Origin of the sequence: Streptomyces sp. SM10 (genome assembly GCF_002910915.1) — a bacterium.
Classification (GTDB): Bacteria; Actinomycetota; Actinomycetes; order Streptomycetales; family Streptomycetaceae; genus Streptomyces.
In genome coordinates this window covers 1-46,264 of sequence record NZ_NEUF01000060.1, presented here as the reverse complement: position 1 = coordinate 46,264, position 46,264 = coordinate 1, and the positions used below count along the sequence as shown (strand labels likewise).

The 46,264-nt window shown below is 71.9% G+C and carries 47 protein-coding genes and 4 pseudogenes; 27 read left to right on the top strand and 24 right to left on the bottom strand.

Going from position 1 to position 46,264, the window contains the following annotated elements; genetic code table 11:
* Positions 1-54 precede the first annotated feature (54 nt).
* From B9S57_RS08030 to B9S57_RS08020, 3 genes are all read left to right on the top strand, one after another.
* Positions 55-1,749 carry an ISAzo13 family transposase gene (locus tag B9S57_RS08030; protein WP_103514838.1) on the top strand — a complete coding sequence of 565 codons (1,695 nt, stop codon included), beginning with the start codon at positions 55-57 and terminating at the stop codon, positions 1,747-1,749.
* 375 nt (positions 1,750-2,124) lie between these two features.
* Complete coding sequence (locus B9S57_RS08025) at positions 2,125-3,465, top strand: transcriptional regulator (protein ID WP_103514837.1); 1,341 nt, start codon at positions 2,125-2,127, stop codon at positions 3,463-3,465.
* 87 nt (positions 3,466-3,552) lie between these two features.
* Positions 3,553-4,083: an NUDIX hydrolase gene (locus B9S57_RS08020; RefSeq protein WP_103514836.1), complete on the top strand. Its 531-nt coding sequence runs from the start codon at positions 3,553-3,555 to the stop codon at positions 4,081-4,083.
* An 88-nt stretch (positions 4,084-4,171) separates the two neighbouring features.
* Here B9S57_RS08020 and B9S57_RS08015 read toward each other — a convergent pair.
* From B9S57_RS08015 to B9S57_RS07975, 8 genes and pseudogenes are all read right to left on the bottom strand, one after another.
* Positions 4,172-4,309, bottom strand: a pseudogene (locus B9S57_RS08015) (3-hydroxyacyl-CoA dehydrogenase family protein); the annotation flags it as partial.
* Positions 4,310-4,394: 85 nt separating this feature from the next.
* Positions 4,395-4,493 (bottom strand): annotated as a pseudogene (locus tag B9S57_RS08010) (DUF1048 domain-containing protein); the annotation flags it as partial.
* Position 4,494: 1 nt separating this feature from the next.
* Positions 4,495-4,635 (bottom strand): annotated as a pseudogene (locus B9S57_RS34025) (DUF1048 domain-containing protein); the annotation flags it as partial.
* 193 nt (positions 4,636-4,828) lie between these two features.
* Positions 4,829-5,326 (bottom strand): hypothetical protein, encoded by a 498-nt coding sequence (locus tag B9S57_RS08000; RefSeq protein WP_103514834.1) that lies wholly within the window; start codon positions 5,324-5,326, stop codon positions 4,829-4,831.
* A 53-nt stretch (positions 5,327-5,379) separates the two neighbouring features.
* On the bottom strand, positions 5,380-6,171 hold the full coding sequence (locus B9S57_RS07995; protein ID WP_103514833.1) for a GNAT family N-acetyltransferase: 792 nt from the start codon (positions 6,169-6,171) through the stop codon (positions 5,380-5,382).
* Between the two features lie 124 nt (positions 6,172-6,295).
* Positions 6,296-7,102 carry an SDR family NAD(P)-dependent oxidoreductase gene (locus B9S57_RS07990; protein ID WP_103514832.1) on the bottom strand — a complete coding sequence of 269 codons (807 nt, stop codon included), beginning with the start codon at positions 7,100-7,102 and terminating at the stop codon, positions 6,296-6,298.
* 903 nt (positions 7,103-8,005) lie between these two features.
* Positions 8,006-8,665: an IS5 family transposase gene (locus tag B9S57_RS07980; RefSeq protein WP_258036281.1), complete on the bottom strand. Its 660-nt coding sequence runs from the start codon at positions 8,663-8,665 to the stop codon at positions 8,006-8,008.
* Positions 8,666-8,958: 293 nt separating this feature from the next.
* Positions 8,959-9,852 carry a helix-turn-helix transcriptional regulator gene (locus B9S57_RS07975; protein ID WP_103514830.1) on the bottom strand — a complete coding sequence of 298 codons (894 nt, stop codon included), beginning with the start codon at positions 9,850-9,852 and terminating at the stop codon, positions 8,959-8,961.
* 221 nt (positions 9,853-10,073) lie between these two features.
* Between B9S57_RS07975 and B9S57_RS07970 the strand changes: the two genes are divergently transcribed.
* The 6 genes from B9S57_RS07970 to B9S57_RS07945 all read left to right on the top strand — a co-directional run bounded on the left by B9S57_RS07970 (position 10,074) and on the right by B9S57_RS07945 (position 14,960).
* Positions 10,074-11,090, top strand: coding sequence for a zinc-dependent alcohol dehydrogenase family protein (locus B9S57_RS07970; protein WP_103514829.1), 1,017 nt, complete (start codon positions 10,074-10,076; stop codon positions 11,088-11,090).
* A 29-nt stretch (positions 11,091-11,119) separates the two neighbouring features.
* Positions 11,120-11,530 (top strand): cupin domain-containing protein, encoded by a 411-nt coding sequence (locus tag B9S57_RS07965; protein WP_103514828.1) that lies wholly within the window; start codon positions 11,120-11,122, stop codon positions 11,528-11,530.
* Positions 11,531-11,625: 95 nt separating this feature from the next.
* Positions 11,626-12,309, top strand: coding sequence for an SDR family oxidoreductase (locus B9S57_RS07960; protein ID WP_103514827.1), 684 nt, complete (start codon positions 11,626-11,628; stop codon positions 12,307-12,309).
* Entirely contained in the window at positions 12,306-12,848 is a 543-nt protein-coding gene (locus B9S57_RS07955; RefSeq protein WP_103514826.1) for a cyclophilin-like fold protein, read from the top strand. The genes B9S57_RS07960 and B9S57_RS07955 overlap by 4 nt, the downstream gene beginning before the upstream one ends.
* 44 nt (positions 12,849-12,892) lie before the next feature.
* The gene (locus B9S57_RS07950; protein ID WP_258036280.1) at positions 12,893-14,155 is read left to right on the top strand and encodes an MFS transporter; all 1,263 of its coding nucleotides are present in this window, start codon (positions 12,893-12,895) and stop codon (positions 14,153-14,155) included.
* A 37-nt stretch (positions 14,156-14,192) separates the two neighbouring features.
* On the top strand, positions 14,193-14,960 hold the full coding sequence (locus B9S57_RS07945) for an SDR family NAD(P)-dependent oxidoreductase (protein ID WP_103514825.1): 768 nt from the start codon (positions 14,193-14,195) through the stop codon (positions 14,958-14,960).
* 563 nt (positions 14,961-15,523) lie between these two features.
* Here B9S57_RS07945 and B9S57_RS07940 read toward each other — a convergent pair.
* Positions 15,524-16,381, bottom strand: a complete 858-nt coding sequence (locus B9S57_RS07940) for a 3-hydroxybutyryl-CoA dehydrogenase (protein ID WP_103514824.1) — start codon at positions 16,379-16,381, stop codon at positions 15,524-15,526.
* Positions 16,382-16,579: 198 nt separating this feature from the next.
* Between B9S57_RS07940 and B9S57_RS07935 the strand changes: the two genes are divergently transcribed.
* Positions 16,580-17,836 (top strand): glycoside hydrolase family 10 protein, encoded by a 1,257-nt coding sequence (locus B9S57_RS07935; protein ID WP_103514823.1) that lies wholly within the window; start codon positions 16,580-16,582, stop codon positions 17,834-17,836.
* 57 nt (positions 17,837-17,893) lie between these two features.
* Here the strand turns inward: B9S57_RS07935 and B9S57_RS07930 are convergent, their stop codons facing one another.
* Positions 17,894-18,097 (bottom strand): DUF1918 domain-containing protein, encoded by a 204-nt coding sequence (locus B9S57_RS07930; protein ID WP_103514822.1) that lies wholly within the window; start codon positions 18,095-18,097, stop codon positions 17,894-17,896.
* Between the two features lie 42 nt (positions 18,098-18,139).
* On the bottom strand, positions 18,140-19,111 hold the full coding sequence (locus B9S57_RS07925) for a DMT family transporter (protein WP_103514821.1): 972 nt from the start codon (positions 19,109-19,111) through the stop codon (positions 18,140-18,142).
* On the opposite strand from B9S57_RS07925, the gene B9S57_RS07920 reads away from it, so the two are divergent.
* From B9S57_RS07920 to B9S57_RS07905, 4 genes are all read left to right on the top strand, one after another.
* Positions 19,110-20,570, top strand: a complete 1,461-nt coding sequence (locus B9S57_RS07920; RefSeq protein WP_181011270.1) for a PLP-dependent aminotransferase family protein — start codon at positions 19,110-19,112, stop codon at positions 20,568-20,570. The two genes, B9S57_RS07925 and B9S57_RS07920, sit on opposite strands and share 2 nt — an antisense overlap.
* Positions 20,567-21,001 (top strand): GNAT family N-acetyltransferase, encoded by a 435-nt coding sequence (locus B9S57_RS07915; protein WP_103514819.1) that lies wholly within the window; start codon positions 20,567-20,569, stop codon positions 20,999-21,001. The genes B9S57_RS07920 and B9S57_RS07915 overlap by 4 nt, the downstream gene beginning before the upstream one ends.
* An 81-nt stretch (positions 21,002-21,082) precedes the next feature.
* Complete coding sequence (locus B9S57_RS07910) at positions 21,083-21,658, top strand: histidine phosphatase family protein (RefSeq protein WP_103514818.1); 576 nt, start codon at positions 21,083-21,085, stop codon at positions 21,656-21,658.
* A gap of 95 nt (positions 21,659-21,753) precedes the next feature.
* Positions 21,754-22,917, top strand: coding sequence for a serine hydrolase domain-containing protein (locus B9S57_RS07905; protein WP_258036279.1), 1,164 nt, complete (start codon positions 21,754-21,756; stop codon positions 22,915-22,917).
* On the opposite strand, the gene B9S57_RS07900 is transcribed toward B9S57_RS07905, so the two are convergent.
* The 5 genes from B9S57_RS07900 to B9S57_RS07880 all read right to left on the bottom strand — a co-directional run bounded on the left by B9S57_RS07900 (position 22,890) and on the right by B9S57_RS07880 (position 27,948).
* Positions 22,890-23,579: a response regulator transcription factor gene (locus B9S57_RS07900; RefSeq protein ID WP_103514816.1), complete on the bottom strand. Its 690-nt coding sequence runs from the start codon at positions 23,577-23,579 to the stop codon at positions 22,890-22,892. The genes B9S57_RS07905 and B9S57_RS07900 overlap by 28 nt on opposite strands.
* Complete coding sequence (locus B9S57_RS07895; RefSeq protein WP_258036278.1) at positions 23,576-24,874, bottom strand: sensor histidine kinase; 1,299 nt, start codon at positions 24,872-24,874, stop codon at positions 23,576-23,578. The genes B9S57_RS07900 and B9S57_RS07895 overlap by 4 nt, the downstream gene beginning before the upstream one ends.
* A complete protein-coding gene (locus tag B9S57_RS07890; RefSeq protein WP_103514814.1) occupies positions 24,867-26,054 on the bottom strand; it encodes an acyltransferase in 1,188 nt (395 codons plus the stop codon). Before B9S57_RS07890 ends, B9S57_RS07895 begins: the two co-directional genes overlap by 8 nt.
* Positions 26,047-27,006, bottom strand: a complete 960-nt coding sequence (locus B9S57_RS07885) for an alpha/beta hydrolase (protein WP_103514813.1) — start codon at positions 27,004-27,006, stop codon at positions 26,047-26,049. Before B9S57_RS07885 ends, B9S57_RS07890 begins: the two co-directional genes overlap by 8 nt.
* Before the next feature lie 156 nt (positions 27,007-27,162).
* Positions 27,163-27,948, bottom strand: a complete 786-nt coding sequence (locus B9S57_RS07880) for a LysR family substrate-binding domain-containing protein (RefSeq protein ID WP_103514812.1) — start codon at positions 27,946-27,948, stop codon at positions 27,163-27,165.
* Between the two features lie 58 nt (positions 27,949-28,006).
* Between B9S57_RS07880 and B9S57_RS07875 the strand changes: the two genes are divergently transcribed.
* Entirely contained in the window at positions 28,007-28,408 is a 402-nt protein-coding gene (locus B9S57_RS07875; RefSeq protein ID WP_103514811.1) for a DUF5997 family protein, read from the top strand.
* Positions 28,409-28,440: 32 nt separating this feature from the next.
* Here the strand turns inward: B9S57_RS07875 and B9S57_RS07870 are convergent, their stop codons facing one another.
* Together B9S57_RS07870 and B9S57_RS07865 are read right to left on the bottom strand one after the other, a co-directional pair.
* Positions 28,441-29,073 carry an SRPBCC family protein gene (locus tag B9S57_RS07870; RefSeq protein WP_103514810.1) on the bottom strand — a complete coding sequence of 211 codons (633 nt, stop codon included), beginning with the start codon at positions 29,071-29,073 and terminating at the stop codon, positions 28,441-28,443.
* Positions 29,074-29,235: 162 nt separating this feature from the next.
* Complete coding sequence (locus tag B9S57_RS07865; protein ID WP_103514839.1) at positions 29,236-30,306, bottom strand: trans-acting enoyl reductase family protein; 1,071 nt, start codon at positions 30,304-30,306, stop codon at positions 29,236-29,238.
* Positions 30,307-30,376: 70 nt separating this feature from the next.
* On the opposite strand from B9S57_RS07865, the gene B9S57_RS07860 reads away from it, so the two are divergent.
* The 6 genes from B9S57_RS07860 (at position 30,377) to B9S57_RS07835 (ending at position 36,379) form a co-directional block, all read left to right on the top strand.
* Complete coding sequence (locus B9S57_RS07860; RefSeq protein ID WP_103514809.1) at positions 30,377-31,372, top strand: GlxA family transcriptional regulator; 996 nt, start codon at positions 30,377-30,379, stop codon at positions 31,370-31,372.
* Positions 31,373-31,420: 48 nt separating this feature from the next.
* Complete coding sequence (gene argC / locus B9S57_RS07855) at positions 31,421-32,449, top strand: N-acetyl-gamma-glutamyl-phosphate reductase (RefSeq protein WP_103514808.1); 1,029 nt, start codon at positions 31,421-31,423, stop codon at positions 32,447-32,449.
* A gap of 88 nt (positions 32,450-32,537) precedes the next feature.
* Entirely contained in the window at positions 32,538-33,692 is a 1,155-nt protein-coding gene (gene argJ / locus B9S57_RS07850) for a bifunctional glutamate N-acetyltransferase/amino-acid acetyltransferase ArgJ (protein ID WP_103514807.1), read from the top strand.
* Positions 33,689-34,615 (top strand): acetylglutamate kinase, encoded by a 927-nt coding sequence (gene argB / locus B9S57_RS07845; protein WP_103514806.1) that lies wholly within the window; start codon positions 33,689-33,691, stop codon positions 34,613-34,615. Before argJ ends, argB begins: the two co-directional genes overlap by 4 nt.
* Positions 34,612-35,808: an acetylornithine transaminase gene (locus tag B9S57_RS07840; protein WP_103514805.1), complete on the top strand. Its 1,197-nt coding sequence runs from the start codon at positions 34,612-34,614 to the stop codon at positions 35,806-35,808. Before argB ends, B9S57_RS07840 begins: the two co-directional genes overlap by 4 nt.
* A gap of 25 nt (positions 35,809-35,833) precedes the next feature.
* Positions 35,834-36,379: an arginine repressor gene (locus B9S57_RS07835; protein WP_103514804.1), complete on the top strand. Its 546-nt coding sequence runs from the start codon at positions 35,834-35,836 to the stop codon at positions 36,377-36,379.
* Here the strand turns inward: B9S57_RS07835 and B9S57_RS07830 are convergent.
* From B9S57_RS07830 to B9S57_RS07820, 3 genes are all read right to left on the bottom strand, one after another.
* Positions 36,373-37,074, bottom strand: a complete 702-nt coding sequence (locus B9S57_RS07830; protein WP_103514803.1) for a L,D-transpeptidase — start codon at positions 37,072-37,074, stop codon at positions 36,373-36,375. The genes B9S57_RS07835 and B9S57_RS07830 overlap by 7 nt on opposite strands.
* Positions 37,075-37,138: 64 nt before the next feature.
* Complete coding sequence (locus B9S57_RS07825) at positions 37,139-37,738, bottom strand: pyridoxamine 5'-phosphate oxidase family protein (RefSeq protein ID WP_103514802.1); 600 nt, start codon at positions 37,736-37,738, stop codon at positions 37,139-37,141.
* A gap of 41 nt (positions 37,739-37,779) precedes the next feature.
* Entirely contained in the window at positions 37,780-37,980 is a 201-nt protein-coding gene (locus B9S57_RS07820) for a hypothetical protein (protein WP_103514801.1), read from the bottom strand.
* A 182-nt stretch (positions 37,981-38,162) separates the two neighbouring features.
* On the opposite strand from B9S57_RS07820, the gene argH reads away from it, so the two are divergent.
* Entirely contained in the window at positions 38,163-39,596 is a 1,434-nt protein-coding gene (gene argH, locus B9S57_RS07815; RefSeq protein WP_103514800.1) for an argininosuccinate lyase, read from the top strand.
* A 67-nt stretch (positions 39,597-39,663) separates the two neighbouring features.
* Positions 39,664-40,635 (top strand): aldo/keto reductase, encoded by a 972-nt coding sequence (locus tag B9S57_RS07810; RefSeq protein ID WP_103514799.1) that lies wholly within the window; start codon positions 39,664-39,666, stop codon positions 40,633-40,635.
* Between the two features lie 46 nt (positions 40,636-40,681).
* Here the strand turns inward: B9S57_RS07810 and B9S57_RS07805 are convergent, their stop codons facing one another.
* Both B9S57_RS07805 and B9S57_RS34020 read right to left on the bottom strand, forming a co-directional pair.
* Positions 40,682-41,182, bottom strand: a complete 501-nt coding sequence (locus B9S57_RS07805) for a hypothetical protein (protein WP_103514798.1) — start codon at positions 41,180-41,182, stop codon at positions 40,682-40,684.
* 165 nt (positions 41,183-41,347) lie between these two features.
* Positions 41,348-41,497, bottom strand: a complete 150-nt coding sequence (locus B9S57_RS34020) for a carboxylesterase family protein (RefSeq protein ID WP_107499018.1) — start codon at positions 41,495-41,497, stop codon at positions 41,348-41,350.
* 279 nt (positions 41,498-41,776) lie between these two features.
* Between B9S57_RS34020 and B9S57_RS07800 the strand changes: the two genes are divergently transcribed.
* Both B9S57_RS07800 and B9S57_RS07795 read left to right on the top strand, forming a co-directional pair.
* Positions 41,777-42,328, top strand: coding sequence for a TetR/AcrR family transcriptional regulator (locus B9S57_RS07800; protein ID WP_103514797.1), 552 nt, complete (start codon positions 41,777-41,779; stop codon positions 42,326-42,328).
* Positions 42,325-43,872, top strand: coding sequence for an MFS transporter (locus tag B9S57_RS07795; RefSeq protein WP_103514796.1), 1,548 nt, complete (start codon positions 42,325-42,327; stop codon positions 43,870-43,872). The genes B9S57_RS07800 and B9S57_RS07795 overlap by 4 nt, the downstream gene beginning before the upstream one ends.
* Positions 43,873-43,920: 48 nt before the next feature.
* Here B9S57_RS07795 and B9S57_RS07790 read toward each other — a convergent pair whose 3' ends face one another.
* Entirely contained in the window at positions 43,921-44,592 is a 672-nt protein-coding gene (locus B9S57_RS07790) for a 1-acyl-sn-glycerol-3-phosphate acyltransferase (RefSeq protein WP_103514795.1), read from the bottom strand.
* Between the two features lie 232 nt (positions 44,593-44,824).
* On the opposite strand from B9S57_RS07790, the gene B9S57_RS07785 reads away from it, so the two are divergent.
* Together B9S57_RS07785 and B9S57_RS35245 are read left to right on the top strand one after the other, a co-directional pair.
* Positions 44,825-45,988 (top strand): glycerophosphodiester phosphodiesterase, encoded by a 1,164-nt coding sequence (locus tag B9S57_RS07785; protein WP_103514794.1) that lies wholly within the window; start codon positions 44,825-44,827, stop codon positions 45,986-45,988.
* Between the two features lie 105 nt (positions 45,989-46,093).
* A pseudogene (locus tag B9S57_RS35245) lies at positions 46,094-46,264 on the top strand (sigma-70 family RNA polymerase sigma factor); the annotation flags it as partial.

Sequence of the window (46,264 nt, the reverse complement as noted above, 5' to 3'; positions counted from 1 at the left end):
GGGCCTGCCGGGAAACAAGCCGTCGCTTCCGGGATTGTGGCTCGTTGTTGTGGTATGGGGAGATCGGAGGGGATCGAGACCGGGCTGGCGGCGAAGTTTCAGGCGCTGTTCCCGCACTTGGACGAGCGTCAGCGGCGACTGACCATAGGAGCGGAGGCACGCTCGCTGGGGCATGGCGGGATCAGGCTCGTCGCTCGCGCGGCGGGGGTGCGTGAGGGCACCGTTTCACGCGGGGCTGCTGAACTTGAGTCCGGTGACGTGCTGTTGGGACGGGTCCGCCGGGTGGGCGGGGGCCGCAAACGGGCGGTGGACCTGAATCCGGGGCTGCGGCCCGCGCTGCTGGCTTTGGTGGAGCCGAATGTGCGTGGGGATCCGATGTCACCGCTGCGGTGGACGGTGAAGTCGACGCGGCAGTTGTCCGCCGAGCTGGTCCGGCAGGGCCATCGGGTCTCGGCGGACACGGTGGCGGCGGTGCTGCGCGAGGAGGGCTTCAGCCTCCAGGGCAACGCCAAGACCACCGAAGGCAAGCAGCACCCGGACCGGGACGGACAGTTCCGCTATATCAACGACCAGGCCAAGGAGTTCCAGGCAGCAGGCGACCCCGTGATCAGCGTGGACACCAAGAAGAAGGAGCTGGTGGGCAACTACAAGAACGGCGGGCGCGAGTGGCATCGCAAGGGGGAACCGGTCCGGGTCCGTACTCACGACTTTCCCGACGCCGATCTGGGCAAGGCGATCCCGTACGGAATCTACGACCTGGCCGAGGATGCCGGCTGGGTCAACGTCGGCACCGATCACGACACCGCAGCGTTCGCCGTCGCCTCCATCCGCCGCTGGTGGCATGCGGCCGGACATGCCGCCTACCCGCACTCCGGACGCCTGCTGATCACCGCGGACGCAGGCGGTTCCAACGGACACCGGACCCGCGCCTGGAAGTTCGAGCTGGCCGCCCTGGCCCTCGAGACCGGCCTGGAGATCAGCGTGTCTCACTTTCCTCCAGGTACTTCAAAATGGAACAAAATTGAGCACCGGCTGTTCTCCCACATCACGATGAACTGGCGAGGCAGGCCGCTGACCAGCCATGACGTCATCGTCAACAGCATCGCCGCGACCACCACCCGCACCGGCCTCGCCATCCGGGCCGAGCTCGACACTGCCCTCTATGAGACCGGATTGAGGGTCAGCGACGGGCAGATGACCGCCTTGCCGCTGAACCGCCACGACTGGCATGGCGACTGGAACTACACCCTGCGTCCCGAGGAGCACCGTCGGGATGGAATCCCTCCCGTACTGCCTCAGCTCCAGCCCGGCCCCGGCCGCGCCTGGCTGGTCCACCCGGCCCTGACCGGCATGGACGACGAACGATGGGGCCAGCTCATCGGTGAGCTGGCGGCGGCCCGCACGGCCCAGCGGGAAGACGACCTACACCAGCGGCGCGGCGGCGACCGGCAGAAGACTCCCGCCGCCGGCCTCTACACCGGCCGGCGCCCGGGCCTCACTCTCGTCGACCGGCTCCTGGCCACCCTCCTCTACGAGAGGCTCGGGCTTCCCCAGGTCGCCATCGCCCGCCTCTTCGCGGTCGCGCCCCAGACCATCAACCGGCGCATCCGCAAGACCCACCAACTCCTCGACGAGATCGGGCACATCAACGCCCCGGCCGAGCACCGCCTCGCCACCCTGGACGACCTCGCAGACCTCGCCACACAGCTCGGAATCACCCCGCCACCGGAGATCAAGACGGCGAGTTGATAATCGGCAGGCCCTAACCGCCGCACAGGGTGAGAAGGGGCGTATCCGGCCACCGGATACGCCCCTTCTGTTCTCGCCGGATGGCGTGGGGACCGCACTCGGGCCGGCTGTCATCGGGGCAGCGGGCTGTGCGATCCGGCGCCGTCCGCCCTGCCACGGAGTGTCGGGCAGGCCGGCAGGGCGGACGGCGCGGGTGCGGGTCGTCGAACTGTACGAGGGGGAGCCGACGACCCGGCCGCCTCTTGCGAGGCACTCATTCAACCGAGCGGTGGACCGGCGCGGCAGAGTGCACAGCAGGAGGGTTCGGGCATTCCGTTCACACCCCGTGTGAATCGTGCTCCACTAGGCTCATTGCGACGCGCACATGGGGGGGCAATGGAGCCCAACGTCCTGCTCGAATCCCTGATCGACGAGGCGGGTGTGTCCCGTGCCGGGCTCGCCGGCCATGTCAACCAGGCCGGCCGAGCCCGCAGGCTCTGCCTGCGTTACGAACACACGGCGGTCTCCCGCTGGCTCAAGGGCCAGCGCCCGCGCGGGCAGGTCCCCGACCTGATCTGCGAGGTCCTCGCCGCGCGGCTGGAGCGGCCCGTCACGCTCGACGACATCGGCATGGGGATCGCCGGGCTCCAGGCGGCGGCTCCGAGCGCAGGTCTCTCCGGTTTCGTCGAGCACGCGACCGCCCTGTGGCGCTCCGACGAACTGCAGCGTCCGCACCTGGCCACCGCCCCGGCCGTCACCGGCACCACGGCCGTCATCCCGGTCTGGGAGTGGGAGAACCCTCCCGAGGACGCCGACGTCTCCCGCCCCGGGCCCTCCCGCGTGAGCATGGCGGACATAGCGATGCTCCGCGCGGCCCGCGCCCACTACGAGCAGATGTACCGCAAGGCGGGCGGCATCGCGACCAGGTCCCGCATCGTCGGCTTCCTCAACGCCGAGACCGCGCCGCTGCTGCGCGGCGGGTACAGCGATGCGACGGGCAGACAGCTCCACCGCGCGGCCGCCGGCCTGGTGGCCGTCGCCGGCATCTGCGCCTACGACTCCGACGCCCACGGCCTCGCCCAGCGTTACTTCCATCAGGCCCTGCGCCTGGCCAAGGCGAGCGGGGACCGGGGGCTCGGCGGCTATGTGATCGCGCTGCTCGTGAACCAGTCCCTGCACCTCGCCGAATTCCGCCGTTCCGTCGCCTTCGCCGAGGCGGCCCTGCGGGCCGCGAGCCCCCACATCACCCCGGCGCTGGCCACCGACCTGCACGCGATGCAGGCCAAGGCCTACGCCCAGCTCGGTGACCACCGCAGCGCCCTGGAGTGCATCCGGCGCGCGGAGGAGGAGGCCGGACGCATCGGCTCCGGCAGCGAACCGGACGAGACGGGGTACGTCCAGCCGGGCCTCGTCAACGTCCAGGTGGCGGAGGCGCTGCTGAGCCTCGGGGATCTCGCCGGTGCCCGGGAGCACGCCGCGGCGGCCGTACGCTCCCCGGCGCACGACCGCGGGACCGTGCACCGGCTCGCGCTGCTGACCCATCTCGAACTGCTCCAGGGTGAGGCGGACAGGGCGGCCGGCACGGCCTCGGAGATGGCCGAACGCGCCCGGGGCATGGAATCCCAGCGGCTCAGGGACCGGCTGCGCTCCGTACGGGAACACCTGGCCGCGAGCGGCTGCGCCGACGCCGAAGCGGCGGCCGGTCTCATCGACGGAGCGCTGCGCGTGCCTCTGTGAGCCTCGTCCCAGGGCCGTGCACGCGTTCCCCTGCGGGGCGGACCCTGCTCCGATGTTGCCATCGACCAGTCGGAAGGTGGCAGAACTGTGCAGTGGACGAACCTGAACGAACAGACCGTGTACGAGAATCGCTGGTTCCGGGTCAATCTGGCGGACGTCGTTCTCCCCGACGGCCGTCACCTGGACCACTTCCTCATCCGGCTCCGGGCCGTCGCCGCGGCGACCGTCGTCAACGAGGCCAACGAGGTCCTGCTCCTGTGGCGGCACCGCTTCATCACCGACAGCTGGGGCTGGGAACTGGCCGCGGGCGTGGTGGAGGACGGCGAGGACATCGCCGTGGCCGCGGCGCGGGAGATGGAGGAGGAGACCGGCTGGCGCCCCGGCGAACTGCGCCCGCTGATGACCGTCGAACCGGCCAACGGCCTCGTCGACGCCCGGCACCACCTCTTCTGGTCCCGGGAGGCGACGTACGCCGGGCCCCCGGTGGACGGCTTCGAGTCCTCGCGGCGCGAGTGGGTCCCGCTCAAACTCGTGCCGGACATGATCGCCCGCGGTGAGATACCGGCGGCCAACATGGCGGCGGGGCTGTTGATGCTCCATCACATGCAGCTGGGGTGAGCGCACATGCGACCGAGCTGACGCCACATGCCGGTGCGGCGGACCCGCCGGGACACCCCGGAAGGTCCGCCGCACCGGCGCAGGCGGTTCACTGGTAGGGGTAGAAACCCGAACCCGTCTTCCGGCCGAGCCGGCCCGCGTCGACCATGCGCTGGAGCAGCGGGGGAGCGGCGTACAGGGGCTCCTTGCACTCCGCGTACAACTGGGCGGCGTTGCGCGTAGCCCTGTGACCTGCGCTTTCACCGGCTGCGAGGCGGCTTTCCTGGCGTCAGGGACTTCTCGGGCACTTTCGATCCTGCATCAGACGAGCCATCCTTGTAGGCGATCTGGTAGTCCGGCGGGAGCGCCTTGACCCGAGCCATGTGCGCGCGCCACTGCTTCTTGCCCTCGATGATGTCCTGGATGCCCACGTCAGCCTCCCAGCCGGTTCAGTTTCCTTGCGACGTTCCTGTTCAGCTGCTCGCGCCACCGGTCGCGGTAGGTTCGGGCCCCTTCTCCGCCGGCCAGCGCCGTGCAGAAGCCCCGGATGTCGTCGCCGAGCACCTCGTGGACGCGGACCAGGCATGCCGCAGTTGCCCACGGGGAGCAGACTGCGGCCCAGGCGCAGGCTTCTCCCGCTCCGGCGCCGCTGGCAGCTGGCGGCGGCCGTGCCCTGGCCGCCGGCTCTGCCCTCGTCGACGCCCGCAATGGCAAGGCTGCCAACCCGCCCTACGGCCGTCACACCGCCGTCGGCTCGCGGTGCTGCTCACTCGAGCCGGGAGACTCTGAAGACGGTGTGAGCCGTCTCCGCTTCGATCCGGATCGCGAGTCGGTCGAGGCAGGGGAAGCCGTGAACGAAGGTGCCTCGGCCTTGTGAGGTCCGGGCGTCGGCTTCCAGCTGGAGCCAGAGTGACGGGTTGGCGAAGAGGAGGCGCAGGTCGAGTTCGGCGTGGGTGCCGTGCTCGTCGCGCAGGGCCACTCGCTCGGAGACGTCGATCGGCCAACGGAGGGAAACCAGCTCGTCCGTGTGGACGGTCCTGGTGGAGGCGAGGCTCCGTACCGTCAGCCGACCGGGGGTCACGCTGACGCGCGGGGGCAGCAGGATCACGAGGAGAGTGGCGGCCAGGCCGGTCCAGGCCATCGCGCGGGGCGCCGTCAGTCCGGTGCCGACCGCGTCGACGAACAGGCCGAGGAGGGCGACGAGGACCGCGTAGCCAGCTGCGGCACGGGCCTCGGAGAGCCATTGGACGTCGTATCGCTGCACAGGGCCGACGGTAGGGTTCGTGACCGAATGAGAGCGGTTTCCTTACGGGAGTCCTACGCTGCCGCCCCGAATCCTGACGGGTTGCTGACGGTGGCAGGTCCCGCGACGTGGTGGACGTACTCCCTGGCCAGCCGGAAGCCGGCGGTCCAGGCGAGGAGGCGGCTCGGGCGGTTGTCGCGAGAGCAGGTCCAGGTGGCCCGGTGGCCTCGGGCAGTGACGTCGGCGGTCAGGCCGCTGACGCAGGCAAGTGCGAGGTGTCGGCGGCGCTCGTCCGGCACGGTGGCGCAGGCCAGGTCCTCGTAGCGGCTGCCGAGGAAGCGGGTGCAGGTGAGGGTAAGCACCTGGTCCTTGCGGAACGCGGCCCAGCCGAGTCCGGAGGCGGCGAGAGCGCTGGGCTCGCCCCAACTGCGGTGGATCCAAGCCATGGCCGGGTCCATCGCCGCCAATGCCGGTGCGTCGGGCGCGCTGAGACGCCTGACGGTCAGCCCCTGCGGCACGCGCGGCGGGAAGGGCGTGGGAGCGGTGTGGAGGTACAACATCCGTTCCCAGGTGCGGAGGTGAGCGAAGGCCGCGTCGAGGACGGGCAAGAAGCGGTCAGGGGCTTCGACGCAGTGGTCGGCGAGTGGGGCGAGTGGGGCGAGGGCCGCGGGGGCGAGAGCGGTGGGGTCGCCTGCCAGGAGGGCGTGTCCGGCGCAGGTGACAGCCACGGCGCGGGGCCGGTCTCGGCGGTCGGTCCACCATCGGCCGTGACCGGTGGCGAGGGCGTGCTCGACGAGGGCTCCGGTGCCGGGTTCTCCGGTCGGGAACGCTCGGGCGGGGGAGGGTGGTTGCTGGGCGGGGTGCAAGGGGTCTCCGGTGCGGGTGTGGCGGCGGCCCGGGCGGGCCGCCCCCGGGGTCAGCGCTGGCCGGTTTTACTGCCGTGGTTTGCCTTGTGCTTGCGGGCGCGCTTGGACATGGCGGAGCGCTCCTTCAGGCGGTGTGGCCGACGAGGAGGTCGGCGAGCTTGCTGAGGCGCTGGACGGTGCGGGGCTCCGTGGCGACGGGGGCCGGGGAGACGCGGTGTTCACGTTCGTAGTAGGCGCCGTTGACGATCTTGGTGGCAGGGTCGCAGAGCCGTACGACGTGGGCGGCTCCCTCGGCCGGCGACTCGCCCTCGTGCGCGTACAGCGGCAAGAGGCTCGTGGCGCAGACGCCGGGGTGTACGGAGACGGCGGCGACGCGCGGGTCGGCGGCGAAGACGGTCAGTGCCAGCTGCGACTGGGCGTAGGCGGCGAGCCGTGAGTAGCGGCGGGTCCGGTCGGGGTCGCTCCACTGGATCGAACCGGTGCGGTGCAGGGAGGAGGAGACGTTGACGACCCGGCCGCCCGGGTCGCTGTTCAGGGCAGGCTCAAGCAGGTGTGTGAGCAGGTAGTGGGCAAGGAAGTTGACCTGGAAGGCGACCTCGTTGCCGTCGGCGGTGACCGTGTGCCGCTCGGGGGCGGCCATGCCGGCGTTGTTCACGAGCACGTCCAGGTGCGGGTGCTCCGTCAGGACCCGGACGGCGAGCTGTTCGACCTCCTCCAGGCGGGAGAAGTCGGCCCCGAAGGCGCACAGGCGGTCGGCGGGCGCGTCCGAGAGCGTGACGAGCCGGTCCACGGCGGCGTGCGCCTCCTCGGCGGTACGGCCGTGCACGAGGACCATTGCGTCGCGTTCGGCGAGCAGCCGGGCGGTCTGGTAGCCGATGCCGGACGTCGCTCCGGTGACGAGCACGGTGTGACCGGACAGGGAAGGAGACATGAGTTGTCCAGAGGTCTGAGAAATGTGGTGGGGAAAACGGTGGGGCGTCGCACCGGTATACGGTCACGGCGCCCCGGGACAGGCGGTCGGGCGGGCGTCAGCTCAGGGCGGACGCGCCCGGACGGCAGCGGGGCACGCGACACGGCGGCGCGTGATGAGGCGGCCGGTCGAGCAGGGTCCACGCGCTGTTCATGGGTCCCATCGAAGCCGTGGCCGTGGCCCGGGACAAGGGCGGCGGCCCGTTTCTGACGGCCCTCTGATGGGCTCCTCACGGCTCTTGACAGCTCCCTGACGGCATCTCAGTGCGTTGTGGCAAAGGGAGTCCCTGTTCGATGAGCAGGGGCTTCTTCGTGTGCGGGGCGTGGTCGCGGAGGGGTAGGGGCAGGCAGCGGGCGGCTTGTTGTTGATCGAGGAGGTTGTGATGCCGTCGGTGCTGGGGTTGATGGAACTGCGTGAGGCGCGGGCGAGGCAGGAGCTGGAGTCCTGGACGGAGGTCCTGGAGCAGGCTCAGGTGGAGGTGGATGCCGCGCGGGAGCGGTCGAGCGGGCCAGGGTGGGGCGGGAGGAACTCGTGTCGGTGCTGGCCGAGGAGAGCGCGGTGACTACGCCGGTTTCTGTGCCGTCAAGTGGTGAGGTGGCTGCCGCTGGGGGGCGAACGGTTCAGGCCCGGTGCATGGTGGACGGCCGCCGGTGTGGCGGCCGGGCATCGGTGAGGAGGTGCTCAGCGGTGCGTACCGGGAGGTGTTCGCCGCGGTGGTGGCCGCTTCGGGGCCGGTGAACGGGGTGGAGCCGGCACGTGCGGTGGGCCGGGAAGCGGAGATCAAGAACGAGGTGGAGAAGATCCGACACCGTGCCTATGTGCTGGAGAAGCGGGGCTGGCTGGTGCGGGCGGAGGACGGACGATTCACGCCGCCGCCGGAAGCAGCCGCTCGGGACGCTTCTCCGGCCAGCGCGGAGCGTCTGCGGCCAGGCGCCGGGACAGCCTGATGGTGGCCGCCCACCACACCATCTGGGCATGGTGGTCGGGGCGGCGTTCGTGGTCGCGGTTGAGGCGGCGTGAGCGGGAGAGCCAGCTCAGCGTGCGCTCCACCACCCACCTGCGGGCCAGTACGACGAATCCGCGCTGCCCGTCACAGCGCCGCACGACCTCGACGCGGACACCGTGTCGGGCGAACGCCTTCGACAGCGCCGGACCCTGGTAGGCGCTGTCGACCCACACCAGTTTCAGCAGCCGGCCCGGCTGTTCCATGAATGCCTCCAGCAGCGCCGGGGCGGCCTTGGAGTCGTGCACATCGGCCGTGGTCACGGTCACCTCCAGGAGCAGGCCCTCGGTATCGGTCAGGATGTGACGCTTGCGGCCGTCGCGTGACTTGCCGCCGTCGTATCCGCGACTGTCCTCACCTACGGATTCGGAGGCGTCCACCGACTGGCTGTCGATGCCCGAGCTTGATGAGGACGACGAGGGCGAGGAGTGAGCGTCACGACGCCAGAATCGCCAGACTTGTCGGAGCGGCGGTGCTGACCAGCGAGGGGTGTCCACCAGATCAGCAACGCACACGGCCATCAATACGAGATGGTGTGCTACATCGACACTGCCATGGTGAGGCCCATCGTCCCCAGGCTGACAGGGGTCGGGGTGGCTCCAGCAGCAAGAATGCGGGGAGTCGGTGCGGCTCCGCCCTGCTTGGTGATCTTCAGTGACGAGATGGTGTCGTCGAAGTCGGCAGCGACCCAGGGGGTGTCGGAGGTGAAGACGCGCTGGCGCCCTGCCGCTCTCGGCTGGGAGCCCTGGCCGCCTGCTCCACGGATCAGTGCGCTGACAGCGTCGAGCCCGGTCCGGGTTCGGCGCTGTCGGCTTCAGCTGGTTGCTGATCGTTCCGTGTCCGAGGTGGCTTCCTGGGTGGCGGCCCAGGTCGCGAGGAGGCGCAGTCCCTCTTCGGAGGGTGAGCCGGGCTCGGCGGTGTAGATGGTGAGGTTCAGGCCGGGGGCGGAGGCCATGTCCAGGCCCTCGAAGTCGAGGGAGAGGTCGCCGACGGCGTGGTGGTGGAAGTGCTTGGTGCCGGTGCTGTGGTGGCGGACGTTGTGCGCCCCCCAGCGGGTGCGGAATTCGTCGCTGCGGGTGGACAGCTCCCCGACGAGGTCGTGGAGGTCCTTGTCGTGGGGGTTGCGGCCGGCTTCCGTACGCACGATGGCGACGGTGATGTCGGCGAAGGAGTCCCACTCGGGGTAGAAGCGGCGGGCGGCGGGGTCCAGGAAGGTGAAGCGGGCCAGGTTCTGCTGGTTGCCGGGGGTGGCGTAGAGGTCGGTGTAGAAGGCGCGGAAGAGCGGGTTGGCGGCGAGGATGTCCATCCGGCCGTTGCGGACGAACGCCGGTCCGGCGGTGACCGCGTCCAGCGTCCACTGCAGGCTGCGGTGCGGCTGCCACTGCCGGGTGGCGGTACGCCGGCGGGGGCGGGTGAGGGCATCGGAGCCGTCGGCGGCCTGGGCGAGGTTCACCAGGTGGGCGCGCTCGGCATCATCGAGCCGCAGCGCGCGGGCGAGGGCTTCGAGGACGCCCGGGGAGACGCCGGAGAGGTCGCCACGCTCCAGCTTCGCGTAGTACTCCACGCTCATGTCCGCCAGGGCGGCGACCTCGCTGCGGCGCAGGCCCGGCACCCGGCGCCGGGAGCCTCCGGGCAGTCCGACCTGATCGGGGGTGATCTTGGCGCGCCGCGAGGTCAGGAACTCGCGGACCTCCTCACGGTTGTCCATGCCATCGACGGTACGTCCCGCACGCCGCCATAGGGATGTACTGCTGGTACATCCCTTGTCAGTGACTCGATCCGCGCGTGACGAGGGAGTTTCCTGGACAGCGTGGTGCTCCTTCTCCCGGCCGCCGTGGTCGGACCGGGGCTCCGCACCCGGCCGGGCGGCACGCCGCCCGTGCTCCGGGGTCCGCACTCTGAACCCGGAAACGCGAAGGAAGCCCTCTCATGCGCGGCGCAGTGATCCACGCCCCCGGCGACATCCGCTTCGAGACCCTTCAGGACCCGAAGATCCTCAAGCCGACGGACACGATCATCCGCACGGCCGTGACCTGCGTCTGCGGGTCGGACCTGTGGCCCTACCGCGGCGCGGAGCCCACCGACCACGCGCACCCGATGGGCCACGAGTACGTCGGCTTCGTCGAGGAGATCGGCTCCGAGGTCACCTCGGTCAAGCCGGGCCAGCTGGTCGTCGGCTCGTTCGCGACCTCTGACAACACCTGTGCGAACTGCCACAACGGGTTCCAGTCGAGCTGCCTGAACGTGGAGTTCATGACCACCTGCCAGGCCGACTACGTCCGTATCCCCAACGCGCAGGGCACCCTGGTGGCCACCGACGGTGTGCCGGACGAGCGGTTCTGGCCGGGGTTGCTGGCCGTCTCGGATGTGATGGGCACCGGCTGGTGGGCCGCGGAGGCAGCCGAGGTCAAGCCCGGTTCGACCGCCGTGGTCGTCGGTGATGGCGCGGTCGGCCTGTGCGCGGTCATCGCCGCGAAGGAGCTGGGGGCGGAGCGGATCATCGCCATGTCCCGTCACGAGCCGAGGCAGAAGCTCGCCCGGGAGTTCGGCGCCACCGACATCGTCGCCGAGCGCGGCGAGGAAGGCGTGGCCCGGATCAAGGAGCTGACCGGCGGGATCGGCGCGGACAGCGTCCTGGAGTGCGTCGGCACCGCGCAGTCCATGAGCCAGGCCCTCCAGTCGGCCCGCCCGGGCGGGAACGTCGGCTTCGTCGGCGTCCCGCACGAGGTGGCCATCGACGGGCAGGAGCTGTTCTTCTCCCACGTCGGCCTGCGCGGCGGCCCCGCCCCCGTACGCCGCTACCTTCCCGACCTCATCGACCGCGTCCTCACGGGTGCGATCGACCCGGGCAAGGTCTTCGACCTCACCCTCCCCCTCGACCAAGTCGCCGAGGGCTACAAGGCCATGGATGAGCGCCGCGCCATCAAGACGCTCCTGACCCCCTGACGCCGCCCACTCGTACGAGGAGACTCTCCGTGCAGATCACCCGCAGCTCGATCGACACCGCCAAGGGGCCGGAGGACTGGTTCACCGGCGACGTCTACATCGACGCCGTCGCCGCGGCCCCCGCCCCGTCGAGGGTCACCGCCTCCCTGGTGCACTTCATGCCGGGCGCCCGGACCCACTGGCACCGGCACCCGCTGGGCCAGACCGTCTTCGTCACCGAAGGGATCGGCCTGTGCCAGCGGCGGGGCGGACCGGTGGAGGTCCTCCGGCCCGGCGACCGCGTCCTGTTCGAGGCCGACGAGGAGCACTGGCACGGTGCCGCACCGAACCGGCTGATGGTCCACCTGGCCATCAACGAGGGCGACGCCGACCACGACGTCGTGCACTGGCTGAACCCCGTCAGCGACGAGGAGTACCACGCCGCTCCGGCCACCGGCTGAACCCGGCCGGCACCGTCCCCCACCCGGGAACCGCCCCGCTTCCTGCGGCGGGGCCGATGGGCCCCGCATCGCCCCATTCGTAGAGGAGAACCACCGTGACCACCTTCGCTCTCGTCGGCGCCGGCCCCGGCCTGGGCCTGGCTGCCGCCCGCCGCTTCGGCAAGGCGGGCCACACCGTCGCACTCCTGTCCCGCGACCAGGGGCATCTCGATGATCTGGTGGCCGCGCTCGACGGCGACGGAATCCGGGCACGCGGCTACACCGCCGACGTCCTCGACCCCGACGCGCTGATCCGAGCCCTGCACGCCGCGGTCGAGGACCTGGGGCCCATCGAGATCCTGCAGTACAGCCCCGTACCGCGAACCGACTTCATGAAGCCGGTGCTGGAGACCACCGCCGCCGACCTGGACGCCCCGCTGGCCTTCTCCGTCAAGGCGCCGGTCACCTGCGTGAACGCGGTCCTGCCCAGCATGCGGGAGCTGGGGCGGGGCAGTCTGCTGTTCGTCAACGGCGGCAGCGCTGTGCGCCCGAAGGGCACCGTGGCCGGCACCTCCATCGCGTTCGCCGGCGAGAGCGCGTACGCGCAGATGCTGCACACCGCCCTCGCGCCGGAGAACATCCACGTCACGCAGCTCATCGTGCCCGGGGCGATCAGCCCCGACTCCACGACCTCAAGCCCCGAGAAGCTGGCCGAGCTGCTGTACGGCCTGCACACCGGCCGCACGGGCTTCCGGCACTACACCGAGCCCATGCCCGACCCGCAGGACGGCACCCCATGACCGCCTTCACCATCCGCCGCGCCCTGACCGCCACCGCCGGCACCGGTGCGCTGCTGCTGGTCGCGACCGCCTGCTCCGACGACTCGTCCGCCGAGCAGACCCCCACCACCGCTTCCGTCTCGTCGTCCGCCCCCGCCTCCACGCCTGCTTCGGCGTCGGCGAGTCCGACCGGATCAGACAGGAGCACTCCGATGGACATCCGCGTCACCATCGACGGCCAAGAGGTCGAGGCGACCCTGAACGACAGCCCCGCCGCCCGCGACCTGGCCTCCCTGCTCCCGCTCACCCTGGATTTGGAGGACTTCCACGGGACCGAGCGGATCGCCGACCCGCCCAGGAAGCTGACCACCGAGAACGCGCCCGAACCGCAGGCACCGAAGGCCGGGGACCTCGCCTACTTCGCCCCGTGGGGCAACCTCGCCATCTTCTACAAGGACGGCCCCTCCGCCTCCTCCGACCTCCTGGTCCTCGGCCACATCGACGCCGACGCCGATGTGCTGTCCGGGGCCGACCGGATCACCATCGAGGCCGCCTCCTGACCTCCCCCAGCACCGCCCCTCCTCGCACGGGAAGAAGTTTTCGCATGCCCTCCGCCACCGGGTCCGCCACCGGCAAGCTGCCCTACGTCGTCTGGGTGCTCGCCGCCGGCACGTTCCTGATGGGCACCACAGAGTTCGTCATCGCCGGACTGCTGCCCGAGATGGCCGCCGACCTGAACGTCAGCGTGTCCCACGCCGGCCTCCTGATCACCGCGTTCGCCGTCGGGATGATCGTCGGCGGGCCCACCATGGCCATGGCCACCCTGCGCCTGCCCCAGCGCCACACCCTCATCGGCGCCCTCGCCGTCTTTGCCCTGGGCCACGCCGTCGCCGCGCTCAGCACCTCCTTCACCGTCGTGCTCACCGCCCGCGTGGTGACCGCCCTGGCCACCGGAGCTTTCTGGGCCGTCGGCTTCGTCATCGCCACCACCGCAGCGGGCCCTGCCCGCTCCACCCGGGCGGTCGGCGTCATGATGGGCGGCCTCACCCTGGCCAACGTCATCGGCGTGCCGATCGGCTCGTTCGTCGGCCACCACACCGGCTGGCGCGGCCCCTTCTGGGCGCTCGCCGTCCTCGCCGCGCTCGCCGCCGCATTCGTCGGCCGGTTCATCCCCCGCACCGAGCAGCGGGCCGAAGTCTCCGTGCGCGCCGAGGTCCGGGCCCTTCGCCAGGGGCGGCTGTGGCTGGCCCTCGGCGCGGCCGTGCTGATCATGGGCGGGGTCCTGGCGACGTACACCTACATCACGCCGCTGCTGACCGACCGGGCGGGAATCCCGGCCGGCGCCGTACCGCTGGTGCTGATCGCGTTCGGTATCGGTGCGCTGGGCGGCACCGGGATCGGCGGACGGCTCGGGGGCCACCGCCCGATGGTCACCACGATCACCGCGTCGGCCGCCACCTCCCTCATCCTGCTGGCCCTGATCCCCGCCTCCGACAGCGCCGTGGCCGCCGTGATCCTGGTGTTCGGCATGGCCTTGGCCGGGTTCACCGTCAACCCGGTCGTCACCTCCCTCGCCGTCCGCTTCGCAGGCGACGCCCCCACCCTGACCTCGGCGCTGACCACCTCCGGTTACAACACCGGCATCGCCGCCGGTTCCCTCGTCGCCGGGCGGGCCCTGGACTCCTCGCTCGGCCTGACCGGTCCGGCCCTGGTCGGCGCGGTCTTCGCCGTTCTCACCCTGCTGCCTCTGATCGCCCTCGCGCTGCGCGGCACCACCGGCCCCTCCCGGATCGTCGCCCACCACACCACCGACACCGCCGCCGAACCGGCAGCCAACACCACCGCCACGGATACGACCGCACGCTGAACTCCGCTCACGTACAACCTTGTTGGGAGCCATCGTCATGAACCCCACCTACGACTTCACCGGTCAGGTCGCCTTCGTCACCGGCGCGTCCTCCGGCATGGGTCTGGCCACCGCCCGCGCCTTCGCCGAAGCAGGCGCGGCCGTCGCCCTCGCCGACATCAACGAGGACGCCGTCAACGCCGCCGCGAAGCAGCTCGCCGACGACGGCCAACAGGTCCTTGCGCTGGTCTGCGACGTCACCGACGAGGACCAGGTCGCCGCCGCCGTCGACCGCACCGTCGAAGCCTTCGGACGGCTCGACATGGCCTACAACAACGCCGGGATCATGCCCCCGCCCACCGACGCCGCCGACGAGAGCGCCGACCAGTTCGACCGCGTCCAAGACATCAACCTGCGCGGCATCTGGGCGAGCACCAAGCACGAACTGCGCCACATGCGCACCCAGGGCAGCGGCGCGATCGTCAACTGCTCCTCCCTCGGCGGCCTCGTCGGCAACCCTGGCCGCGCCGCCTACCACGCCTCCAAGCACGGCGTCATCGGCCTGACCAAGAGCGCCGCCCTCGAATACGGCTCGCGCGGGGTGAGGATCAACGCGGTGTGTCCCGGCACGATCGGCACCCCGATGGTCGACGCCATGGTCGAGGGCGGAGAACTCGACCGCGACCAAGCCGAAGGAGGCCAAGCCATCGACCGGCTCGGCACCCCCGAAGAGATCGCCCAGGCCGTCCTGTGGCTGTGCAGCGACGGCGCCAGCTACGTCACCGGCGTCGCTCTCCCGGTCGACGGCGGCTACACCGCCCAGTAGTCCAGTGTCCATCTCGCTCAGGCCGCGCGACCAACAACCCAATGTCCGACAGCGTGCGACGGTTGCGGGGCCCTGACAAGGGCGTTTCCCAGCGCACACATCGGAATCGTCCGTTCCATCAGCGCAAGCAGGTGGAGCCACGGACGGCCATCGAAGACGCGCTCCGGTGGACAGCCGGTGGACAGACGCCTCTGGACGAGCCAGTACGAGGCCGCACGAGGGAGCCTGTCGGACATGGGCTGATCTGGGAAAACGTCATCAGACAGCAAGGTGCGGAACCACCCGGCACGGTCGCTCTCGGTCTCGTCATGCGTAGGTCCCGTGTCCGGGTCGCCAGGGACTTTCAGGGACGTTCAGGCTCTGTCGGAGGGACATCCGAGGGAGCCTTCGCAGTACAAGCAAGGAAGGCTGCGACAGCGCCGAAAGGCCCAGGGCTTCGGGCCCGCGCATCCGTGCCGTCGCCAGTGGCAGACTAGGTTCTTCGGGCCGCACACGGTCCTGACCTCGCGGAACGCGCCCCGGCGGTCCCGACTGCATGAGCGCCGGGGCCGCCGGTAGGACGGTCAGTAGGCGTAGAAGCCCGAGCCCGTCTTGCGGCCGAGCCGGCCCGCGTCGACCATCCGCTGGAGCAGCGGGGGAGCGGCGTACAGCGGCTCCTTGTACTCCGCGTACATCGAGTCGGCGACCGAGGCCACGGTGTCCAGGCCGATCAGGTCGGCGAGCTTCAGCGGGCCCATGGGGTGGGCGCAGCCCATCTCCATGCCGTTGTCGATGTCCTCGCGACTGGCGATGCCCGACTCGAACATCCGGATCGCCGAGAGAAGGTACGGGATAAGCAGGGCGTTGACGACGAAGCCCGAACGGTCCTGGGCGCGGATGGGGTGCTTGTCGAGCACGTCCTGCACGACGGCCTCGGCGCGCTTTATCGTCTCGTCGGACGTCGTCAGCGCCGGGATCAGCTCGACGAGCCGCTGCACCGGGGCCGGGTTGAAGAAGTGGATGCCGATGACCTGGTCCGGCCGGGACGTCGCCACGGCCAGCTTCACCAGCGGGATGGAGGAGGTGTTCGAGGCGAGGATGGCGTCCGGGCGGGTCACCACCTGGTCGAGCACCTGGAAGATCTCCGTCTTGACCTGCTCGTTCTCCACCACGGCCTCGATCACGAGATCGCGGTCGGCGAACTCGCCGAGGTCGGTGGTGAAGCTGAGACGGGCGAGGGTCTCGTCCCGCTCCTCCGCGGTGATCTTGCCGCGTTCCGCGGCCTTGGAGAGGGAGTTGTGGAGCCGGGTACGCCCTATCTCCAGCGCCTCGCCGGTGGTCTCGGCCACCTTGACCTCGAGACCGCTGCGAGCGCACACCTCCGCGATGCCTGCGCCCATCTGGCCACAGCCGACCACTCCGACGCGTGCAATGTCGGCCATAGAGTCCGTCACCTCGTGCCTTTCGCTGATCTTCGTGCGGCAGTTCCCGCTTGGTTCCGGTGGCCGCCTCGACCCCATGACGTTAACCCGCGTTCAGGTTCGGGTGAGCCGCGGGTCGAACGGTCCGACAGCGGGCATGATCTGCGTCACGCACTGTTGACATGACATACGCGAACAAGCGGTAAGAAAGGTACGCACATGCGTCGTATGGGCCGGAGGTCCTTGGTGTGGGGCGCGGCGAGCGCCGTGGCCGCGCTGATGACGGCGGGTGACGCCGTCGCCGCACACGGTCCGGGTACCCCCCGGCACCGGCACCGCAGGGCGGAGCCGGGCGAGCTGCGCGGGGTGTGGATCGCCACGGTCGCCAACCTGGACTGGCCCTCGGCGCCGGGGCTGAGCGCCGCGGCCCAGGAAACGGAGCTGATCGCGCATCTGGACCGCGCCGTCGACCTGCGGCTCAACGCGGTCGTCCTCCAGGTCCGGCCGACCGCCGACGCGCTGTGGCCCTCGTCGTACGAACCCTGGGCCCAGTGCCTCACCGGGGTCCAGGGCAAGGACCCCGGATGGGACCCGCTCGGCACGGCGGTGCGCGAGGCGCACGCCCGCGGACTGGAGTTGCACGCGTGGTTCAACCCCTACCGGGTGGCGAACCACACCGACCCCTCACGCCTCGTCGCCTCGCACCCCGCCCGGCTGCACCCGGACCGGGTCCTTCCCTACGGAGGCAAGCTCTACTACAACCCGGGGCTCCCGGAGGTCAGGAAGTTCGTCCAGGACGCGATGCTCGACGCGGTGAGCCGCTACGCCGTCGACGCGGTGCACTGGGACGACTACTTCTACCCGTACCCGGTCGCGGGCCAGGTCTTCGACGACGACGCCGCGTACGAGACGTACGGCGGGGACTTCGCGAGCAAGGCCGCCTGGCGCCGGGACAACACCGACCGGCTGGTCCGTGAGACGGCCGCGCGGATCGCCGAGGTCAGGCCCGGGGTCCGGTTCGGGATCAGCCCCTTCGCGGTGTGGCGCAACTCCTCCACCGACCCGCTGGGATCCGACACCGCGGCCGGCGTGCAGACGTACGACGATCTGCACGCCGATACCCGTAAGTGGGTGAAGGAGGGCTGGATCGACTACATCTGCCCGCAGATCTACTGGAACATCGGCTTCTCGGCCGCCGACTACGCGAAGCTGCTGCCGTGGTGGGCCGAGACGGTCCGGGGCACCGGTGTCGGGCTGTACGTGGGGGAAGCGCTCTACAAGGCCGGCGACCCGGCCCAGCCCGCCGCCTGGCAGGATCCGGCCGAACTCTCCCGCCACCTCGACCTGGCCGCCGGTCACCCGGAGGTCGGCGGCCACGTCTACTTCTCGGCGAAGCAGGTGAAGGCCGACCCCATCGGTGCCATGGCCCAAGTGGTGGCCGACCACTACCAGGTCAGGGCGCGTACCCCCCGCTGACGGCCCGCCGGGCGCGTGCGCCCGGGGACCGCTCGTGTCCCCGGGCGCACGCGTGTCCTACCGGCCCCGGTCCTCGGGGGCGGTGTGCTGGACGACGCTGTCCGGACCCGGAGAGCTGATCGACTCGTGTCCGTCCTCGAAGCGCAGCCGGTACGGGGGAGCGCCCCCGTCACCGAGCACCTCGATGATCTCTGCGACCCGGTCGTGCTGTCCCACGGTCCTGCCGTGTGTCAGCAGCCGGTCGCCCGTGTGTGCCTCCATCGGGAGTGACCTCCTCACGGGTGACGATCCATGTCGACAAGTCTATGACCGGACCGACTCCCCGGCTCGCGTCGGGCGCGTGCCCCGGATCCCCGCGCGCTGGGTCACGGCGATGCACAGCAGGACGGCCACCGCTGCGACCGGGGCCGCGGCGGACACCTCCTCGCCGAGCAGGAGGAACGACCAGACCAGGGTGAGCAGCGGCTGAGCCAGCTGGAGCTGACTGGCCCGGGGCACCCCGATCTCCGCCATGCCCCGGTACCAGGCGTACAGCCCGAGGAAGGTCGACACGGTGGCCACCCAGACCAGCCCGACGACCCCGTGGACCGTGAGGCGCACCGGTTCGAACGGCAGCGCCACGGCCGCTCCGGCCACCGCGAGCGGCAGGGAGAGGACGAGGGCCCAGCCGATCACCTGCCAGCCCGGCATCACCCCGGCCAGCCTGCCGCCCTCGGTGTAACCCGCGGCGCAGACCAGCAGCGCCCCGAACAGGTACAGGTCGCCCCCGAAGAGCGTTCCGCCGCTCTGCTGCGCCGTGAACGCGATCACCACGGCCGCCCCGGCCAGGGCCGCTGCCCAGAAGGCCCGCGGAGGGCGCGCACCGGTGCGCAGGGCGGAGAGGAGCGCGGTCGTCAGGGGCAGCAGTCCCACCACGACCGCCGCGTGCGAGCTGGTGGAGGTCCGCAGGGCCAGCGAGGTCAGCAGGGGGAAGCCGACCACCACGCCGCCCGCGACGACGGCGAGGCCCGCCCAGTGGCGGCGCGCGGGCACCGGAACCCGGCCCGCGAGCAGGGCGCAACCGGCGATCAGCGCGGCGAGCACAGTGCGCAGCGCGACCAGGGACCAGGGGCCGAAGCTCTCCAGCCCCCACACCGTGGAGGGGAAGGTCAGGGAGAAGGCCAGCACGCCGAGTCCGGCGAGAAGGACACCGCTTCCGGGGCCGCGGCGCACCGTCGGGCGGCCGGCCTCGATCGCTATCGGCGGGCGGGCGGTAGCGCTATTCTGTGCTGTCATGCATGAGCGTAGCAGCGTGTCCGAACTGGTGTCGTCCCTGAAGGGCGAGCTCGACCGCTACTCCGTGGGTGGAAAGCTGCCGTCCAGCCGTGCGCTCGTGGAGCGCTTCAAGGTCAGCCCGGTGACCGTCTCCCGGGCCGTCGCACAGCTCGTCGCCGAGGGGCTCGTCGTCACCCGCCCCGGCTCCGGCGCCTTCCGGGCCGAGACCCGTGCCGCCGCCCCCGCCCCGGGCGACACCTCCTGGCAGGAGGTCTCGCTCAGCGGGGACGGCGGACCCGAGGTCGTGCCGCGCACCGTCGACGCCTCGGGGGTCCTCGTCACCCTCGCCGCGCCACCGCCCGGGGTCATCGAGTTCAACGGCGGATACCTCCACCCGGGCCTCCAGCCCGAGCGGGCCCTGGCCGCCGCCCTGGCCCGGGCCGGACGACGCCCCGGGGCGTGGGGCAGGCCGCCCACCGACGGGCTGGCCGAGCTGCGCGCCTGGTTCGCCCGGGAGATCGGACCCACCCTCACCGAGGCCGAGGTCCTGATCACCGCGGGAGGGCAGAGCGCCCTGGCCACCGCGCTGCGGGCCCTCGCCCAGCCGGGAGCCCCCGTGCTCGTCGAATCGCCCACCTACCCCGGCATGCTGGCCGCCGCCCGCGCCATGGGCCTGCGGCCGGTGCCCGTACCGGTGGACGCCGACGGAGTCCGCCCCGACCTGCTGGAAGCCGCGTTCCGCGCCACCGGGGCCAGGGTCTTCGTCTGCCAGCCGCTCTTCCAGAACCCGACGGGCGTGACCCTCGCCCCCGAGCGGCGCGAACGGATCGTGCGGACCGCCCGCGAGGCGGGCGCCTTCGTCGTCGAGGACGACTTCGCCCGCCGGCTCGTCCACGCGGACGCCGGCGCCCTGCCCGAGCCGCTGGCCGCCCACGATCCGGACGGGGTCGTCGTCCATGTCCGCTCCCTCACCAAGATCACGTCACCGAGCCTCCGGGTCGGCGCGCTGGCGGCACGCGGCCCTGTCCTGGAACGGCTGCGCGCCATCCAGGTCGTCGACAGCTTCTTCGTGCCGCGCCCGATCCAGGAGGCGGCGCTCGAACTCGTCGGCTCGCCGGCCTGGGAGCGTCATCTCCGTACCGTGGCCGCCGAACTCGCCGGCCGCCGCACCGCGATGACGGCGGCGGTCCGCGGCCGGCTGCCCGAACTCGGCCTGCCGCACGTGCCGTCGGGCGGCGGCAGCATCTGGCTGCGGCTTCCCGGCCCGGCGGCCGGCGAGCCCGCCCTGGTGTCCGCCGCCCTGAGGGCCGGCGTCGCCGTGGCGCCCGGCCGTCCGTACCACTGCGCCGAACCTCCCGCCGGACACGTCAGGCTGAGCTTCGCGGCCGTGTCGGGTCCGGCCGAGATCGCCGAGGGGGTGCGCAGGCTGCGAAAATCCCTCGACGAGCTGCGGGCGCCGGGCGATAGCCTCCCCGGATGAACGACGACACCGCCGAGCGGGCCCACGAGATATCCGACGACCCCGCACGGCTCGACGTGGCCCGCGTCCACCACTGGCTCTCCACCGATGCCTACTGGGCCCTCGGGCGTTCCCGGGAGCGGCAGGACCGCGCCGTGGCGGGTTCGCTCAACTTCGGTGCGTACGAACTCGCTTCGGGCGAACAGGTCGCGTACGCCCGGGTGGTGACCGACCGTGCCTCCTTCGCATGGCTCTGCGACGTGTACGTCGACCGCGCGGCCCGCGGCAGGGGTCTGGGCACCCGCCTCGTCACCACCGTCCGCGACGAGCTGATCCCGCTGGGAGTGACCCGCTTCCTGCTCGCCACCAAGGACGCCCACGGTGTGTACGCGAAGCTCGGCTTCACCCCGCTCCCCGAACCGGACATGTGGATGATCCACCAGAAGGGCTGACGGGGGAGGACCGGGTACGGGGTGGGCATATGCCGCGATGCCCTCTTGACCGGCGGGGCGCGGGGCCCCACGATCGCGCCCATGAGTGTTCGGGTGTCCCTCGTCGCCGCAGCACGAAGCTCCGCCCTCCTCGCCGAGCGTTTCGACGACGACCGGCCGCTCGACCACGCCGGCTGGCGTGAGGTCCAGCTCGCCGCGCACACCCTGGTCCGGCTCGGCGCCGCCGAGCTGCGCTACTGCTCGCCGACACCGCGCAGCCGCGCCACGGGTGACGCCCTGGGCTTCGCCCCGCTCGTCCAGCTGGCCCTGCGCGACTGCGACATGGGCCGCTGGCGGGGGCTGACCCTGTCGGAGGTGGCCGCCCGCGAGCCGGCCGGTGTGGACGCCTGGCTCGCCGACCCGCGCTCCGCCCCGCACGGCGGTGAGTGCCTGCTCGCCTTCATCGCGCGGGTGGGGAGCTGGCTCGACACCCGTCCGGTCCAGGAGGGAGCCCTTGTCGCCGTCGCCGAACCCTCCGTCGTCCGCGCGGCCCTGGTGTACGCGTTGAAGGCCCCGCCGCCGACCTACTGGAACGTCGACGTCCGGCCGCTCTCCGCCGTGACGATCACCGGACTCCCCGGGCGCTGGAGCGTCAGCTTCGAAGCGTTCCCGCGCTGACCGGGACACCCGGTCGAAGGAACGGTCCGTACGGCGTCTTCCCGCCAGTCCGACCAGTCGGTATGGTGCGTGCACCGAGACGAGGAGAGATACCCGTGCCGCAGATCCATGGCCACTGTGACGACCGGTTCGGCGCGGTGCGCGAGGCATTCGAGGCGAACTTCGCCGAGCGCGACGAGCTGGGAGCGGCGGTCACCGTCCTGCTCGACGGCGACCCCGTGGTGGACCTCTGGGGCGGATGGGCCGACGGGGACCGTACCCGGCCGTGGGAGCGGGACACCGTGGTCAACGTCTGGTCCACCACGAAGGGCCCGACCGCGCTCTGCGCCCACATCCTCATCGACCGGGGTCTGCTCGACCTGGACGCCCCGGTGGCCCACTACTGGCCCGAATTCGCCGCTGCGGGCAAGGAGTCCGTACGCGTACGCCATCTGCTCTCGCACCGCTCCGGCGTCGCGGGCCTGCGCGATCCGCACACCCTGGCCGAGCTCTACGACTGGGAGCTGACCACGGCCCGCCTCGCGGCCACCGAGCCCTGGTGGGAGCCGGGCACCCGCTCCGGCTACCACGCGATCTCCTACGGCTTCCTCGTCGGCGAGGTCGTCCGCCGGATCACCGGTCTGCTGCCCGGGGAGTTCCTCCGGCAGGAGGTCACCGGGCCGCTCTCCATCGACTTCACCGTCGGCCTCCCGGAGAAGGACGCCGGGCGCGTCGCCGAACTGGTCCAGCCGAAGGCCGTCGCCCGTGAACAGGCCACCCTGTTCGCCGCCATGGAACCGCTGGCCATCGCCTCCCTCCTCAATCCCGGTACGGGCATCGCGGCCGCCAACACCCCCGGGTGGAGGGCCGCCGAGATCCCGGCGGCCAACGGTCACGGCACCGCCCGCGCGGTCGCTTCCCTCTACGGCATCCTCGCCGGGCGAGGCACCCTCGACGGCCGGAGGATCCTGTCCGAAGAGGCCGCCGAGCGGGTCCGTGAGGGGCAGGGCAGCTGCCGGGACCTGGTCCTGGGAGCGGGCTTCGCCCACGAGACCGAGCTGGGCCTCGGCCTCTGGCTGAGCGGCCCGAACGGCTCGTACGGCCCCAACCCGCGCGCCGTCGGCCACGACGGGGCGGGAGGCTCCTGCGGTCTGGCCGACCCGGAGTCCGGGATCGCGCTCGGCTACGTCATGAACCGCATGGGCCCGAACATCGCCGACGACCCGCGCAAGATGGCCCTGGTCGACGCGGTCTACGACGCACTGCCCGCGGATCGGTGACCGGCCGGCCGGACCAGGCCCGACTCGTACGCGTACACCGCGGCCTGGGTGCGGTCGCGCAGGCCCAGCTTCACCAGGATCCGGCTCACGTGGGTCTTCACGGTCTGTTCCGCCACCACCAGGCCTGCCGCGATCTCCGCGTTCGACATCCCCTGTGCGATCAGGGACAGCACCTCCGTCTCCCGGTCCGTCAGGTCCCCGACGCGCTCCCTCGAGGGAGCGCGCGGCCCGGTGCTGACCCGGGAGAACTCGGCGATGAGCCGCTTGGTGATGTTCGGGGCGAGCAGGGCGTCACCGGCCGCCACCACCCGCACCGCCCGGGCGAGTTCGTCGGCCGAGGCGTCCTTCAGCAGGAACCCGGAGGCGCCGGCGCGGAGCGCCTCGTACACGTACTCGTCGAGGTCGAAGGTGGTCAGGACGAGCACCTTCGCCGCGGAACCGGGCTCCCCGGTGAGGCGGCGCGTGGCATCGATGCCGCCCAGGCGGGGCATCCGTATGTCCATCAGGACGACGTCCGGGGCCAGTTGGGCCGCCTTCTCCAGCGCCTCCACGCCGTCCACCGCCTGACCGACGACCTCGATGCCCGGCTCGGCGTTCAGCAGCACGGTGAAACCCTGACGGACCATCATCTGGTCGTCGGCGATCAGCACGCGGATGGTCATGAAGGGTCCTCCAGGGGGAGTGTCGCCATTACTTCATAGCCCCCGCCGGGGGTGGGGCCGTGGGTGAGGTCGCCGCCCAGCATGGTGGTGCGCTCGCGCATCCCGAGCAGCCCGTGCCCGACGCCGCGCAGCCGGCGGCCGGGCGCATCCGGGGCCGTGTTGGTGACCCGGACCGTGACGGCGGCGCAGTGGTAGCCCACCTCCACCCGGGCGCGGGCCCCCGGGGCGTGCCGCAGTACGTTGCTCAGCGCCTCCTGCACGATCCGGAAGGCGGACAACTCCACACCGGGCGGCAGTGGCCGGCGTGCGCCCGTCGTCTTGGTCGCGACGGAGACACCCGCGCTCCGCACCGTGCCGATCAGCTCGTCCAGCCGCTCCAGCGTGGGCTGCGGGGCCTGTCGAAGCCCGTCGGCCGCCGCGTCCTGCGAGCGCAGCACCCCCAGCACCCGGCGCAGTTCCGCCAGTGCCTCCACGGCGTTCTCCCGTATGCCGGCGAGGTTCTCCCTGAGCTCGTCCGAGGGATTCTCGACGAGGTGCGGGGCGACCTGCGCCTGGATGGAGATCACCGACATGTGATGGGCGACGACGTCGTGCAGCTCGCGTGCGATCCGGTTGCGCTCCTCCAGGAGGGTGCGACGGGCCCGCTCCTCCTGTGTCAGCCCGGACTGCACGACCAGTTGGGCGCGTGCCACCCGCAGGGCGCGGAGCGCCGTGCCGATCACCACGGCGGTGATGGCGACCAGCGCACCGGCATCCATCGCGTAGTCGTGGCCACGGGTGACGAAGGCGCTGGAGACCAGGCCCGCCAGCAGGCTCAGGGCGAGGGCGAGGACCGCCCTGCGGGGATGGACGCGCAGGGCCAGAAGGAGCAGGGCAAGGCTCTGCATCGTCATCTCGGACCCGGTCCAGGGGAACAGTTCGCCGGGCGTCATCGCGGACTCCGCGATCCGCACGCTGACGACCATGAGGAGCAGCGAGGCCCACCAGGCGTGGAGGGGATGCCACATGCCGGCGAGCAGCGACAGCGCCTGGAGCACTGCGAGGAGCACCGCGTACGCGGGTATCGCGGCGCCGTGGGGGACCAGATCGGGCACGTGCCACAGGGCGACGAACGTCGCGACGAACGTCAGCAGCATTCCGAACACGGGCCGCCAGACCGACGCGCCGGGCGCGCCCGGGGGCGGCACGGGATCGACGGGCGCGCTCCACAGGTCCTTGCGCAGCATCCGCGGCAGACCGCGCAGAGCCCTCCACGTCCGTGACCCGACCCCCGTCATGACGCTCAGCTTAGACACGGTGCGACTCCGGGGTGCGGGAGCGGGAGCCTGACCGTACGACGGTCGAACCGCCGCCGCGCCGCTGCTCGTACGCCCCGAAGGCGGACCGGCACAGCAGCAGCGCCAGTGCGAACACCGGCAGCCAGGCCAGACGGGCGAGCACCCAGCCGGGGCCGTCGGGGAGCGTGTGCAGTCCGGGCACCGGGCCGGCCGCGAACAGCACGGTCGACGTGACCACGATCATCGCGGTCTGGTGCCAGAGGAACACGGTCATCGCGGACAGGTTCAGCAGAGCCACCGCCGCCCAGACCGCCGGCCGCGCGAGGACCCGCCGCAGCCGTCCGAGGAGCAGCAGGGCGGCGCCGCACTGGGCCAGGCCGAAGGTGACGGCGGCGAGGGTCGGAGGGTCGAGATTCGAGAGCGTCCCGCCCGGCACCCCGACCATGGAGGCGGGGTAACCGGCGAACAGGACGAGCCCCGCCGTGGCCCCCGCACCGCCGAGGAGCAGCACCCGGCCGGTCCGGCGGTCGCTCAGCTCTCCCCGTGCCCACGCCGCCCCCAGGCAGTAGGGGACCAGCCAGCCCGCGGCCACGTTGATCCAGCCCAGGGAGGCGGGGCCGTCGAAGCCCAGCCGGAACAGGTCGACGTGCAGGACGACGGCGAGCGGCCACAGCGGGTGCAGCCGTGCCACCAGCGGGGTCGCCGCCGTCAGCGCGGAGAGGACCAGCAGGAACCAGAGCGGCGACCACACCAGCTTGCCGAGCGCGCGTACCGTCCCCTGCTCCACCCCCGAGGCCGCCATCACGCAGACCGCCACGGCCCACACCGCGGTGACCGCGGCGACGGGCCGGAACAGCCGGACCGTCCGGGCTCCCACCCAGCGGCCGTAGGACTCGCCCCTGGCCCGTGCCGAGGCGTACCCCTTCGCGCCCACCCGGCCACCCACCAGGAAGAAGACGGCGAGGGTCTGGAACGCCCAGGAGACCGGGGTGAGCGCGGGCATGTACCGGAGCGGACTGGCGCCGTGGACCGTGCCGCTGTCGGCGACCAGTGCCGTCACGAGCCAGTGGCCGCACACCACGCCCAGGATGGCCAGGGCGCGCAGGGCGTCGACCGCGCGGTCGCGGTCCGGGGGAGTGGCCGCCTCGATCCGCCGGACGAGATCAGGCGCTGCCGTGCGCCGTACGACGTCACGCATGGCGGGACCCCGCCGTCCCCGCGGCGATCGCGGCGATGGCGCGCAGTGCGGCGCTCCCCGGTCGCAGGTAGTCGCTGTGCGCGGCGTCGCCCGCGTCGAAGGCCTCCGCGCCGAACTCGGGCGAGACCGGATCCGTCCCGAACCCGACGGCGCCGAAGGGCAGAGTGAGGACGGTGTGCGGGACCCGGCCGATCCAGTCGTCCCCGCCCCGGCCCGCCCACACCGTCGCCGGGGTGCGCAGGTCGGCGGCCCTGTCCGCACCGGTGCCGGGACTGCCGTACAGCACGATGTCCGACACATCGAGCCCGGAAGCCGCCCGGGCGCAGACCACGGAACCGTAGGAGTGGCAGAGCAGGGAGACGTGGGCGGAGGGTCTGGCCCCGCGCACCTCCCGCACGAAGGCCCGCAGAGCGGGAGCCGCCTCGTCGGCCCTGCCGGCCGTGAAGGAGGCGGGGCTCAGCATGGACGGCGTCCGGTAGCCGAGCCAGGCGACGACGGCGGACCCGGGGCCCAGTTCGCCCCGGAGTGCCTCGGCGCCGCGCCGTAAGCGGCCGTAGTGGTCGAGGTCGACGCCCGCACCCGGTACCAGCAGGGCGATCCGTCCGGCCCGTGAGAGGTCCCCGAAGACCTCCACGCCGCGGCCGCCGTCGCGCCCGTCGAACATCAGGAAGGTGCGCCGGGGGCCCGCCATGCCCGTGAGCGTGGCGGCCCTTCTCCGGTCGCCGTGGCGGGCGGCCATGTCCCGCGCCGCCCGGGTCTCGTGCCGGGCGGCGGCGTACCTGGCATCCAGCACCGGGGGCTGCGCCGTGTCCAGCGGCGCGAGGCGCGCGGGAGCGGGCGCGGGAACGACGGAGGGCCCGGCCGCTCCGGAGACCGGGAGTGCCACGGACGCGGTGACGAGGGCGGCGAGCAGGGCGCGCCGCGCGCGGCTGCTCGATGGGCGGGACGCCATGGGAAGTCCTTCCGTACCGGAGGGTGCTCGTTGAATCCGGTACCGAAGTTATGGGCCGACCCGTGGGGTCGGCGTCCTGCCCAGGAGGGGACCTGGCACGTAGCTCGGAAGTACTAGAGGTAGGGGGTGCGGGGGGTCGCCCCCGCCGACAGCCCGCTACGGCCGGCGGCGGGGCTTTCCGCGCTTGGCGCCGCCCTTGGCGTTCTTTGCCCCGCCGGAACCGCCGGAACCGCTTGCCCCGCCGCGGGACTGCTTGCCCGCCGCGGGCTTGCGGGGCGCACCGCCCTTCTTGCTGTCGGCGCGCCTGGCCTTGGGCTGCGGCGGCGTCGGGGGACGGCCCCGGGTGCTGTTCACCGTCCGCCCGCGGACGATCCCGATGAACTCCTCCACCAGGTCGGTCGTCTTCTCCTCCGGCCACGACAGCGCGATCCGTGACTCGGGGACGCCCGTCAGCGGGCGGTAGGTGAGGTCCTTGCGGTGGTACAGGCGCGCCAGCGACTGCGGGACGACGAGCAGGCCCACGCCCGCCGCCACCAGTTCCACGGCGTCCTCCGTCGTGGCGGGCCGCTCGAACGCGGGCCTGCCGGGCGGACGCTCCCAGTCCAGGGTGTCGTCGAGGGGATGCAGCACGATCTCCTCGGCGAGGTCCTCGACCGCCATCTCCTCGACGGCCGTCCCCTCGTGATCCTTGGGGATGACGACCACGGTCGTCTCCGTGTAGAGGGGGATCGCGCTGAGATCCGTCCGGTCGGCCGGCAGCCGCACGAAGCCGGCGTCGGCGCCGCCGTCACGCAGCAGACCGGCGGCCTCGGCGGCGGGCACGCCGACAAGGGTCAGCGGAGTGCCGGGCAGCCGCTCGTTCCAGATCCGCACCCACTTGGTCGGGGTCACGCCCGGGACGTAGGCGAGCCGGAACGCGAGGGGTACTTCCGAGCCTGTCACACCGCCAGGCTACCGGCCGTGGTCTCGGACGCCGCACACGCTCGATACCCTGGACACCATGACGTCGCACCAGACCACCCAGACAATGAAGCCCGCCACCGCGGCGAAGAAGCTGGGTGTGTACCTCGAAGCCACCCCCGCCGAGTTCCAGGAGGGCGTCGTCTCGCGCGCCGAGCTGAACGCGCTGCAGTCCGACCCGCCCCAGTGGCTGCAGGAGCTGCGCCGCAACGGCCCGCACCCCCGGCCGGTCGTCGCCTCGAAGCTCGGCGTCTCCATCGCCGGTCTCGCGCGCGGCGGTGTCACGGAGCCCCTCACCACCGAGCAGATCGACGCCCTCAAGCAGGAGGGACCCGAGTGGCTGCAGAAGGAGCGCGCCACCCAGGCCGAGGTCCGCAAGGAAGCGGTGCGCATCAAGGAGCGCGACGCCGCCCGGGCGGCCGAGCAGGCCGACCGGGACTGACCTCACGGGGCGGACGGGTCCACGGGGGCCGCTCACTCCCCCGTGTAGAAGGCCACCGTCGCCACCGTCGTCGCGGTCACGGTCTCGGGGTCCGCGCCGGAGGCGGCGAAGGCACGGCCCCATTCCTCGCCGGAGCGGGCCACGAAGGCTTTCGCCTCGGGAGAGGTCTGCCATTCCAGGGCGTCATCGGGGCTGAGTCCGCCGTCCGCCAGGTGCCATCCGAGCCCCAGCAGCGCCAGGTCCCAGCCGACCCCGACCGCGCCCGGCCCGTACTGGCTCCGGAACTCCTCCGGGAGGACGGAGACGTGTTCCAGCTCGAACAGGGTCCGCCCGCCCTCCTTCGCCGTCAGCCGCACCTCGACCTCGCTGAAGCCGGGGTCGGGGCCGAACCGCCAGGAGACCCGCAGCCGCTCCGGGGCCACGCACTCGATGATCTCGCCGTCGGCGTTCCCCTCCAGCTGGTAGTTCCCGCCGACCTGGAACTCCCCGGTCACCGGGAGGAACCACCGGGCGATCCGTTCCGGGGAGGTCACCGCCCCCCAGACATCGGCGGTGTCCGAGTCGAAGGTGCGCCGCAGCAGCACGCTGCCGGCCTCGTCCTGCCCCACCCGGCGCGTGCCGACCTCGCGGTCCACCTGGCCGATCTCGTCGACGATCTCGCTCATGGCCGCTCGCTCTCGCTCTGCGTGTCCGCGCACGCGCCGTGCCCTGTCCGCCATGTAAGCGAAGAATCGCCCCGCGCGCCTCACCACGCGCCGGACGTGTCCGCCCCGGTCCGGCGGTCCGCCCGCTCGTGGTCCCTGGCGGGTGGGCAGGGCGTCCGTCGGCTACGGGAGCTTCACGGTGATGTGAGGGGACAGCGCGCGCAGGAAGCCGGGTGCGTCGAAGATCTCCCCCGCGGAGACGACGCCCGCCGCGTGGGTCCGGCCCGTGAGAACGCGGTCGAGCGCTTCCACCACCAGGGGCGCGGTCACGGCGTAGATGTCCTGGCCGCGGGCGGTGGCGCGCCGCTCGGCGCCACCCGACCGCACGACGACGTCGACGAGGAAGGTCTGGTCGGACCTGCCCCGGTCGTCGACCGCCGTCGGCTGCGGCGTTTCCGGCGCCGCGATGTCCCGGGCCGCCTCGACGGTCATGTAGGTGCGGACCTCGGGGACGGTCAGATGGCTGGGCACGGTCACCACGTCGGCCATCGTGAACTCCCCGATGACCGCCCGCGCGCCCATGGGGTCGGGGAAACGCCACTCCAGGCTCGGCGGGGCGTCGCTGCGGTGCCGGAGGCGCCCGCCGGTGAAGACGACGCGGCGGTCGCCCCTGCGCCGCCGGGATACCGCGCCCGCCGAGCGGGTCCCGGCGGTCGGGTGCCAGCTGTCGAGCCCGTAGGCCACGTGCACCTCGTCGGCCGTGGTCCAGTCGCCCATCGCGGCGGTGGCCAGCAGGTCGCCGAACCCGCCGAAGAACGCCATGGCCGGGACGACCACCGCTCCCGCGTCCCGCGCCCGGTCGGCGAAGTGCGTGAAGGTGTCGAGGTTGGCCTCGATCTCGGCCGCCACGTCGAGGTACGGGATCCCCGCCCGCAGGGCCGCCTCGATCACGGGGGCGGCCGTCGTCGCGAAGGGCCCCGCGCAGTTGATCACGGCCGCGGCACCGGCCAGGGCGCGGTCGAGCGCGGCCGGGTCGTCGACCGACGCCGGGCGGGCCTCCCACCCGGTTCCGTACGCCATCGTCTTCAGCTGGTCGGCGTCGCGGCCCGAGAGGACCGGGACGAACCCCCGCTCGGCCAGCTCCGCCACCACGAACCGCCCGGTGTGCCCGTACGCGCCGAACACCGCCACCGCCCGGCCGGTGCTCGTGGGGTCTTCTTCCCTGGGCGCGGATGATCCGCTGCGCTGTGTCATGAACACATTTTCACGAGGGGTGGCAGCCCGCGCCATGGTCCGGAACGACACGCCACGTACAATTCCGGACATGGCCACTGTCGCGCTCGCCCTCACCGACGGCATGCTGCATTTCGAGCTGTCCCTCGCCTGCGAGGTCTTCGGGGGGAGCCCTCCGGTCGGCATGTCGGAGCCCTGGTACGACCTCTCGCTCTGCGCCCTGGGCGCCGTGCGCGTGGGCCGCTTCGCGCTGGAGCCCGACCACGGACTCGACCACCTCGCGCACGCCGACTCCGTGATCGTTCCCGGCTGGGCCGATCTCGAGCGTGAACCGCCGGCCGCGCTGGTGGGCGCGGTCCGCGCCGCCCACGAGGCGGGCGCGCGCGTGGCCTCCCTCTGCACGGGGGCCTTCGTGCTCGCCGCCGCCGGTCTCCTGGACGGCAGGCGCGCCACCACCCACTGGGCGCACGCCCGGGAGCTGGCGGAGAGGTATCCCCGGGTGGAGGTCGACGCCGATGTCCTCTACGTGGACGACGGCCGTGTGCTCACCTCGGCCGGCAAGGCCGCCGCCATGGACCTGTGCCTGCACCTCGTCCGCCTCGACCACGGTGCGACGATCGCCAACACGCTCGCCCGCCGCCTGGTCGTGCCGCCTCACAGGGGCGGCGGCCAGGCCCAGTTCGTGACCACGCCGGTCCCCGCCCCTGGCAGTCACCCCCTCGCCGAACTCCTGCCCTGGGCGATCGAGCGCCTGGACCACCCGCTCACCGTGGCGGATCTGGCCCGCCGGGCACGGATGAGTTCCCGCCATCTCGGCCGGCACTTCAGGGCGGTCACCGGCACCACCCCGCTCCAATGGCTGCACGCGCAGCGGATCCGCCACGCCCAGGAATTGCTGGAGAGCACCGACGACACCGTCGACGCCATCGCGGCGGCCACCGGCATGGGCACCGCGACGACCCTGCGACGGCACTTCCACCGGACGGTCGGCGTACCGCCGGACGCCTACCGCCGCACCTTCCGCGCCGGGACCCACCCCGGTCCGGCCGGCGGTGATCAGCGCCGGGCGTCCGCGACCTTTGCATAACACTGCATAGCTGCGTATAGTCATGCCATCAATGAGGAGGCATTTCCGATGGTGGTACGTGCGGCAGTGGCAGGAGCGAGTGGTTACGCCGGCGGGGAACTGCTCCGTCTGCTCCTCACTCATCCCCAGATCGAGATCGGGGCACTCACCGCCCACTCCAACGCCGGAGAGCGGCTCGGCGCGCTGCAGCCGCACCTGAGGCCCCTGGCCGACCGAGTCCTCCTGCCGACCACGGCCGAGGCGCTCGCCGGGCACGACGTCGTCTTCCTGGCCCTTCCCCACGGGCAGTCCGCGGCCGTGGCCGAACAGCTCGGCGACGAGGTCCTCGTCGTCGACATGGGCGCCGACTTCCGGCTCACGGACCCCGCCGACTGGGAGAAGTTCTACGGCTCGCCCCACGCGGGGGCCTGGCCCTACGGCCTGCCCGAGCTCCCCGGAGCGCGCGCCGCGCTGGAGGGGACCAAGCGCATCGCCGTGCCCGGCTGCTACCCCACGGCCGTCTCCCTGGCGCTCTACCCGGCGTATGCGGCCGGCCTCGCCGAACCCGAGGCCGTCGTCGTCGCCGCGTCCGGCACCTCCGGGGCGGGCAAGGCGGCAAAGCCGCACCTGCTCGGCTCCGAGGTCATGGGCAACATGACCCCGTACGGCGTCGGCGGAGTCCACCGGCACACCCCCGAGATGATCCAGAACCTCGGTGCCGCGGCCGGGGAGCCCGTGTCCGTCTCCTTCACACCCACCCTCGCGCCCATGCCCCGCGGCATCCTCGCCACCTGCAGCGCGAAGGCGAAGCCCGGGGTGAGCGCCGAGTCGCTCCGCGAGGTCTACGAGAAGGCGTTCGCCGACGAGCCGTTCGTCGACCTGCTGCCCGAGGGACAGTGGCCCGCCACCGCGGCCGTGTACGGATCCAACGCCGTGCAGGTCCAGGCCGCCCACGACGAGGCGGCCGGCCGGATCATCGTGATCAGCGCCATCGACAACCTCGCGAAGGGTACCGCCGGAGGCGCCCTGCAGAGCATGAACATCGCCCTCGGACTCCCCGAGGACACAGGTCTTTCCACGATCGGAGTCGCACCGTGAGCGACGCACACGCAGCCTCCGGGCTGTGGGGGACGACGGAAGCCGCGCCACCGCGCTGCGTGGGCGGAGAAGCGAACGAGGAGATGCAGTGAGCGTCACGGCAGCCAAGGGGTTCACGGCGGCGGGCATCGCCGCCGGGATCAAGGAGAGCGGTAACCCCGACCTGGCCCTCGTGGTCAACAACGGGCCCCGCCGCGCCGCCGCGGGCGTCTTCACCTCCAACCGCGTCAAGGCCGCGCCCGTCCTCTGGTCGGAACAGGTGCTCAGGGGCGGTGAGGTGACCGCCGTCGTCCTCAACTCCGGTGGAGCCAACGCCTGTACGGGCCCCCAGGGCTTCCAGGACACCCACGCCACCGCCGAGAAGGCGGCCGAGGTCCTGGACGGGCACAGCGCGGGCGAGATCGCGGTCGCCTCGACCGGACTGATCGGCCTGCTCCTTCCCATGGACAAGCTCCTGCCCGGCGTCGAGAAGGCCGCACAGGCCCTGAGCGAGCACGGCGGCGAGAGGGCCGCCCTCGCGATCAAGACCACGGACACCGTCCACAAGACCGCCGTCGCGGGCGGCGAGGGCTGGACCGTCGGCGGCATGGCCAAGGGCGCGGGCATGCTCGCCCCCGGCCTCGCCACCATGCTGGTCGTCCTCACCACCGATGCCGACGTCGAAGCGCCCGCGCTCGACGCCGCGCTGCGCGCCGCCACCCGCACCACCTTCGACCGGGTCGACTCCGACGGCTGCATGTCGACCAACGACACCGTGCTGCTGCTCGCCTCGGGGGCGAGCGGGATCACCCCCGCGCAGACCGAGTTCGGCCAGGCCGTGCAGAGTGTCTGCGCCGCTCTCGCCCGGCAGCTCATCGGCGACGCCGAAGGCGCCTCCAAGGACATCCGGATCGAGGTGGTCAACGCGGCGACCGAGGACGACGCCGTCGAGGTCGGGCGGTGCATCGCCCGCAACAACCTCCTCAAGTGCGCCATCCACGGCGAGGACCCCAACTGGGGCCGTGTCCTCTCCGCGATCGGGACCACGCAGGCAGCCTTCGAGCCCGACCGGCTGAACGTCGCCATCAACGACGTCTGGGTGTGCAAGAACGGCAGCGTCGGCGAGGACCGCGACCTGGTCGACATGCGCTACCGGGAGGTGAGGATCACCGCCGACCTCTCCGCCGGTGACGAATCGGCCGTGATCTGGGCCAACGACCTGACCGCCGAGTACGTCCACGAGAACAGCGCGTACAGCTCATGAGCGCCGCGAGGAAGCACACCGCGCTGCCCAAGGCACAGATCCTCATCGAGGCCCTGCCCTGGCTCACCCGGCACCACGGCAAGACCGTCGTCATCAAGTTCGGCGGCAACGCCATGATCGACGAGGAGCTGAAGGCCGCCTTCGCCCAGGACGTCGTCTTCCTGCGGCACGCCGGGCTCAAGCCCGTCGTCGTGCACGGTGGAGGCCCGCAGATCAGCGCCCAGCTCGACAAGCAGGGCCTGGTCAGCGAATTCAAGGCCGGACTGCGCGTCACCACGCCCGAGGCCATGGACGTCGTACGCATGGTGCTGGCCGGACAGGTCCAGCGCGAGCTCGTCGGGCTGCTCAACGAGCACGGCCCGCTCGCCGTCGGCATGACCGGCGAGGACGCCCACACCATCACCGCCACGCAGCACCGCCCGGTGATCGACGGCGAGGCCGTCGACATCGGCAGGGTCGGCGAGATCACCGCCATAGACACCGGGGCCATCCAGGCGCTGCTGGACGACGGCCGGATCCCGGTCGTCTCCTCCATCGCCCGCTCCGCCGAGGACAACCACGTCTACAACGTCAACGCCGACACGGCCGCCGCCGCGCTCGCCGCCGCGCTGGACGCCGAGACCCTGATGGTCCTCACCGACGTCGAGGGCCTCTACGAGGACTGGCCGAACAGCGACGACGTCATCAGCCGCCTCACCGCCTCCGAGCTGGAGAAACTCCTGCCCGACCTCTCCAGCGGCATGGTGCCCAAGATGCAGGGCTGCCTCCACGCCGTACGCAACGGCGTCGAGACCGCCCGTGTCATCGACGGCCGGGTCCAGCACTCGATCCTGCTGGAGATCTTCACCGACGAGGGAATCGGCACCATGGTCGTGCCGGACGCGACGCCCGCCGCACGGACCGGCGCAGAGGGGAAGTCATGAGCAACGCGGAGTTCGCACAGCGCTGGCAGGGTGCGCTGATGGACAACTACGGCACCCCGCAACTGCCCCTGGTGCGTGGCGCCGGCGCCCGGGTCTGGGACGCCGAGGGGGCCGAGTACCTCGACTTCGTCGGCGGCATCGCGGTCAACGCGCTCGGCCACGCCCACCCCGCCGTGGTCGAGGCCGTCTCCACACAGATCGCCTCGCTGGGCCACGTCTCCAACCTCTACACCGCCGAGCCCCCCATCGAGCTCGCCGAACGGCTGCTCCAGCTCTTCGGCCGGCCGGGCAGGGTCTTCTTCTGCAACTCCGGTGCCGAGGCCAACGAGGCCGCCATCAAGATCGGCCGGCTGACGGGGCGTACGCACATGGTCGCCACGGACGGCGGCTTCCACGGCCGGACCATGGGCAGCCTCGCGCTGACCGGGCAGCAGGCCAAGCGCACCCCCTTCCTGCCGCTGCCCGGCGACGTCACGCACGTGCCGTACGGCGACATCGAGGCGCTCCGGGCCGCGGTGACGACGGAGACCGCGCTGCTCATCATCGAGCCGGTGCAGGGCGAGATCGGTGTGGTCGTACCGCCCAGGGGCTATCTGGAGGCGGCCCGGGAGATCACGCGGGCCACCGGGACGCTGCTCGTCCTGGACGAGGTGCAGACCGGGATCGGCCGCTGCGGCCACTGGTTCGAGTACCAGGCCCACCAGGGCGTAGAGCCCGACCTGGTCACCCTCGCCAAGGGGCTGGGCGGCGGACTGCCGATCGGCGCCACGGTCGCCTTCGGCGAAGCCGCCGACCTGCTGAAGCCCGGTCAGCACGGCACGACGTTCGGAGGCAACCCCGTCGCCTGTGCCGCCGGTCTCGCCGTGCTGGACACGCTCGCCGCCGACGGCGCCCTGGACAACGTCAAGCGGCTCGGCGAGCGGATCAGGGAAGGCGTCGAGGGCCTCGGGCACCCGCTGGTCTCCCACGTCCGCGGCTCCGGACTGCTGCTGGGTATCGTGCTCACCGGGCCCCTCGCACCGAAGGTGCAGCAGGCGGCCCAGGGAGCCGGACTCCTGGTGAACGCGCCCGCCCCCGACGTCGTACGGCTGATGCCGCCGCTGATCATCGGCGACGCCGAGGTGGACGCGTTCCTGCGGATTCTGCCGGGAGCTCTCGACGCGGCTTACGGGGACGGACGATCCGGGGAGTGACGATCCGGAGAATGAGGCGACGACGATGACCGAGGCGCAGGAAACCGACCAGGGCGGGCCGTCGGTGCCGCAGACCCGCACGGCACGCCACCGCAGGATCGTGGACATCCTGAACCGCCAGCCGGTGCGCTCGCAGAGCCAGCTCGCCAGGCTCCTGTCCGACGACGGGCTGAGCGTCACCCAGGCGACGCTCTCCCGGGACCTGGACGAGCTCGGCGCGGTGAAGATCCGCAACACCGGCGGCGAACTCATCTACGCGGTGCCCAGCGAGGGCGGTTTCCGCACCCCGCAGGCGCCGCTCGGGGGGTCGGCCAAGGAGGAGCGGATGCGCAGGCTCTCGGCCGAGCTGCTCATCTCGGCCGAGGCCTCGGCCAACCTCGTGGTGCTGCGTACCCCTCCGGGCGCCGCGCAGTTCCTCGCCTCGGCCATCGACCAGGCCGAGCTCCGGGCGATCCTCGGCACGATCGCCGGGGACGACACGCTGATGCTGATCAGCCGTGACCCGAACGGCGGCCAGGCCCTGGCCGACCACCTCCTGCGGCTGGCCCAGAACGACCGCGGCCGTCAGTAGCGGGTGATCGCGGTGGGGCCGGAGGCCGTCCCGACCGCGATGTGGGGACGGCGGCCCGGATCGGCCCAGGCGAGGATCCGGTCCATGGCGGCCGCCGGCACGGACACACAGCCGGCGGTCGCGCCCTTGCCGTCGACGTGGAGGAAGATCCCGGCGCCCCTGCCCCGCACCGGCCGGTGGTAGTTGAAGCCGACGACGAGCGCCCGGGCGTACTGGGTGGCGTAGGCGACGAGGTGCTCCGACTCCTCCGCCCGGCAGTCGGCCGGCCTCGGCTCCACCCAGCGGTTGTAGGCCGAGGACGCGTTGTCCTGGCACCACCACGACTCCTGGCCGATCCGCCGGTAAGGGTAGCGGGTCCCGGGCGGGGCGGCCGAGGTCCCGAAGGCGTAGAGCAGGTCGTAGAGACCGGTGGGCGTCGTGTTCGTGCCCTGGCTCCGGGTGGCGCCCTCGGTCAGGCCGTTCGCCCCGAAGCGCGCGGGCGCGGTGCCCGCGGCCACCCATTCGCCCCCGCGCCGGTCCCACCAGGTGACCGTGCCGGTCGTGGAGTCCGTGCCGGGGGCCTCGGCGGTGATCAGCTGCGTACCTCCACCAGTGTCGGCCAGCTGCTCCGGAAGGGGGGACGGCTCCGCGGGCCGCGCCGCGAGTGAACCGGCCAGTGCCAGCAGGACCGAGGCGGTCACCAGGAATCTGCGCATGCTCCGGACCGTACGGGGCGCCGCGGAACGCCCCCACCGCGCCTGCTCCGTACGGCCCAGCGCCTCACCCCGCTGCCGACGAGGGCAGCGGGGGCAGGGGCAGCGGGAGCCCCGGCAGACCGTCGATGCTGGTCGCGATGTCGGACTTCTTCTCGAAGTAGCCGCTGAGGCTCTCGTCGTCCTCGCGCCGGAACCGGTCGGCGTGCAGGGAGCGGTCCTCGTCGTACGACATGAACGGCACCGCGTAACCACAGGTGTCCCGGATCAGTTCGGCGGTCACCACGATGATCGCGCGCAGTCCGTGGGGGGTCGGGTCCACCCCGGGGAAGTGGCCGAGAAGGCCGGTGAAGCGCGGGTCGTCGCGGAAGACAGGCTCACCGCGTCCGTGCACGCGGACGATGTTGGGGGGTCCCTGGAAGGCGCACCACATCAGAGTGATGCGCCCGTTCTCCCGGAGGTGGGCCACGGTCTCCGCATTGCTGCCGGCGAAGTCGAGGTAGGCCACGGTCCGTTCGTCGATCACGGCGAACGACCCGCTCACCCCCTTGGGCGAGAGGTTGATGGTGCCGTCGCCGTCCAGGGGTGAGGTGGCGGTGAAGAAGAGCGGCTGCTCCTCGATGAAGGTCCGGAGCCGGCCGTCGATGCGTTCGTGTGTCTTTCCCATGAGGGCATTGTCGTTCGAACGGTCGCGCGGTGACGGACGTTTCACAGTCCGGGCAGTCCGCGTGCCCGGGTGCGGTCGAGCACGGTGAGGGCGAAGCCGCCCCGGTCGCGGCGGGCCGGCAGCAGGACGAGGCCGGCCGGTGGGGCGAGCGCGATCCAGGCCGCCGGGCCGGTGGTGTCCAGGGCCTCGCCCAGCGGGACCCCCAGGCCCAGGCGCCTGGCAGGCTCGTCTCCGCCGTCCATCCGTCCCCCGGGTGATGCCTGTGTCGAGCGCCGATCGTAGGGGCGCAGGCGCGCCCTGGAGCAGCCGTTTCGCCGCCCCGACCAGCAACTTTGACAAAGCATGCAGACCATCGCATAGTTATGCCATTCGTGATCGCGCCGTGAGGCGGACGCACACCCCTTGCACTCCCGAGGAGCACGCAGTGAGCAACGGCACCGGAAACAGCGACGTACGCCTCTGGGGCGGCCGTTTCGCCGACGGTCCGGCCGAGGCGCTGGCCAAGCTGTCCGCGTCCGTCCACTTCGACTGGCGGCTCGCGCCGTACGACATCGCCGGCTCCCGTGCCCACGCGCGCGTCCTGAACAAGGCGGGGCTCCTCACCGACGACGAACTGGCCCGGATGATCGAGGGGCTGGACTCGCTCGAAGGTGCCGTGGCCGACGGCTCCTTCACCGGCACCATCGCCGACGAGGACGTCCACACCGCCCTGGAGCGCGGCCTCCTGGAGCGCCTCGGCCCCGACCTCGGCGGCAAGCTGCGGGCCGGCAGGTCCCGCAACGACCAGGTCGCCACGCTCTTCCGCATGTACCTGCGCGACCACGCCCGGATCATCGGCGGGCTGATCGCCGAGCTCCAGGACGCACTGGTGGGGCTGGCCGAGGCGCACCCGGACGTGGCCATGCCCGGCCGCACCCACCTCCAGCACGCGCAGCCCGTCCTCTTCGCCCACCACGTCCTGGCGCACGTGCAGCCCCTGTCCCGGGACGCGGAGCGGCTGAGGCAGTGGGACGAGCGGACCGCGGTGTCCCCGTACGGCTCCGGTGCGCTGGCCGGTTCGTCCCTCGGGCTCGACCCCGAGGCCGTCGCGGCGGACCTCGGCTTCGAACGTGGTTCCGTCGCCAACTCCATCGACGGCACCGCGTCCCGCGACTTCGTCGCCGAGTTCGCCTTCGTCACCGCGATGATCGGCGTCAACCTCTCCCGCATCGCCGAGGAGATCATCATCTGGAACACGAAGGAGTTCTCCTTCGTCACCCTCCACGACGCCTTCTCCACCGGCTCCTCGATCATGCCGCAGAAGAAGAACCCGGACATCGCCGAGCTGGCCCGCGGCAAGTCGGGACGCCTCATCGGGAACCTGACCGGGCTGATGGCGACCCTGAAGGCCCTCCCGCTCGCGTACAACCGCGACCTCCAGGAGGACAAGGAGCCGGTCTTCGACTCCTGCGACCAGCTGGAGATCCTGCTGCCCGCCTTCACCGGGATGATGGCCACCCTCACCGTCAACCGGGAGCGCATGGAGGAACTGGCCCCGGCCGGCTTCTCGCTCGCCACGGACGTTGCCGAGTGGCTGGTCAAGCAGGGGGTCCCGTTCCGGGTGGCGCACGAAGTCGCGGGCGAGTGCGTGAAGGTGTGCGAGCAGCAGGGCATCGAGCTCGACGAGCTGACCGACGAGCAGTTCGCGAAGATCTCCGAGCACCTCACCCCCGAGGTGCGCACGGTCCTCGACGTGCCCGGCGCGCTCGCCTCCCGTGACGGGCGCGGCGGGACGGCCCCCTCGGCCGTCGCCGTCCAGCTGGCCGAGGTGAAGGCCGACCTGGTGACGCAGCACGCCTGGGCGACCGCCCGCGGATGATTCGGGGGGCATCGCGGGCTACGTTGACGGGAAGGCGTTCGGAACGACCGACCCAGAGGAGCCCGCGATGCCCTTCGCCCGCCTCAACCGAGCGACCACCCCGACCTCGCACATCGGGCTCGGCCTGGCCGCCGTCGGCAGGCCCGCGTACATCACACCCCACCGAGACCGGGATCTGCCGGGGGACCGGGGGGTGGACGCGCTACGCAGCCGCACCCATGAACTCCTGGACGCGGCCTACGCCCAGGGCGTGCGCTACGTCGACGCCGCCCGCTCCTACGGCCGGGCCGAGGAGTTCCTCGCCGAGTGGCTCATCGCCCGCCCCGAGGTGACGGACGTGGTCGTCGGCAGCAAATGGGGCTACACGTACACCGGTGACTGGCGCCTCGACGCCGAGGCGCACGAGGTCAAGGACCACGGTCTCGCCGCCTTCGAACGCCAGCGCGCGGAGAGCGCCGGACTGCTCGGCGACCGGCTCGATCTCTACCAGATCCACTCGGTGACCGCCGACAGCCCGGCGCTCGGCGACAAGGACCTGCACGCCCGTCTCGCGGAACTCGCCGCCGGAGGCACCACGATCGGCTTCTCCACGAGCGGTCCCGCCCAGGCCGACGCCGTCCGGGCCGCCCTCTCCGTGACCGTGGACGGTGAGCCGCTCTTCCGCACCGTCCAGGCCACCTACAACGCCCTGGAGACCTCCGCCGGACCCGCGCTCGCCGAGGCCCACGACGCGGGGCTCACCGTCATCGTCAAGGAGGCCATGGCCAACGGCCGGCTCGCCGGGACCGAGGCCCCCGCCGTCGTCCGGGAGATCGGCGCCGAAGCCGGGCTGGAAGCGGACGCCGTGGCCCTGGCGCTCGGGCTGCACCAGCCGTGGGCCGGAGTCGTCCTGTCCGGTGCCGCCACCGTCGCCCAGCTGTCGGCCAATCTGCACGCGCCGCTGCTCGACCTCGACCCGGGCCGGCTGGACCGGCTGGCCGCCCTGGTGGAGGAGCCGGAGGCGTACTGGCGCCACCGCGCCTCACTGCCCTGGAGCTGAGCGAGCCCGGTCCTCGCCGTGCTCACGCCCAGGGCCGTCGGCGTGCTCACACCCAGGCGGCGAGCACCTCGAAGTCCTCGCGCACCAGGCCCACCCAGGGGTCGACCCGCCGCAGCAGGGCCTGCCCCGGGTGGTGCGCGGCGACCCAGGACCTGTCGCGCTCCGAGATCTCGTCGTCGACCCAGGCGAACGGCCTCCCGTCCGCGTAGTCGACGACGTAGCGCGTCTTCCAGTACGTCCCGTCCTGCCGGAGGGTGTGCATCGCGGGCCAGTCGATGTACGGCAACGGGGGCAGCCCGATGCGCGGGCCGACCCACTCGTTGGCCTCGTCCTTCCAGGTGGTCGCCCAGACGAGCTCGTACCACTCGGCGAGGGCCAGCAGCTCGTCGCCGTGTGCGGGGCTGAGCAGGACGGGCAGCGGGGTCCCCTCCTTCCACCCCGTCGGCCGCATCCTGTGGAGGGTGTATCCCTCAGGGAGGGGGCTGCGGGCCAGGGCCGCGTAGGGGTTCAGCGGACCGTCGATGTCGATCAGCAGCAGCGGCTTCATGACGCCATGGTGCCCCGGCCCGCCCGTCCGGGGAGGGTGGCGGCGGCCGTGTGCCGACTCCTCGGCCCTTCGCCGGCCTGCTGTCAGTCCGTGCCGAGGCTGCCGTCCCACAGTTCGCGCTCGGTCCCGCGCGGGTCGTCGAGTACCCGGTGGGTCGCGGTGTTGTCATGGGCGCGGCAGGGGAGCGGCGAAACGCGGCTCACCGATCGGGGCGCGGTCGTAGGGCATTCCGAGGAAGCGGGCGATGCCGTCCGCCATGGTCCCCGACACCGAGCCGTATGCCGCCGCGACCTCGACCGTGCTCTGTCCGGACATCTGTCTCCTTGGGGTCGGTGGCCATGGACCGGCCATCGGGGTGCCGGGCGACCACCCGTCAGGCGTCGCACCGGGCGTCGCGCGCGGTGGGGCGCACATACCCAGAGCTGTCGTTTGATTACACACGGTGATAGAATGTGTTGGATGCTGCCCCACGGTGATCGGCGGTCGGTGATCGGCGGTCGGTGATCGGCGGTCGGGGAGGAGCTGGCCTCTCGTGATCGATGGTGGATCATGAGAGATGAGACGTTGTCGTCTCAGTTGAGTTAATGTCGTCTCATGACTCTCGATCGCGAGCAGGTGCTGCGGAGCGCCGCCGCCCTGCTCACCCGAAAATCCACGGCGACCATGGACGAGGTCGCCCGGGCCGCCGGCATCGGCCGCGCCACCCTCCACCGGCACTTCGCCGGGCGGGACGCCCTGGTCGGAGCGTTGGAAGACCTCGGGATCAGGGAGTTCGAGGCAGCCCTGGACGCGGCCGGGCTCGACGAGGGCGGCGCCGAGGACGGGCTGCGGCGGCTCATCGCCGCGGTCGAGCCGAGTGCGGGGCTGTTGTCCTTCCTCGTCACCGAGAACCAGCTCTTCGAGGGCGACGACGTCAACGAGGGGTGGAGCCGGCTCGACACGCGGGTCTCCGCCTTCTTCCGCCGCGGCCAGGAACGCGGCGAATTCCGGATCGACCTCACCCCGGCCTGGCTCACCGAGGCGCTGTACGGCCTGATCGGGAGCTGTGCGTGGTCCGTGCAGACCGGCAGGGTCGCCGCACAGGACTTCCCCTACATGATCGTCGAGTTGCTCCTCGGCGGAGCACGCCGGAGCGTGGAGAAATGAGCAGCACCTCTCAGCGGGCGGGCGTCACGGGCGACCCGCACCATCCGGGCCGATGGATCGCCCTCGCCGTCCTCGTCCTCGCCGTGCTGCTGGTCGCCGTCGACGCGACGGTCCTCGGACTGGCGACCCCGTTCCTCAGCGAGGACCTGGAGCCGACCGGCACCCAGCTGCTCTGGATCGGAGACGTCTACTCCTTCGTGATCGCCGGGCTCCTCGTCTCCATGGGCAGCCTCGGTGACCGCATCGGCCGCAAGAAACTGCTGCTGACCGGGGCCACCGCCTTCGGGGCGGTGTCCGTGCTCAACGCCTACGCCTCCAGCCCCGAGATGATGATCGTGGCCAGGGCACTGCTCGGCGTCGCGGGCGCCACCCTGATGCCGTCCACGCTCGCCCTGATCCGCAACCTCTTCCACGACCCGCGCGAACGCAGCCTCGCCGTCGGTATCTGGGGCGCCATGGCCTCGGCGGGTGCCGCCGTCGGCCCCGTCGTGGGCGGGCTGCTGCTGGAGCACTTCTGGTGGGGCTCCGTCTTTTTGATCAACCTGCCCGTGATGGCGGTCCTCGTCGCTGTCGGCGTCAAGATGATCCCCGAGTCCAAGAACCCGGCGCCCGGCCCCTGGGACCTGCTCAGCGTGGGGCTCTCCCTGGTCGGCATGATCGGCGTCGTGTACGCCATCAAGGAGGCGGCCGCACACGGTGTGAGCTGGGAGAACGTCGCTGCCGCCGTGGGCGGGGTGCTGGCGCTCACCTGGTTCGTGCGCCGTCAGCTGAAGCTCCCCGCCCCGCTGCTCGACATGCGGCTCTTCCACCACCGGGGGTTCTCCGGCGCGGTCCTGGCCGACCTCCTGACCATCCTCGGCCTCTCCGGCATCGTCTTCTTCCTCTCCCAGTTCCTGCAGCTGGTCCAGGGCCGGGGCCCCCTGGAGGCCGGGCTCGCCGAACTTCCCGCCGCCGTCGGCGCGGTGACCGCCGGGCTGCTGGCCGGGAGGGTGGCACGCCACTACTCCGTGCGTTCCGTGGTCGCCGTCGGGCTCGGCGCCATCGGCGTGTCGCTCGCGACGGTCACGGTGATCCACAAGGAGACCGGCTATCCGCTGATCGGTGTCCTGCTCCTGGTGGTGGGTGTCGGCGCGGGATTCGCCTTCACCGTCACCTCCGACGTGATCCTCTCCAGCGTCCCCAAGGAGCAGGCGGGGTCGGCGTCCGCGGTGTCCGAGACGGCCTACGAGCTCGGCGCGGCCCTCGGCATCGCCCTGCTCGGCTCCATCGTCACCGGGGTCTACAAGGGGTTCGGGACACCCGAGGGCATCCCGGCGTCCGCTGCCGCGGCCGCCCACGAATCGCTCGGCGGGGCCGTGGAGACCGCCGAGCGCCTTCCCTCACAGCAGGGGAGCGAGCTCGTCGTCGCGGCGCAGGAGGCCTTCGTCAACGGGCTCCGGGTGTCAGCGGCGGTCGGCGCCGTGGTGCTGCTCGCGACGGCGGTGGCGGCGTGGTTCCTGCTGCGTGACCAGGAGCTCGAGGACGGCATCATCCCGGACGAGTGAGTGGCCCGGCGCGCATCGCGCCGGGCCACTCGGAAGCATTTGTACGGCTCAGGCGGCCTTGGCCTTCGTGGCGTACATGTCGACGTACTCCTGGCCGGACAGCCGCATGACCTCGGCCATGACCGAGTCCGTCACCGCCCGCAGGACGTACCGGTCGCGGTCCATGCCCTCGTAGCGGGAGAACTCCATCGGCTCGCCGAAGCGGACCGTGACCTTGCCCGGGCGGGGCAGTCCGGCGCCGCCGGGCTGCAGCTTGTCGGTGCCGATCATCGCGAACGGCACCACCGGCGCACCGGTCATCAGGGTCAGCCGCGCGATCCCGGTGCGTCCCCGGTAGAGCCTGCCGTCGGGGGAGCGGGTGCCCTCCGGGTAGATGGCGAAGGCGTGGCCCTCCTCCAGGATCCGCCGGCCCGTCATGAGCGCCGCGACACCGCCGCGTCCGCCGTCCCGGTCCACCGGGATCATGCCGCAGCCGGTGAAGAACCAGGCCATCAGCCGGCCCTTGAGCCCCTTGCCGGTGACGTACTCGTCCTTACCGATGTAGAACACCGGCCGGTCGCAGCAGATCGGCATGATCATCGAGTCGATGAACGTCAGGTGGTTGCCCGCGAGGATCACCGGCCCGGTCCCCGGGATGTTCTCGACGCCTTCCACCTGGGGCCGGAAGAGCAGGCGCAGGATCGGTCCGAGCACTGCCTTGATGACCGTGAGTCGGGACAACGCTTCCTCCGGTGTCGTGGCCGGGCGGCCGGTGCGGGAATTCGCGAGGGTCTGTGCAGGTGAGGACGATACTCGCGGGTACCGCCTCTGCGCACATCGGGTTCACCGAGCCGATACGCAGTGTTGACGTGTGTTTCCGCCATGTTCGTCCACGGGCCGCCCCACCGATGGCGTAGCTGCCTACGATCAATCCTCCCCCGAAGGTGCCGGACATCACACGCGAGGAGCATTCATGACAGAGCGCGCGCAGACTGCACCCGGTCGGCGGACCCTCCTGGGGGCGGCCGTCCTCGGCACGGCGGCCCTCGGAATCCCCGGAACGGCGCACGCCGCCGGGCGTGGCGCCCCCGACGGCCGGGGCGCGGGGAGCGGCTCCTACCGGGACCTGCCCGTGCCGACCGTCATCGGCCACCGCGGTGCCAGCGGCTACCGCCCCGAGCACACCCTCGGCTCGTACCAGCTCGCGCTGGACATGGGCGCCCACATCGTCGAGCAGGACCTCGTGCCGACGAAGGACGGCCATCTGGTCTGCCGGCACGAGAACGACATCACCGGCACCACGGACGTCGCCGACCACCCCGAATTCGCGAGCCGCAAGGCCACCAAGAAGGTCGACGGCGTCCCGCTCACCGGCTGGTTCACCGAGGACTTCACCCTCGCCGAGCTGAAGACCCTCCGGGCGAAGGAGCGCATTCCCGGCAACCGCCAGGAGAACACGCTGTACGACGGACGCTGGGAGATCCCCACCTTCGAGGAGGTCCTGCGCTGGGCCGAGACGGAGGGCCGCAGGCGTGGACGGCCCGTCTGGCTCTACGTCGAGACCAAGCACCCCTCCTACTTCAGGGGGCTGGGGCTCTCCCTGGAGGAGCCGCTCGCGAAGCTGCTGCGCCGCCACGGCCGGCACCGGGCGAACTCGCCGCTGATCCTCCAGTCCTTCGAGCCGAGCTCGATGCAGAGGCTGTCGAAGCTCGTCTCCACGCCCCGTGTCGTCCTGCTGTCCGGGCCGAAGGAGCGGCCCTGGGACTTCGTGGAGGCCGGCGATCCCCGTACCGTCGCCGACCTGGTGACGCCCGCCGGGCTGAAGTGGATCGCCTCGTTCGCCCAGGGCATCGGCCCCACCCTGGACCTGGTCATCCCCAAGGACGGTGCGGGACGGCTCACCACCCCCACCACCCTGGTCGCGGACGCGCACGCGCGGGGACTGGTCCTGCACCCGTACACACTGCGCAACGAGAACACCTTCCTGCCGGCGGAGTTCCGGCGCGGCACCGACCCGAACGCGTACGGCGACTCGTTCGGCGCTCTGCGGGTGTACTTCGAGGCGGGCATCGACGGGATCTTCTCCGACAACCCGGACACCGCCCTGCTCGCGGCCGCGGACTTCGCCCGGGACTGACGTAGGGAACCGGGCGGGCGCGTCAGCCGCCCGGCCGGCATGCCCCGGTCGGGTGGAGCTCCCCGTGTGCGGCAACCGGCGGCGCACGGGGAGCGTTGACGAGGCATGACACTTCTTGATCATGTTCCGGCGGCCCTCCCGGAGGCTTCGGCCGACCGCGGGCGAGCCGTCGTCCTGGCCCTGCGCGCGCTCGTGCGCGCGGAGGCGGCGGCCGAGGCCCAGGCCGCGGGCACCGAGGCCGCGGACCTGGAACAGGCGGTGTGGCTCAGGCTGCTG

Coding starts and splice junctions, on each gene's coding strand:
- B9S57_RS07830 (WP_103514803.1), bottom strand. CDS start 37,074: ATGCGCAGATTCCTGGTGACCGCCTCGGTCCTGCTGGCACTGGCCGGT.
- B9S57_RS08030 (WP_103514838.1), top strand. CDS start 55: ATGGGGAGATCGGAGGGGATCGAGACCGGGCTGGCGGCGAAGTTTCAG.
- argC (WP_103514808.1), top strand. CDS start 31,421: ATGGTGGTACGTGCGGCAGTGGCAGGAGCGAGTGGTTACGCCGGCGGG.
- B9S57_RS08025 (WP_103514837.1), top strand. CDS start 2,125: ATGGAGCCCAACGTCCTGCTCGAATCCCTGATCGACGAGGCGGGTGTG.
- B9S57_RS07795 (WP_103514796.1), top strand. CDS start 42,325: ATGAGCAGCACCTCTCAGCGGGCGGGCGTCACGGGCGACCCGCACCAT.
- B9S57_RS07870 (WP_103514810.1), bottom strand. CDS start 29,073: ATGAGCGAGATCGTCGACGAGATCGGCCAGGTGGACCGCGAGGTCGGC.
- B9S57_RS07940 (WP_103514824.1), bottom strand. CDS start 16,381: ATGGCCGACATTGCACGCGTCGGAGTGGTCGGCTGTGGCCAGATGGGC.
- B9S57_RS07930 (WP_103514822.1), bottom strand. CDS start 18,097: ATGGAGGCACACACGGGCGACCGGCTGCTGACACACGGCAGGACCGTG.
- B9S57_RS07785 (WP_103514794.1), top strand. CDS start 44,825: ATGACAGAGCGCGCGCAGACTGCACCCGGTCGGCGGACCCTCCTGGGG.
- B9S57_RS07810 (WP_103514799.1), top strand. CDS start 39,664: ATGCCCTTCGCCCGCCTCAACCGAGCGACCACCCCGACCTCGCACATC.
- B9S57_RS07955 (WP_103514826.1), top strand. CDS start 12,306: ATGACCGCCTTCACCATCCGCCGCGCCCTGACCGCCACCGCCGGCACC.
- B9S57_RS07860 (WP_103514809.1), top strand. CDS start 30,377: ATGGCCACTGTCGCGCTCGCCCTCACCGACGGCATGCTGCATTTCGAG.
- B9S57_RS07800 (WP_103514797.1), top strand. CDS start 41,777: ATGACTCTCGATCGCGAGCAGGTGCTGCGGAGCGCCGCCGCCCTGCTC.
- B9S57_RS07945 (WP_103514825.1), top strand. CDS start 14,193: ATGAACCCCACCTACGACTTCACCGGTCAGGTCGCCTTCGTCACCGGC.
- B9S57_RS07890 (WP_103514814.1), bottom strand. CDS start 26,054: ATGCGTGACGTCGTACGGCGCACGGCAGCGCCTGATCTCGTCCGGCGG.
- B9S57_RS07900 (WP_103514816.1), bottom strand. CDS start 23,579: ATGACCATCCGCGTGCTGATCGCCGACGACCAGATGATGGTCCGTCAG.
- B9S57_RS07865 (WP_103514839.1), bottom strand. CDS start 30,306: ATGACACAGCGCAGCGGATCATCCGCGCCCAGGGAAGAAGACCCCACG.
- B9S57_RS07805 (WP_103514798.1), bottom strand. CDS start 41,182: ATGAAGCCGCTGCTGCTGATCGACATCGACGGTCCGCTGAACCCCTAC.
- B9S57_RS07885 (WP_103514813.1), bottom strand. CDS start 27,006: ATGGCGTCCCGCCCATCGAGCAGCCGCGCGCGGCGCGCCCTGCTCGCC.
- B9S57_RS07835 (WP_103514804.1), top strand. CDS start 35,834: ATGACCGAGGCGCAGGAAACCGACCAGGGCGGGCCGTCGGTGCCGCAG.
- B9S57_RS07910 (WP_103514818.1), top strand. CDS start 21,083: ATGAGTGTTCGGGTGTCCCTCGTCGCCGCAGCACGAAGCTCCGCCCTC.
- B9S57_RS07840 (WP_103514805.1), top strand. CDS start 34,612: ATGAGCAACGCGGAGTTCGCACAGCGCTGGCAGGGTGCGCTGATGGAC.
- B9S57_RS07925 (WP_103514821.1), bottom strand. CDS start 19,111: ATGACAGCACAGAATAGCGCTACCGCCCGCCCGCCGATAGCGATCGAG.
- B9S57_RS07980 (WP_258036281.1), bottom strand. CDS start 8,665: ATGGCCGTGTGCGTTGCTGATCTGGTGGACACCCCTCGCTGGTCAGCA.
- B9S57_RS07915 (WP_103514819.1), top strand. CDS start 20,567: ATGAACGACGACACCGCCGAGCGGGCCCACGAGATATCCGACGACCCC.
- B9S57_RS07990 (WP_103514832.1), bottom strand. CDS start 7,102: ATGTCTCCTTCCCTGTCCGGTCACACCGTGCTCGTCACCGGAGCGACG.
- B9S57_RS34020 (WP_107499018.1), bottom strand. CDS start 41,497: ATGTCCGGACAGAGCACGGTCGAGGTCGCGGCGGCATACGGCTCGGTG.
- B9S57_RS07950 (WP_258036280.1), top strand. CDS start 12,893: ATGCCCTCCGCCACCGGGTCCGCCACCGGCAAGCTGCCCTACGTCGTC.
- B9S57_RS07935 (WP_103514823.1), top strand. CDS start 16,580: ATGCGTCGTATGGGCCGGAGGTCCTTGGTGTGGGGCGCGGCGAGCGCC.
- B9S57_RS07920 (WP_181011270.1), top strand. CDS start 19,110: ATGCATGAGCGTAGCAGCGTGTCCGAACTGGTGTCGTCCCTGAAGGGC.
- B9S57_RS07825 (WP_103514802.1), bottom strand. CDS start 37,738: ATGGGAAAGACACACGAACGCATCGACGGCCGGCTCCGGACCTTCATC.
- B9S57_RS07875 (WP_103514811.1), top strand. CDS start 28,007: ATGACGTCGCACCAGACCACCCAGACAATGAAGCCCGCCACCGCGGCG.
- B9S57_RS07970 (WP_103514829.1), top strand. CDS start 10,074: ATGCGCGGCGCAGTGATCCACGCCCCCGGCGACATCCGCTTCGAGACC.
- argB (WP_103514806.1), top strand. CDS start 33,689: ATGAGCGCCGCGAGGAAGCACACCGCGCTGCCCAAGGCACAGATCCTC.
- B9S57_RS07975 (WP_103514830.1), bottom strand. CDS start 9,852: ATGGACAACCGTGAGGAGGTCCGCGAGTTCCTGACCTCGCGGCGCGCC.
- B9S57_RS07820 (WP_103514801.1), bottom strand. CDS start 37,980: ATGGACGGCGGAGACGAGCCTGCCAGGCGCCTGGGCCTGGGGGTCCCG.